We start from the raw sequence: 55865 nt of genomic DNA, 5'->3' as shown, positions 1-55865 counted from the left end.
AACGACTCACAGGCATCACGACGCGTGGGTCAGTAGACCGACAGGTGTACGTGGTTCGTGTGGTCGGTCGACGGGGTGCCCTGCGCCCCGCTGTACGACTTCCACCCGCTGCTGGGCAGCCAGATCTGCCTGTACCAGATCACGTAGAGCACGGCGAGCCGGTCCGCGTTGCGGATGAAGTACGCGGCCAGGTTGTTGCCGTACGTCTTGTCGCCGCCGGTCGCGTTACCGCCGAAGCCGCCCTTCTGCGCCGCGAAGTCGCAGGCCCGGCCCTTCGGGTGTTCACCGGAGCCGCTGGGGCGGTGGCACGAGACGTACCGGGTGAATCCCGCGGCCTTGGCCTGGTTGAGCGCGTGCAGGGTGCGGGGGGTGATGCAGCCGTTGGCCGGGGTGGGGTCGTTGACGCTGCACGACTCGGAGGGCCAGGAGCCGTCGGAGTTGCGCGGCGCGGCCGTCGCGTTGGCGCTGGAGGTGCCCCGGTTGGAGCCGGTGTCGGCGGTGGTCTGCGGTTTGGGTGCCGTGGCCACGGTCAGGGCCCGTTCGGCCTGCTCCTTGCGCTTGGCCATCACCGCGACCTGCTTGCGCTGTTCGGTGATCTCGCCGTCCAGGGCGACCCTGGTGCGGTTGGCCTTGTCCTTGCTGTTCAGCAGGTCGCGCAGCACCCGGTCCTCGTTGGCCGCCACCGCGTCCAGCGCGGCCGCCCGGTCCATGAAGCCTTCCGGGGTGTTGCTGTTGAGCAGCGCCGACATCGCGCCGAGTCGACCGGTGCGGTAGGCGACTTCGGCGATTTCTCCGACCTTGCCGTTGCGCTGGTTGATCTCGACCTCGATGGTCTTCAGCTGGGTGGCGAGCTGCTTCTGCCGTTGCACGGAGGTGTCCAGGGCGCGCTTCGCGTCCAGGTAGCCCTTGCTGGCCGCCTCGAGTTGGGCCCGCAACGCCGGGGTGCCGCCCTCCTCGTCGGAGTCGGGTGCGGCGGCCCGCAGGCCGGTCGGGGGAGCGGCCGAGGCGGTGCCGGCCGGAAGCGCGACGCCGAGGGCGAACATCGCGACGATCAGGGCCGCCAGTCGGGCGGCGGGTGGTCGTGCTGGTGCCACTGCGCATGTCCTTCCGTCAGCCGCCGACCGGGTTAGCTGACGGGTTCGGGACGGAAGATCCCTACCGCTGACGCGGATACACCCCAGGAACATGGTTCCCCGGTTCGCCCAGTTGGGCGATTAGGCGGCGACCGCCACCGGCGCCGGGAGGGCGCCGCCTGGTGGAGGCCGGGACCGAGCCTACCGGTGCAGGTGGGGCGGCTGCAGCCAATGTGACGGACGGTGCGTGCGTTCACCACGGAAAATTACGGCTCCGTCACCATTCGATGGAGCCACAGGCTCCAGAAGCGGCGCCGGGCTCGATCTGCAACGTCGCGTGCTCGATGCGAAAGTCGTCATGCAGGGCCGTACGCGCCGCGGTGAGCACCGCGCCGACCTCCGCGCCGGGTGCCATGGTCAGGTGAGCGGAGGCCACCTCCATGCCCGAGGTGAGCGTCCAGACGTGCAGGTCGTGCACCTCGACGACCCCGGGGACGGCGGCGAGCCGGTCGTGCACGGCCGTCACCTGGAGGTGCTCCGGGGCGGCCTGCACCAGGATGCGGATGGCGGCGCGGGCCAGCCGCCAGGTGCGCGGCAGGATGAACACGCCGATGGCGACCGCGACCAGGGGGTCGGCCCACCACCAGTCGGTGACGGTGATGAGCAGCGCCGCGCCGATGACGCCGAGCGAGCCGAGCAGGTCACCGAGCACCTCCAGGTAGGCGCCCTGGAGGTTGATGCTCTCCCGGGCCCCGGCGCGCAGCAGCGCGAAGGCGGCGATGTTCGCGAGCAGGCCGAGCACGGCCACCGCGAGCATCGGGCCGGCGATGACCTGGTGTGGGTCGCCGAAACGGCGGATCGCCTCGATCACCACGTAGATCGCGACGCCGGAGAGCAGGACGGCGTTGGCCAGCGCGGCGAGCACCTCGAGCCGGTAGAGCCCGAAGGTGCGCTGCGGGTCGCCGGTGGCCCGCCGGGTCGCCGTGATGGCGGCGAGCGCCATCCCGATGCCGAGCACGTCGGTGAACATGTGCCCGGCGTCGGAGAGCAGGGCGAGCGAGCCGGTGTGCAGGGCGGCCACCGCCTCGACCACCATCAGGGTGGCGAGCAGCCCGAATGCCGCCCAGAGTCGACCTCGGTGCTGGTGTGCGGCATTGGCGACGGACCCATGGTGGTGGTCATGACCTGCGCCCACGAAAACCACCTTCCGCCGCTGGTCGGGACCCGGTCAAATGTATGCTCACATCGCTATGTGTGCAAGTGTGCGGGGCAGCGCCTTCGCTGGCGGCAGTCCGCACACGTCAGCCGGTCGGGTCGATGGTGGTGAGCCGCTGGGTGGCTCGGGAGAGCGCCACGTACAGGGTGCGCACCCCGGCGCCCGGATCCGCCCGGATCTCGCTCGGGGCGACCAGCACCACTCCGTCGTACTCCATGCCCTTGGCCTCCAGGCTGGTCACCACCTGCAACCTCGGCGCGCCGAGCGCGCCCAGCCACCCCGCGACCTCGTCCCGGCGGGGGACCGGCGTGATCACGCCGACCGTGCCCTCCACCTCGGCCAGCAGGCCGGCGGCGGCCTCCACGGTCGCGGTCTCCAACCCCGTCGCGGGCACCACCAGCTCCACCGGCTCGACCCCGGTGGAGCGCACGGCGGTCGGCAGCGGCAGGTCCGGGTAGAGCCGACGGATCTCCGCCGCCGCCACCGCGAAGATCTCCGCCGAGTTGCGGTAGTTGGTGGTGAGCGTGAAGTCGTGTCGCTTGCGCCGGCCCAGCGCCTGGTCGCGGGCTCGGGTCAGCTCCTCCGGATCGCCGGTCCACGCGGTCTGCGCGGGGTCGCCGACCACGGTCCAGGAGGCCAGTCGGCCGCGTCGACCGATCATCCGCCACTGCATCGGCGAGACGTCCTGCGCCTCGTCCACCACCACGTGCGCGTACTCTCGGTAATCCTCCGGACGCTCCCGGGCCGCCGCGCGGGCGGCCCGCTGCCGTTCACCGAGGGTGCTCAACTCACGGACACCCCCGGCGAGCTGGAACGGATCGCGTCGCGCGCGGGCCGGCTGCGCGGGCTTACCGAGCAGCGCGTCCAACTCGTCCAGCAGCGCCACGTCGGCGATGGTCAGCCCGGCCGAGTCCAAGTCCCGGTACGCGGCGTTGAGCAGCCGGATCTCCGCCGAGGAGAGGATCCCCCCGGCGTACCGGCGCAGCCGGTCCGGCTGCGCCAGCCAGCCGAGCACATGCCGGGGGTGCAGCCGAGGCCACCACGCCTTGAGGAACTCCCGGAACTCCGACCGCTCGGCGATCTCCGCCTCGAAGGCCGGTTGTTCCGGCAGCCGACCGCTGCTCAGCTCACGGGCCTGCGCCCAGAGCGCGGCGAACACCCCGTCGAAACCGGCCCGGCGCACCTCGTTGCGTCGTGCACCGCGTTGCAGTGCGCGGTCCCGGATCCGGTCCAGCGCGGCCCGGTCCAGCCGCAGCAGCGTGCCGCGGTAGAGCAGCCGCAGCTCACCCGGGCCGCCCGGCACCGCGTCGCGGGCCGCCCGCTCCAGCACCCGGCGCATTCGCAGCGAGCCCTTCACCGCCGCCACCTCGGGCGGGTCGGGGCGGGTGGCGGTCATCCCCGGGAAGAGGGTGCCCAGCGAGTGCAGGGTCGCGGTGTCCTCACCGAGCGACGGCAGCACGGAGCCGATGTACTCGACGAAGACCGACGACGGGCCGACCACCAGGATGCCGCCGCCGGCGTAGCGGCTGCGGTCGGAGTACAGCAGGAACGCGGCCCGGTGCAGGGCGACAGCGGTCTTGCCGGTCCCGGGGCCGCCCGCGACGATCGTCACCCCGGAGCCGGGCGAGCGGATCGCCTCGTCCTGCTCCCGCTGGATGGTCGCCACGATGTCGCGCATGCCCCGGCCGGTGGCCTTGGAAAGGGTGGCCAGCAACGCGCCGTCACCGACGACGGTCATCCCCTCCGGGGCGGCCGTCGGGTCCAGCAGGTCGTCCTCGATCCGGGTGACCCGCTCGGCGCGGGACTGGATGGTGCGGCGCCGCACCACGGCCAGCGGCTGCGCCGGGGTGGCCTGGTAGAAGGCGGCGGCGGCCGGCGCGCGCCAGTCGACGACAAGCGTGACGGCGTTCTCGTCGCGGATCCCCAGTCGCCCGACGTGCAGCACCTGACGGTCGCGCAGGTCCAGGCGGCCGAAGACCAGCCCCTCGTGCTCGGCGTCCAGGGTGTGCCGCCGCTGCGCCGCGTGGAAGACCATCGCGTCGCGCTCGACAAGGGCGCCGTGCGTGCCCACCCGGGCCATCCGGTAGCCGTCACGCTCCGCGCGGACGGCCGACCGCCGCAGCTCGGCCAGTCGGGCGTACACCCGGTCGAGGTGTCGTTGCTCGACGGCGATCTCCTGCTCCAGGCCGGTCTGGTCGGTCAACGCACGCTCCTTCAGAGGTCGCCGGCAGGCGGCGGGAACCGCGCGGGCCAACCGAGAAGCGTACGGCCCCGGAGCCGACCCGCCGCGCCCGAGGTGCGCGAACGTGCTCAGGCACCCGTCTCGGCGGAGACCGCGCCACGGTGAGCCGGCGGCGATGCACCACGGCGAGCCGCCGGTGATTCGGCGAGCACCCGCCGCACCACGCCGGTGAGCGCGGCGTTGACCTCGTCCGGACGTTCCATCATCAGCATGTGCCCGGCACCCGGGCAGACGGTCAGCTCGGTGGCCGGCAGAGCCGCCGCGATCGACTCGGCGCACGGCGGTGGGGTCAGCCGGTCCCGGTCGCCGACCAGGGCGGCGGCCGGCAGGTGGGCCAACGCGGCGAGGGTGTCCAGTCGGTGCTGGGTGCCGATGGAGGCGCGGAACCCGCCGATCGAGCGCAGCGAGGCCCGAGCCACCGCCGACGTCACCAGGCGGATGTCCGCCGGCTCGCAGCGGTCACCGAAGAGCATCCACCGGATGCTCGGTTGCAGTGCGTTCAGCAGTGCCCGGGGCGCGCGCCACGAGCCACACCGGGCCAGCACGCCGGCGCCGGTCGTCTCGGCCAGCCGGATCAACCGGGCGATCCGCGGCGAGAGCCCGTAGACGGTGTGCGTGTGCCCCTCGGCGGTGGTCGAGACGAAGACCAGGCCGGCGGTACGGGCGGCGAAGTGCGCGGGGTGGCGGTGGGCGTACTCCATGATCGTCATGCCGCCCATCGAGTGCCCGACCAGCACCACCGGGCCGGTCGGCGCGACAGCGTCGATCACCGCGGCCAGGTCGTCACCCAACTGCGCCAGGGTGGCCGTGGGCAGCGCCATGCAACTGGACCGGCCGTGCCCCCGCGCGTCGTAGGCGACCACCCGCACGGCACCGCCGAACGGCGGTGCCGTGAGCGCGTCGACCTGCCGGTGCCAGGCGCGCCCGTCCAGCGTCCAGCCGTGCAGCAGGATGGCGGTGACCTGGGCGTGCGTCGGACCCGTCGCCTCGACGTTGAGCCGTACACCGTCCGGCAGACCGACCTCGAACCGCTCCGGCATCGCCACCTCCCCAGGACCGCCCAGTACCACCAGCACCTCCGATACCCGCCGGTAACACCGGCTACCCGCCCTGACACCATGCCAATCTCGCAGTGGCGAACATTCCCGACCTCGCCCGTGCCGGACGGCGGCGGGCCAAGCTGAACGGCATGGTGTCGTCGGGAGCGCCCATGGGTGCGACGTCGGGGCAGGGGCGGCAGGCCGGCGGCACGCCCCGCGCCGCGCTGGCCGACCTGCTCGCCGGCAATCGGCGGTTCGTCAGCGGCCAGCCGGTGCACGGACACGACGTCACGGCCGCCGCCGCGGCCTCCGGCGACCAGCAGCCGTACGCAGTGGTGCTGGGCTGCATCGACTCCCGGGTTCCGCTGGAGGCGATCTTCGACCAGACCTTCGGCGCGATCTGCGTGATCCGTACCGGGGGGCACGTGCTCGATCGCGCGGTCTGCGGCTCGATCGAGTACGTGGTCGGCCAGCTCGGCGTACCGCTGGTGATGGTCCTCGGCCACGAGCGGTGCGGTGCGGTGCAGGCCACGGTGGAGGCGTTGCGCACCGGGCAGCGTCCCGGCGGGTCGCTGGCGCATCTGGTGGACGAGATCGCTCCGGCGGTGACCGAGGCGGGGCTCGACGATCCGGCGGTGCAGCCGCTGGCGATCCGCCGGCACGTCCGGCGCACGGTGCGCGCACTGCGCGAGGACGATCTGCTGGCCGGGCCGGTGGCCGCCGGCCGGGTGGCAGTGGTCGGCGGCCTCTACGACCTGGCCAGCGGCGAGGTCGCCCTGCTCGATCCGGGCTGACCCGGCCACCGACTGACCCGGCCCCGGACATGCGAAACCGCCCGCCGGGAACTCCCGGCGGGCGGTTTCGTTCGGTGCGGTGGGGGAGGGCTCAGCCCTCGAAGACGCCGGCCGCGACCAGGCGCTTCTCGGTGGCCTCCCAGCCGTCACCCGGGTGGGTGGCAGCCAGGTTGTTGATCTCCGCCCGGATCTTGGCGGCGTGGCCGGCGGCGGCCAGAACGCGGATCTCCTCGACGAAGGCGTCGGAGTCCGTGCGCAGGTGCGCGGTCTTGCCGTTGGTCAGGTTCCGCACGTAGGCGTGCTTGCCGCCGTTGAGCGGGATGAGGTACTTGAACTCGCCCAGCACGCTGAGGGCGCCACCCTGGCCAGCCTGGCCGGCCCGGACGGACGCGCGCGCGGTCTTAGAGGTGTTGCTCGCCACGGAGGTACTCCTTGCAAGACGTACGGGAGGACTGGACGTCCGGGGGCTGTGTGCGGGTCGTACGTGACTCGACCCGCGAAGGTGTAACGCGGCATAAGCCGCCGGTGGAACTGTACAGGACCACGACACCATGCTGGTCGTCGCGGTGTCCTGAGAGGCAACGGCGACCACCCGTCCGGCTATTCCACCCGGCGTTTTTTCCGATTCCCTGGCGCACCATGCGTCACAGGAGTCATCATGTGTTGCAGCAGCCACCCGGGTGGACGAGGTCGTAGGGGAAGACGCACCTCGCTCTCCGGGAGGTCACCGTGCCAACGCGTGGCGTCGTATACGTCCATTCGACCCCGCTCGCCGTGTGCTCACACGTCGAGTGGGCGATCGCGCGCGTCCTAGCCGCGCCGGTCAACCTGCAGTGGACGGCTCAGCCCGTCGACCCCGGCGCACGCCGGGCCGAGTGCGGGTGGACCGGTCGTCCGGGGACGGGCGCCGAGCTGGCTGCTGCCCTACGGCAGTGGCCCATGATCCGTTTCGAGGTCACCGAGGAGCCGAGTCCCGGCGCCGACGGTGAGCGGTTCATGTACGTGCCAGCCCGTGGCCTGTTCCGGGCGACGGTCGGTGTGGCCGGCGACATCCAGCTCGGCGAGGACCGCCTTCGGGCGCTGATGGCGGCCTCCCGGGCCCCCGAGGCGCTGGCGCACGCCCTCGACAAGGCGCTCGGCACGGCGTGGGACGCTGACCTGGAGCCCTATCGGTACGCCGGTGACGGCGCCCCAGTGACCTTGCTCACTCGGGTTGGCTGACCCGGCGGACGGGCCGCTGGCCGTACGCCGTGGCGCCGGTGACGACCGGTAAGGTCAAGTTGCCCCGATAAGGGAGAAGCTGGTGGGATGGGCGGCGTGTCGAATCGCCCGTGGCGCGCCAGTATCGCTGTCGCCGCCCTGACCGCCCTGCTCGTCTCCGGCTGCTCAGGTGACCCGGAGCGCCCCACGCCGACGCCCAGCCCGGTCGGCACGTCCGCGGGTCCGAGCGTCCCGGCCGCGCCGCCGGCCAGCGACCCCGGCAGCCGCGCTGCCGCGCTGGTGGCGACGCTGTCCGACGAGGACCTGGTCGGCCAGGTGCTGATGCCGTACGCCTACGGCGACTCGGCGACGAAGGTCTCCGCCGGCTCGGCGGCCGGTAACCAGGCCCTCGCCGGGGTGGACACCCCCGCCGACATGATCGCCAAGTACCGACTGGGTGGCCTGATCCTGGTCGGCTTCAGCGCCGACGACCCGACCAAGGGCAACCAGGAGACCACGAACGTCGACAACCCCAAGCAGGTGCACGAGCTCACCACCGGGCTCCGTACCGCCGCCGGTCGCCTCGCCGCCGGTTCGGCGCCGCTGCTCATCGGCACCGACCAGGAGTACGGCGTCGTCACCCGCGTGACCGACGGGGTCACCGTGCTGCCCAGCGCCCTCGCGGCCGGCGCGGCCGGTGACCCGAAGCTCACCGAGGCCGCCTGGCGGGCCGCCGGCGCCGAGTTGGCCGCGATGGGCATCAACATCGACTTCGCCCCGGTGGCCGACGTGCTGGCCACCCGCAGCACCGTGATCGGCTCCCGGTCGTACGGCGCCGACCCGAAGCAGGCCGCCGCGCAGGTGGGCGGCGCGGTCCGTGGCCTCCAGGCGATCGGGGTCGCGGCCACCCTGAAGCACTTCCCTGGGCACGGCCACAGCGCCGACGATTCGCACCAGGACCTTCCGGTGCTCACCCAGTCCGCCGCGGCGTTGCAGAGCGGCGCGTGGCCGCCGTTCACCGCCGGGATGGACGCGGGCGCGATGGCCGTGATGTCCGGTCACCTGGACGCGCGCGCGATCGACCCAGGGACCCCGGCGACGTTCTCGCACAAGCTGCTCACCGACGTGCTGCGCGGTCAACTCGGCTTCAAGGGCGTGGTGATCACCGACGGGATGAACATGCCCCCCGCGATGCGCTGGGCTCCCGGCGAGGCGGCGGTCCGGGCGCTCAACGCCGGTAACGACCTCATCCTGATGACCCCGAACGTCGGTCAGGCGTACGACGGGCTGCTCGCCGCGCTGCGCGGTGGATCGCTGCCCCGGACCCGGCTGGTCGAGGCAGTCACCCGGGTACTGACCATGAAGTTCCAGCTCGCGGAGCTGCCGGCGGCGCAGATGTCCACGCTGAACACCCCGGAGCACCGGGCGGCGGCCGACGCGCTGGCCGCCGCCGCCGTCACCGTGCTGCGCGGCGCCTGCGGCAAAGCGGTACGCGGGCCGGTCACCGTCACCTCGTCCGGCGGTCGGGACGGCACCCGGGCCACGCTCACCGCCGCGCTGACCGCCGCCGGGGTGCAGGTCAAGCCCAGCGGCGGCACGATCGTGCACCTGGTGGGCTACGGCGACGGTGCCAAGGACCTGAGCCCCGACGCGGCGGTCACGGTCGCCATGGACACCCCGTACGTGCTGGCCGACGCGAAGTCACCGACGCTGCTGGCGACGTACTCCTCCAGCCGGGCGTCGATGACCGCCCTGGCTGCCGTGCTCGCCGGCAAGGCCCGGCCGGGCGGCCGGTCCCCGGTGGCCGTTCCCGGACTGCCGGCGACGACCTGCGGTACCTGACCGTCCGGAACGGACAGGTCGCGCCCACCTCACTCGCCCTTCGCGAGCCCTCGCACCGCGAGCCGGTACGCCGGCAGCACGTCGGTCCGTTCGGTGATCAGCCCCTCGTTGACAGCGAAGACGAGCGTCTGCCCCGCCGACTGGACGGCCAGCGCCCAGTTCCGCGACGCATCCTCCTCCTCGACGAGCGGGTTGGTGGCGAGCCAGGTCATCTCGGTGGCGTCGAAGCCGCCGGCGCGGAGGTCGCGGAACTGTTGGTCGGCGACCGTCTCGCCGGCCCCGGCGGCGAAACTCTCCAGCGCGGCGCGCGGCGTGACCGTCGGCGAGTCCGCCGCCCAGATCCGCAGGAATCCGCCGCCGGCCGACCGGCCGTCCACCTCGCAGCGCACGGTGCTGCCGCCGCGCTTGGTGAGCGCCTCGCCGACCAGCTCGGCCAGCTCGCCCTTGGGAGGCTCGATCGCCTTGGCCGTCCACCCGTCGGCCAGCGGAAACGTCACCGGTACCGGGCAGGGGGAACTAGTGCCGCCGGTGGTGCCGCCGGGCGACGCCGTGGTCGTCTCGTCGTACCACGGCTCGCCCGTGGCCTGTGGGGCCGGCCCGCCGGCGGCGGGCCCGGCGGGAGCGGCGGCGTCGTCGCCGCAGCCGGCCAGCAGGCCGAGGGCGAGCGCCGCCGACACGGCGACGCGGGTACGAGTGTCCATCGTGGTGATCCCCGTCAGTCGATCTTCAGTCGGCCCATCTAAGCCGTGCGGACTCTCGACGTCAATCCGGATCGCTGCACCCCCGACCGAAATCGGGTCGCCTCGCCCCCGGTCGGTCTGACAGCCTCGCTCCATGGGGGCGGCAGCAGGATTCCGGCACGTGCAACGGGCGGACGGCACCGTGGTGATCACCCACCACGGCCGGGTCGCCGGCACGCTGCGCGGCGCTCGGGCCGCGGAGTTCCTGGCCGAGGTCGACGACGACCCGCAGTTGGTGATGGCCCGCTGGACCGGCAACTACCGCCACGGCAACGAGCGCACCGCGAAACAGCACCCCCGCAACCGAGGTTGAACGACGCAAAGGGCCCCTCCTCTCAAGAGGAGGGGCCCTTTGCGGGATATCAGGGGCGGGCGAAGACGAGCGCCACGTTGTGGCCGCCGAAGCCGAACGCGTTGTTCAACGCGGCCGGGATCTCCATGTGGCGGGCCTTGTGCGCGGCGACATCCAGGGTGAGGCCTGGCTCGGGGTCGTCGAGGTTGATCGTCGGAGGAACGACACTGTCGCGGATCGCCAGGATGGTGGCGATCGACTCCAGCGCACCGGCCGCACCGAGCAGGTGACCGGTCATCGACTTCGTCGCGGACAGCACCGGGTGGTCGCCGAGCGCCTTGTGCAGCCCGCCGATCTCCAGCATGTCCCCGACCGGGGTCGAGGTGGCGTGCGCGTTGACGTGCACGATGTCCCGCTTGGCCACGTCCGCGTCGGCGATCGCCTTGGCGATTGCCCGGATGGCGCCCTCGCCCTCGGCGTGCGGCTGCACGATGTCGTACGCGTCGGAGGTGATGCCGGCGCCGGCGAGGCGCGCGTACACCCGGGCGCCCCGGGCCGCGGCGTGCTCGGCCCGCTCCAGCACCACGATGCCGGCGCCCTCGCCGAGGACGAAGCCGTCCCGGCCCCTGTCCCACGGGCGGGAGGCGCGCTCCGGGTCGTCGTTGCGGGTCGACATGGCCCGCATCGAGCTGAAGCCGGCGATCGGCAGCGGGTGGATGACCGCCTCGGTGCCGCCGGCCACCACCACGTCGGCCCGGCCGGAGCGGATGATGTCCAGACCGAGGGCGATCGCCTCGGCGCCGGTGGCGCAGGCGCTGGCCACCGAGTGCACGCCGGCCTTGGCGCCCAACTCCAGCCCGACCCAGGCGGCCGGACCGTTCGGCATCAGCATCGGGATGGTGTGCGGGGACACCCGCCGTGGCCCGGAGGCCTCCAGGATGTCGTCCTGGGCGAGCAGGGTGGTGGCACCGCCGATGCCGGAGCCGACGCTGACGGCCAACCGCTCCCCGTCGAGGTCGGAGCCGGCGAGGCCGGCGTCCGCCCAGGCCTGCTGCGCCGCGATGATCGCGATCGCCTCGGAACGGTCCAGGCGGCGCAGGCGGACCCGGTCCAGCACCTCGGACGGCTCCACGGCCAACTGGGCGGCGATCCGGACCGGCAGTTGCGCGGCCCACTCCTGGGTGAGGGCACTCACCCCGGAGCGGCCGGCGAGCATTGCGTCCCAGGTCGACGCGACGTCCCCGCCAAGCGGGGTCGTCGCGCCGAGCCCGGTGACGACGACGTCAGGACGACTCATGATCAGGACTGCGCCGCGATGTAGCTGACAGCGTCGCCGACGGTCTTGAGGTTCTGCACCTCGTTGTCCGGGATCTTGACGCCGAACTTCTCCTCGGCGGCGACCACGACCTCAACCATGGAGAGCGAGTCGACGTCGAGGTCGTCGGTGAAGGACTTCCCCTCGGCCACGTCGTCCGGGTTCACCCCGGCAACCTCTTCGAGGATCTCGGCGAGGCCGGTGGTGATCTCGTCACGGGTCATTGCGGTTGGTTCCTTTCATCGGGGTTCTCCGGCGGCCGGCGTCGCCGACCGCCGCTCCTGGACGCGTACGCGCCCGAGGGGGTCATCAGGGGCAGCGGACGACCTGACCGGCGTAGGTCAGGCCACCGCCGAAGCCGAACAGCAGCACCGGTGCGCCCGAGGGCACCTCCCGGCGCTCGACCAGCTTGGACAGGGCCAGCGGCACGCTCGCCGCGGAGGTGTTGCCGGACTCGACGATGTCCTTCGCGATGATCGCGTCGGGGATGTTGAGCCGCTTGGCGATGCCGTCGATGATCCGGGCGTTGGCCTGGTGCGGCACGAACGCGGCCAGCTCCGACGGGTCGACCCCGGCCCGCTCGCAGGCCTGTAGCGCGAGCGGCGCGATCGCGGTGGTGGCCCAGCGGAACACCGCCTGCCCCTCCTGCTGGATGTACGGGCGCCAACCCTCGATGCGGACCGCGTCGCTCTTGTCCGGCACCGAACCCCAGACGACCGGCCCGATGCCGGTCGGCTCGTCGTCGGCGGTGGCGGAGACCACCGCGGCACCGGCCCCGTCCGCGAAGATGATGCAGGTGGAGCGGTCGGTCCAGTCGGTGAAGTCGGACAGCTTCTCCGCGCCGATGACGATCGCGTTGCGCGACGCCCCAGCCCGGATGGCGTGGTCGACGGTGCCCAGCGCGTACGCGAAGCCCGAGCAGGCGGTGTTGAGGTCGAACGCGCCCGGCGCGGTGATGCCCAGCTTGGCGGCGACCCGGCAGGCCACGTTGGGGCTGCGGTCGATGGAGGAGCAGGTGGCGACCACGACCAGGTCGATGTCGGCGGCGGTCAGGCCCGAGTTGGCCAGCGCCTTGCCGGCAGCAGCGGCGGCCATGTCGGCGACCGTCTCACTGTCGGCGATCCGCCGGCTGACGATGCCGACCCGGTCGCGAATCCACTCGTCGTTGGTGTCGACGAGCTGGGCGATGTCGTCGTTGGTCACCACCCGGGACGGCTGGTAGTGCCCCATCGAGACGATGCGACTGCCAGTCATGAACGACCTCCGATACGGGCGATCAGGTCCCGTGCGGCCGGCAGGTCGTCCGGGGTGTTGAGGGTGACGATCTCCGGGGCGCCGTCGCCCTTGAGTTCCCGCTTGACCAGGCCAGCGAGGGTGCCGGCCGGGGGCAGCTCGATCACGCCGGTGACCCCGAGGTCGGCCAGCGTACGCATGCACAGGTCCCAGCGCACCGGCGCGGTGACCTGACGAACGAGGCGCTGCACCATGGCCGCGCCGTTGTCGACAGCGGTGCCGTCGAGGTTCGACAGCAGGGTCCGGACCGGGTCGGCGGGGCTGATCCCGGCGGCCTCCGCGGCGAGCGCGGTCTCGGCCGGAGCCATGTACGGGGTGTGGAACGCGCCGGCCACCTGGAGTCGGATGATCCGGGTCCGGGTGGGCGGCGCGGCGGCGAGCTTGTCGAGCCCGTCCAGGGCGCCCGCGGCGACGATCTGACCGGCGCCGTTGCGGTTGGCCGGGTAGAGCCCGTTCGCCTCGATCGCGGCGATCACCTCGTCGGGGTCGCCACCGAGCACCGCGGCCATTCCGGTCGGCTCCAGCGCGCACGCGGCGGCCATCTCCCGGCCGCGGACGCCGGCCAGGGTGATCGCGGCGTCGGCCGACAGCACACCGGCCAGGGCGGCGGCACCCAACTCGCCGACGCTGTGGCCGGCGGTGAGCGCGACGCCGTCCAGCGGCAGGTGCTCGGCCGCGAGCAACGCCGCGGCGACCAGCAACGGCTGGGTGCGGGCGGTGTCCTTGATCTCGTCGGCGTCGGCGGCGGTGCCCAGGTGCAGCAGATCGACCCCGGCCAACGCCGACCAGTCGCGCAGTCGCGCCTCAGTGCCGGGCAGGTCGAGCCAGGGGGTCAGGAAGCCGGGTTTCTGAGAACCCTGGCCGGGACTAAGTACGGCGAGCACGTCTATGACTCTCCCGGATAAAAGCGGGTAACGCGGTGCCGCCTTCGACCAAACCACACTAGAACCTTTAGAGGTTTCTTACAAAGATCGGCGAGGATCGTCCTCGGTTTGGGCGGATTTCCGGGTAGCCGGGGTCATTGTCTGAGTTGGGATTGGCGAGGCCAGCGGTGCGACCGGATCCAACCGACCCACTGTCAGCGCGACCTGAAGGGCGAACGCGTCGCGCGGCGACAGTGGAGAGAACCCGGTCACCTCGGCGATCCGGCGCAACCGGTAGCGCACCGTGTTCGGGTGCACGAACAGTGCCCGGGCCGCGCTCTCCAGCGTGCCCCCGGCGGCCAGGAAGGCGTCCAGGGTCGCCAGCAGTTCCCCACCGGCGCGCACCAGCGTCGCGTACACATCGTGACGCAGCCGCCGACGGGCCTCCGCGTCGCCGGCGAGGGCCCGCTCCGGCAGCAGGTCCGCAGCCGGCACCGGCCGGGGCGCGCTCGGCCAGGCCGGTGCGGCGCGAAAGCCGGACAGCGCGGCCCGCGCCGACTCGGTCGCCTCGTCGAGGCTCGGTACGGCGGGACCGACCACCACCGGGCCGTCCCCGAACGCGCTCAGCAGCTTCGCCGTGGCGGTCAGCGGGTCAGGTGCGCCGCCCAGCACGATCACCAGCCGGTCGCCGTGGACGCCGCCGATCACCTCCACGCCGATCCGGCGGGCCTGGCGGTAGACCACGTGCAGCACCGCGGAGACCTCGCCGCCGGGCGACCGACCGACAGCCACCGCCACCGGCGGTGCGTCCGCCCAGCCGAGCGCGGCGGCCCGACTGGCCAGGACGTCCGGCGAGTCACCGCGCAACAGCGCATCGACGAGCAGCGCCTGCAACCGGGCGTCCCAGGCGCCGCGCGACTCGGCGGCCCGCGCGTACACCCGGGCGGCGGAGAACGCGATCTCCCGGGAGAAGCGCAGCACCGCCTCGCGTAGCTGCTGCTCCTCGCCCGCGGCGGCCAGGTGCGACACCTGCTCCTCGACCACGTCGATCGTCACCTTGATCAACGCCACGGTCTGCTGGAGGGTGATCGACCGGGCCAGCGCCTGCGGGGCGGCGGCGAAGACCTCGTCCGAGACCTCCTGGGTGCTGTCCGCAGTGCCGCCGCCCTCGCGCAGCCACTGCACCAGCGACCTCGCGCCCGCCTGGGCCACCAGCATCACCCAGGAACGCTGGTCGGCCGGCAGTGCCCGGAACCAGGGCAGCGTCTCGTCCATCCGGGCCACGCTGGAGGTGGCCAACGCCCCCGCCGATCGTTCGATCCGGCGCAGCGTGGCCGACAGCTCCCCACCGCCCGGCGTACTCACCGCCCTAGCCTGACATGTCGTGACCAGGCCAACCACGTCGGCACCGGTCCGCCGACCACTGCCGGCGCGCTCAGCTGGACCGTCTCACGACCGCGGGGGAGCGGGCAGGCCCACCTCCTGGGCCAGGATCGCGGCCTGCACCCGGCTGCGCAGGTCCAGTTTCGCCAGGATCCGGCTCACGTGGGTCTTGGTGGTGCTCTCCGCGAGCACCAGTCGATCGGCGATCTGCTGGTTGGACAGGCCCAACCCGAGGCAGGCCAGCACGTCACGCTCGCGTGGGGTGAGGGTGCCCAGCGCCGCCCGGGCGTCCGCCGACGCACCCGGCGCGGTGGCCGCGAATGCGGTGATCAGCCGGCGGGTCACAGTGGGCGCGATGAACCCGTCGCCCCGCGCCACCGTCCGCACCGCGCTGACCAGGCCCTCTGCGTCGGTGTCCTTGAGCAGGAACCCGGCCGCGCCGGCCCGCAACGCCCCGAAGACGTACTCGTCCAGGTCGAAGGTGGTGAGCACCAGCACGTCGGCGAGCCTGTCGCTGACGATCGCCCGGGTCGCGGAGATCCCGTCCCGGTGCGGCATCCGTACATCCAGCACCGCCACGTCGGGGCGCAGCTCCCGGCACAGGCGCACCGCGGCGTCGCCGTCGGCCGCCTCGCCGACCACCTCGATGCCCGCTGAGCCGCTCAGGATCAGGGCCAGTCCGGCCCGTACCGCCGGCTGGTCGTCGGCGAGCACCACCCGTACCGTCGCCGGGCCCGCGTCGTCCGGCGGCCGCACCGGCCCGGTCACCCGCCCTCCCCGGTGGGCAGGGCCGCTCGCACCTGCCAGCGGCCGTCGTGCGGCCCGGCGGTGAGCCGACCGGCCAGCAGGGTGGCCCGCTCCCGCATGCCAATCAGCCCGGCCCCGGCGCCCGGCAGCCCGACCCCGCCCCGGCGGACCGGGTTCTCCACCGTCAGCACCACCTCGGCCGGCCGGTACGCGATCGTCAGCTCCGCCTCACCCGTGCCGTGCTTGAGCGCGTTCGTCAGCGACTCCTGCACGATCCGGTACGCGGCGAGGTCCACCCCCACCGGCAACGCGCCCGGCGTGCCGTCGGTCCGAACCCGCACCGTGAGACCGGCCGCCCGCACCCGGTCGACCAGTCCGTCCGCCTCGGCCAGCCGCGCGGTGACCACCTCCGGCGTGGCCGGGTCGGCGTTGGTCCCGGGCTCGCGCAGCACCTCGATCATCTGACGCATCTCGGCGAGGCCCTGCACGCTGCTCTCCCGGATCACCCGCAACGCCGACTCCACCTGACCGCGATCCAACCCGGGCACGGAGAGCACTGCGGTGGCGTGGATGGCCACCGCGCTGAGGTGGTTCGCGACCACGTCGTGCAGCTCCCGGGCCATCCGGGCCCGTTCGGCGCTGACCGCCTGCCGACGGTCCAACTCGACAAGCCGGGCGGTCTGCTCGGCCCGCGCCCGCTCGGCAGCGGCCTGATCGCGGTACTGCCGCACACTGATGCCGGTCAGGACCGGCAGCAGCCCGACGAGCACCACCAGCACCCCGAGCGCCGCCCCGCGCCACTGGCCGTACCCGAGCACGCCGCCGATCGCCCCGACCAGGCTCAGCGCCACGGTGATCCGCAGCAACCACCGCCACAGCCGGGGCGGACCGTACACGCAGGCGTCGTAGAGCACCTGCGTGTAGATCAGGACCGTGCCCAGCGAACTGCCCAGCGCCGTGTCGACCACCAGCGCGCCGGTCCCCACGGCCAGGCTGGCGCGCGGTGCGACCCGCCGTAGGCCGACGGCGACGCAGACCGCCACCAGCGGCGGCAGGAACAACGCCGACGGCACGTCCGTGCCCGGACGAACCTGCGGTTGCCAGCCCAGGGTGTACAGCACCAGGCCACCGGCCAGCGACGCGCAGGCCAGCAAGAGGTCGCGGCCGAGGGTGCCGGAGTCGAGCCACGGTGGCGCACGCATGCCCCGATCCCACCACAGTCGTCGCCCGCCGAACTCCGACCGGGGGAGGACCTTGACCGCACCACCATGCGCCGAAAGGGGTACGCGGACCCTTACCGACCGTCAGGACGGTCCTCGGCCGTGACGCGTTGGGTGAACGGCACGCAAAGAAGCTGCGAACTGCGTAACCGGGCCCCGCGCTCAGCGGCGTCTTCGAGGACCGGCCGGTCCGGACCCCGGGTACGCTGCGCGCGGCCCGTCGGTCCCGGCCAGTACGGTGACAGGGCACCTCGGGGAGAGCATCCGAGGGTGAGGCGAGCGTGAGGAGACCGGGGATGGCGCACGGGGAGGCCGAGCACGGCTGCGCCCAGGGCGAGCCCTGCCGGCCGGGGCACCACGACCCGCAGGCGGCTGGCAAGCACCGCCGGCCGGTCGGCGGCGCACCATCGCATCCGGTGGAGCCACTGCACGGGCGCGTCGATGACGAGCCCGTGCTGCCGCGTCAGCGCTCCGCCGAGCCCGCCGGTCTCGCCGAGCCCGACTCGGATGTCCCCGCTGGTTGCCTCAGCGAACTTCCCGGCTGGGCCGGGGCGCACCGGCACGGCGCGGTCCGACCGCGGCCGCGGGCCACCCGCCGGGAGCGCCCACCGCGCCGCTGGTGCTGAGCACCGCCGACGCACTCGCTGCATAGGCGAGTGCGTCGGGTCAGCGCGTGCGCCGGCGGATCAGCAGTGCGATCCCGGCGAGGCCGACCGTGATGGTCAGCATTACGCCGACGTTGAGCAGCAGCAGGTGTTGCAGGTCGCCGAGCGCCTCGTCGAGGTCCTTCGCCGGGTCGAGCGTGTCCTCCGGGAGCACGCGCTCGCCGCCGCCCGCGCCGCCACTGACAGTGTCGAACTGCCGCTCCAGCGGCACACCGGCGGTGCGCAGGGTCTCGGACATGCTGAGCCGACCCAGGAACCACCCGGCGCTGGTCTTGCGCCCGTCCGGCTGCTTCGCCGGCCGGTAGACGCGGGGGCCGCCGATCGCCTTGGGATAGAGGTCGTAGGTCTGCTTCGGCGTCTCGCCGGCGAGCACCACGACAGTGTATTTCGGACCGAGGTTTGCTGCCTTCGGACCGGTCGGCATGCCGGTGCGAGCGAGGAAGTTGACCTGGTCGACGACCGCGCCCACGAGGGCGGGCTCCTTGTCCGCGTGCAACCGCAGCGGCTCGGACAGCCCCGTGCCGGTGATGTCCACTCCGGCGGGTGCCGGCTTCGGCGCCGCCGAGGCCGAGCCGGCGGTGCCAAGCGACAGCAGAGCCACCGCCAGCGTGCCCGCCAACACGGCGGCCAACCGCCTCATGTGTCGGACCATCCCGCCTCCTCGCCCCGTTCGATGGATGGCTTCGTCGTGACGTCTGGACCGATCTGCCGGTGCGGCATCGACCGGATGGTCGCGTCCACTCCTACAGACTCCGCAGAACGTCGATGAGTTGCAGCTTTCGGAACAGTAATTGGAACTATCTGCGATCTCTGCTCGACTAATGAGGAGCCGTTTGATCAGCGGGCGGATCGTACCCTTACGGAGGGGTTCATGGGGGGCAGGGTTACACGTACGGTGCGGGTCATGCCAGTGGTGCTCGGCGTGGCGTTCGGTGTGTCGTTTCTGGTGCCGGCGACTCCGGCCGCCGCCCACAACCAGCTGACCGGCAGCAACCCGCTCGACGGCGCCCGCGTGGCGACGGCACCCGCCCGCGTCGAGCTGCGGTTCCTCGCCAAGCCGTCGCCGACTACGACGAAGATCACAATAACCGGACCGGACAATGTGGTCGCTGGCGGGACTCCCGCCTTCGACGGCAGTCGGGTGCGGGTGCCGTTCAAGCCGGCCGCCGCCGGGCTCTACATCGTCGGCTACCAGCTCGCGTCGTCCGACGGGCACCCGGTGAAGGGCGAGGTGCGGTTCACCCTCACCACCGGCACCGCGGCCGACCCGTCCGCCTCGCCGTCGGCCGCCGCCGGCACCAGCCCGTCCGGCTCGCCCTCGGCCGTCGGCGCGCCCTCGGCCGGGCCTACGTCGGCGACGCCCGACGGCTCGACGGCCTCGACGGTGCCGGCGGCGTCGGAGCAGTCGGACTCCGGCGGCCGCTGGTGGCTCTGGGCGCTCGGCGGTCTGGTGCTGCTCGCTGCCCTCGCGGCCGGTCTCGTGTTCCGCCGCCAGCGACGAGTTCGGTGACCGTCTGATACTCACCGCTCCCGGTGGGTCAGGTGCGCGGGTCATCCTTTGCTCTGCACCCGCGGAGGCGACGGCTACGGTCTGCGACCGGCGCCTATTGGGGTGCAGAGCAAAGGACAGGGCGATGCGGAGTTGCACCGGCGACGCGCTCGTGACGCGTCGACGAGCGACAGTCAGACCAGGCGCAGGCGGGCGGCGCGCATCCGGGTCAGGGTGCGCTCGCGACCGAGCACCTCCAGCGACTCGAACAGCGGCAGACCGACGGTGCGGCCGGTGACAGCGACCCGCACCGGCGCCTGCGTCTTGCCGAGCTTGAGGCCCCGCTCGGCGCCGACCGCCTCCAGGGTCGACTTCAACGACTCGGCGTCCCAGGACTCCAGCGCCTCGAACGCCGCGACGGCGTCGTCCAGCAGCTCGGCGGAACCGTCCTTCATCGTCTTGGTCCAGGCGGCCTCGTCGATCAGCGGTGAGGCCAGGAAGAGGAAGTCGACGTTCGGCACGATCTCGCTGAGCACCGCGATCCGCGTCTGGGCCAGCGGCGCCACTGCGGCGAACGCGTCGGCGTCGAACTCCTCAGGCTGCCACGGCGGTGGCGCGATGGTCCCGGTGCCGGTCAGCCACGGCTGGCAGGCGTCGATGAACTCGGCCACCGGCAGCGCGCGAATGTACTCGCCGTTGAACGCGCGCAGCTTCTTCTCGTCGAAGAACGCCGAGGAGAGGTTGACCTCGTCCAGCCGGAACTCGTCCTCGATGACCGACCAGGGAACGATCTCCCGGTCGCCGGAGGGGGCCCAGCCGAGCAGCATGAGGTAGTTGCGCATCGCGCCGGCCAGGTAACCCTCGTCGCGGTACGCCTCCAGGGCGACCTTGTCCCGGCGCTTGGACAGCTTCTGACGCTTCTCGTTGACCACCACCGGCACGTGCGCCCAGATCGGCGGCTTGACCCCGAGGGCTTCCCAGAGCAGTTGCTGCTTGGGGGTGTTGGGCAGGTGCTCCTCGGCCCGGATCACGTGGGTGATCCCCATGGTCATGTCGTCGACGACGTTGGCCAGCAGGAAGACCGGCGAGCCGTCGCCCCGGGCGATGACGAAGTCCTCGATGAGCTTGTTCTCGAACGTGGGCTCACCACGGATCAGGTCGACCACCACTGTCGCGCCCTCGTCGGGCGTACGGAAGCGCAGGGCGTGCCCCGGGCCGGGGCCGAGGCCACGGTCGCGGTGGTAGCCGTCATAGCCCTGGTACTGCGAGCCGGTGCGGACCTGCACGTCCTCACGGGTGCAGTCGCAGTAGTAGGCGCGGCCCGACTCGTACAGGCGCGCGGCCGCAGCCCGGTGCTCGCCCGCGTTCGCCGACTGGAAGTACGGGCCCTCGTAGCTGCCCCGGGAGATCCCGATCCAGTCCAGCGCGGAGAGGATGCCCTCGGTCCACTCGGGTTTGTTGCGCGCCGCGTCGGTGTCCTCGATGCGAAGCACGAACACGCCGCCCTGCTGCTTGGCGTAGATCCAGTTCTGCAGCGCCGAGCGGGCGCCGCCGACGTGGAACATGCCGGTCGGGGAGGGGGCGAAGCGCACACGTACTGTCACGCCCCCCAGCCTACGGCGGTACGCGACTGCTTTCCGCCACCGCCCCCTAGGGCACCGAGCGGATCTTGACGACCAGCGCGCTGCCGAGCAGGGTGACCACGGCGGTGACCGCGTAGAGCGTGGGATAGCCGCCCAGGTACACCACGAGCGGGGCGGAGAGCGCCGGGCCGAGCACCTGCGGCGCCGAGTTGGCGATGTTGATGACGCCCAGGTCCTTGGCCCGGTCGGTGGCTCGGGGCAGCACCTGGGTGATCAACGCGGCGTCCACCGAGAGGTAGACGCCGTAGCCGGCGCCGAGCAGCAGCGCGGCGACGATCGCCATCGGCCAGACCGGCGCGACAGCGAGCAGTAGCGCCGCCACCGCCATGATCAGCCCGGAGACGATCACGTAGATCTTGCGGCGGCCGGAACGGTCGGACAGCCGGCCGGCGACCACAGCGGTCAACATCATCCCGAGCGTGTAGAGCAGGATCAGCACCAGCAGGCCGCCCTCGGGGTCGGGGTGGCGCACCCCGTCGCTGAGGAAGTACAGCAGGTAGAGGGTGCCCAGGGCGTTGCCCAACTGGACCAGGAACCGGGTGATCCAGGCCCAGGCGAAATCCGGGTGCCGGCGAGGGCTGATCCACATCGAGGCCAGCAGCGCCCGCGTCCGGATCGCAGGCCGATGGGTACGCGGCAGCGGTTCGTCGGGGGTGAGCAGCGCGAACGGCAGCGACAGCAGCAGGATGGCCACGGCGATGGCCAGGTAGCCGGCGGCGTTGCCGGTGACGACGGCGGTGACCAGCACAGCGCCGAGCACCAGCCCGAGCGCCTGCGGGATGCCCACCCACCCGGAGACCCCGCCGCGCTGGCGCACCGGGACCCGGTCCGGGATGGCGGCGGTGAGGCTGGCCAGCATCGCGTTGAAGCAGACCTGCGCGGCGACCCAGCCGAGGGCGACGCCGAGGATGGTCCGTTGCTGGGCCAGCAGCACCAGGGCCGCCGCGCCGAGCACGGCCCCGCCCGCCGTCCAGACGTGCCGACGACCGAACTCACGGCCGGCGATCCGCAGGCAGGTCCGGTCGGAGAACGCACCCGCCAGGGGGTTGGCCAGCACCGCGGCCAGCGCGCCGAGGCCGGTGACCACGGCCAGCATGTTCTCCTTGTCGCCGGGCGCGATCTGCTCGATCTGTTGCGGCAGCAGCACCTGGATGGGCGTGAAGAACGCCATCCACACGCCGAGGTTGGCCGCGAAGATCAGACCGATCCAGCCGCGCCGCACCGGCACCGTCGGCTCGGCGAGTGCCGCCGGCAGCGAGGCCGGCGTCGGGTCGAGGGTGGTCACCGCGCCGACCCGGGCCGGCTGGCCGCGATCACGTCCCGCAACCAGGTGTACGACGACTTCGGCGTACGGGTCTGGGTGGCGTAGTCGACGTGCACCAGACCGAAGCGCTTGGTGAACCCCTCGGCCCACTCCCAGTTGTCCAGCAGCGACCAGACGAAGTACCCGCGGACGTCCACCCCGTCGTCGATGGCGGACCGGACCGCCCGCAGGTGCCCGTCGAGGTACGCGATCCGCTCCGGGTCGGCCACCTGCCCGTCGGCGTCGGGTGCGTCGTCGTACGCGCAGCCGCTTTCGGTGATCTCGATGGGCGGCAGCGCGTCGCCGTAGGTGTCGCGCAGCCAGCCGAGCAGTTCGCGTAGCCCGTCGGGGGCCACCGGCCAGTCGAAGGCGGTACGCGGATAGCCGTCCAGCGGCACGAGGTCGAACGGCAGGGGTGAGCCCTCCTCGGCTGCCCGTACCCCGGTGGGGTTGTAGTAGTTCACGCCGAGCACGTCGATCGGCGTGGCGATCGTGTCGAGGTCGCCGGGGTGGATGACGCTCGGGTCGAAGCCGGGCAGATCCGGGTAGCCGCGGCCCAGCAGCGGGTCGGTGAAGAGCCGGTTGTGCAGCGCCTCGTACGCCGCCCCGGCGGCCCGGTCGGCGTCGCGGTCGCCGAGCACCCGCACCGGCGAGTAGTTGTTGGCGATCGCCACCGGGCTGGAGGAGTGGGTCCGCAGCGCGGCGACCGCGAGCCCGTGCCCGAGCAGTTGGTGGTGGGCGACCGGGAAGGCGTCGAACAGCAGCATCCGGCCGGGGGCGTGCACACCCATGCCGTAGCCGAGGCTCATGTGGATGAACGGCTCGTTGAGGGTGATCCAGAGCCGGACGCGGTCGCCGAGGCGGGCGGCGGCCTTCTCGGCGTACTCGGCGAACCGGGCGGCGGTGTCGCGGTGCAGCCAGCCGCCGGCGTCTTCGAGGGGTTGCGGCAGATCCCAGTGGTAGAGGGTGGCCACCGGGTCGACGTCGGCGACCAGCAACTCGTCCACCAGGCGGTCGTAGAAGTCCAGGCCGGCAGGGTTGGCCGGGCCGGCGCCGGTGGGCTGGATGCGGGGCCAGGCGATGGAGAACCGGTACGCGGAGACGCCCAGGCCGGCCAGCAACGCCACGTCCTCGGAATGCCGGTGGTAGTGGTCGCAGGCCACCTCGCCGCTGCTGCCGTCGCTGATCCGCCCGGGGGAGCGCGCGAAGGTGTCCCAGATGGACGGAGCTCGGCCGTCGGCAGTGGCGGCGCCCTCGATCTGGTGGGCCGAGGTGGAGACGCCCCAGCGGAAGCCGGTGGGGAACTGGGGCATCGGTGCGGTCGACATGCGCCCTCCCGGTCAACGTGAAACGTGCTCGGGACTTTAGGGCGCTGTCGATGAATGCGCCATAGGCCGGCCTGGCGCAATGCGCAATGGTTGATCGGCGTGTCTTTTTCCGAACCCGTCCAGGTAAGTCCGATTTAGCGCATAGAGTGCCGATATCGTGGGATGTCCTCACCGGAGGAAAGACGGAAATGATCCTCGTGGAACGCAGTGCGCACGTGGCGGCGCCAATTGAAGTGGTCTGGGATGTCGTGCAGCGGGCCGAGCAGTTGCCGGCCTGGCTGGCCGGGGTCCGTGCGGCCGAAGTGCTCTCGGGAGAGGGCTTCGGGCGGCGACAACTGGTCCAGGCGGGGCGCGGCTCGGCGCATGAGGCCGAGGTGATCGCCTACCAGGAGCCGACGCTGATCGGCTGGCGGGAACGGGCGAGGGGTGCCGGTGCTCGTGCGGAGGCGCGCACCGAAATCTACGTCCAGCTCACCGCAGACGAGGAGGAGGGCGGAACCATCGTGCGCCTCATCGTGGTCCGCTGGCCGGCCGGCCCGGTCAAGGCGGCCCTGCTGCGCCTCGGACTGCGTCGGGTCGGCGCCGACCTGGAGGACTCGCTGGCCCGGCTCACCGACCTGGCCGCCGTCGGCTGACGAGCGCCCATCCTCCCGGCGTCACCCGCGACGGCGGTGGTCCGGATCCCCGCCAGGGCCCCCGGACCACCGCCGCTCCGAACACTGAGGAGGGCCCGGCGCGGATGCGCCGGGCCCTCCTCAGTGGTGCTGGGTCAGCTGTCGCCGCCGGTCTCGCCGACCGGGGCGGCGTTGACGTCGTCGATCGCGTATTTCTTGGCGGCCTCGGCCGGCACCGTGGTCGCCACCGCGCCGCTGCGGGCGAGCTGCCGCAGCGTGGCCACCACGATCGACTCCGCGTCGACGTGGAAGTGCCGGCGCAGCGCGTGCCGGGTGTCCGACATGCCGAAACCGTCGGTGCCGAGCGACGTGTAGTCGCCGGGTACCCAGCGGGCGATCAGATCCGGTACCGCGCGCATGAAGTCGCTGACCGCGATCTTCGGCCCGTCCGCCTCGGCCAGCTTCTGCTGGATGTACGGAACCTTCGCCTCGGCGCCCGGGTTGAGCAGGTTGTACTCCTCGGTCTCCACCGCGTCACGGCGCAGCTCGGTCCAGGAGGTCACCGACCAGACGTCGGCACCAACCCCCCAGTCCTGGGCGAGGAGCTGCTGGGCCTTGAGCGCCCACTGCATCCCGGTGCCCGAGGCGAGCAGATTGGCCTTCGGGCCGTCGACCTGCGGGGCCGGCGAGTAGCGGTAGATGCCCTTGAGCAGGCCCTCCACGTCCACGTCGGCCGGTTCGGCCGGCTGGAGGGTCGGCTCGTTGTAGACCGTCAGGTAGTAGAAGACGTTCTCCTGCGCGTCCCCGTACATCCGGTGCAGACCCTGCTCCAGAATGTGCGCGATCTCGTACGCGAACGCCGGGTCGTACGCCACCACGGCCGGGTTGGTCGCGGCGATCAGCAGCGAGTGCCCGTCCTCGTGCTGAAGGCCCTCACCGTTGAGCGTGGTCCGACCCGCGGTGGCGCCGAGCAGGAAGCCCCGGGCCATCTGGTCGGCCGCGGCCCACAGCCCGTCGGCGGTCCGCTGGAACCCGAACATCGAGTAGAAGATGTACATCGGGATCATCGGTTCGTCGTGCGTGGCGTACGCCGAGCCGGCCGCGGTGAACGAGGCCACCGAACCGGCCTCGTTGATCCCCTCGTGCAGAATCTGCCCGGTCGTCGACTCCTTGTACGACAGGAACAGCTCCCGGTCGACCGAGGTGTAGCGCTGGCCGTGCGGCGAGTAGATCTTCGCGGTCGGGAAGATCGAGTCGAGACCGAAGGTGCGGGCCTCGTCCGGGATGATCGGCACCCAACGCTTGCCGAACTCCTTGTCCTTCATCACGTCCTTGAGCAGACGGACGAAGGCCTGCGTGGTGGCCACCTTCTGCTTGCCCGAGCCGCGCTTGATGTCGGCGAACCGCTCCGGCCCGGGGATGGCCAGCCGCTTCGTGCTGGTACGCCGGGACGGCAGGTACCCGCCGAGCTGCTCGCGCCGCTCCTTGAGGTACGCCAGCTCCTCGGACTTCTCGCCCGGGTGGAAGTACGGCGGCAGGTAGGGGTTCTCCTCCAGCGCCGAGTCCTGGATGTCCAGGTAGAGCCGGTCGCGGAAGGTCTTCAAGTCCTCCAGCGTCAGCTTCTTCATCTGGTGGGTCGCGTTGCGGCCCTCGAAGTGCGAGCCGAGGGTCCAGCCCTTGATCGTCTTCGCCAGGATGACGGTGGGCTGACCGGTGTGCTCGGTGGCCGCCTTGTAGGCCGCGTAGAGCTTGCGGTAGTCGTGCCCACCCCGCTTGAGGTTCCAGATCTCGTCGTCGCTCAGCGGCTCGACCATCTTGCGGGTCCGGGTGTCACGGCCGAAGAAGTGCTCCCGCACGTACGCGCCGGACTCGGCCTTGTAGGTCTGGTAGTCGCCGTCGGTCGTGGTGTTCATGAGGTTGACCAACGCGCCGTCGGTGTCCGCGGCGAGCAGCGGGTCCCACTCACGACCCCAGACGACCTTGATCACGTTCCAGCCGGCACCCCGGAAGAACGCCTCCAGCTCCTGCATGACCTTGCCGTTGCCCCGGACCGGGCCGTCCAGCCGCTGCAGATTGCAGTTGATCACGAAGGTGAGGTTGTCCAGTTCCTCGCGAGCGGCGACGCCGATGGCGCCGAGCGTCTCCGGCTCGTCCATCTCGCCGTCGCCGAGGAATGCCCAGACGTGCTGCTGGGAGGTGTCCTTGATGCCGCGGTGCTGCAGGTACCGGTTGAACCGGGCCTGGTAGATCGCGTTCAGACCGCCGAGGCCCATCGAGACGGTGGGGAACTCCCAGAAGTCCGGCATCAGCCGGGGGTGCGGGTACGAGGGCAGCCCACCACCGGGGTGCGACAGCTCCTGGCGGAACCCGTCGAGCTGGTGCTCGCTGAGCCGCCCCTCCAGGAACGCCCGTGCGTACATGCCGGGGGAGGCGTGGCCCTGGTAGAAGATCTGGTCGCCACCGCCCGGGTGGTTCTTGCCCCGGAAGAAGTGGTTGAAGCCCACCTCGTAGAGCGACGCCGAGCTGGCGAAGGTGGAGATGTGCCCGCCGACGCCGATCTCCGGGCGCTGCGCCCGGTGCACCAGCATGGCGGCGTTCCACCGGACGTACGCCCGGATCCTCCGCTCGACGTGCTCGTCACCCGGGAACCAGGGCTCGCGCTCCGACGGGATGGTGTTGATGTAATCGGTGGTGGTCAGGGGCGGAACCCCGACCTGGCGCTCACGGGCCCGCTCCAGCAGGCGCAGCATGACGTAGCGGGCGCGTTTGGCCCCGCGTTCGTCGATGACACCGTCAAGCGACTCGACCCATTCGCTGGTCTCTTCAGGGTCGATGTCCGGAAGCTGGCTCGGTAGGCCGTCGCTGATCACCGGGCGCTTGCGTTCCGTAGCCACAGGCGTTCCCTCGGTTGTGTGTGGGATAGGTCTCTAGCGCCATCCTGCCCCCTGGTGGCACCCGTCGTCACGTCTAGGTCCCCCCGACGCGATGCTGAACACAGGTACTCGCCGGTAACTTAGCGCGACGACCGAGTGAAGACTGAGTGGTTTGACCGCTCCTCCTACCGTTGCCGCCACGAACGGACGCCGTGTCGCGGTCGCCGCGAGCATGATCGTCGTCGGGGTGGTCGGCCTGGTCATCGGCGCCGTCGCCCTCGCCTCCGGCAACCTGCCGATGGTGGGACTGGGAGACGCCGGGAGCGGGCACGTCGGCCGCCAGCGGGACGGCGACCACGACAGCCCCGACGGTACGGAGCCGGCCGGCGGCAGCGGCGACTCCGGGGGAGGCTGGTCCGGCTGGGGCTGGTCCAGCGGTGACTCCGGTGGCGGCTGGTCCGGCGGTGACTCCGGTGGCGGCTGGTCCGGTGGCGGCGACTCTGGCGGCGGTGGCGGCAGCTCCTGACCGCACCCTGCGGCAGAATGCGACGTATGCGCAGCGACGTGATCACCGTCCAGACCGGGTCCCGGCCGACCGTCCGGGACATCACCGCGGAGGCCCAGCAGTTCGTCTCGGGCGAGGGCGACGGCCTGCTGCACGTCTTCGTGCCGCACGCCACCGCCGGCCTGGCGATCATCGAAACCGGGTCGGGCTCCGACGACGACCTGCTCAGCGCGCTGGCCGACCTGCTCCCCACCGAGGACCGCTGGCGGCACCGACACGGCTCGCCCGGCCACGGCCGTGATCACGTGCTGCCGGCGTTCATCCCGCCGTACGCCACGCTGCCGGTGCTCGGCGGCCGGTTGGCACTCGGCACCTGGCAGTCGATCTGCCTGGTCGACACCAACGGCGACAACCCGACCCGCCAGGTTCGCTTCTCCTTCCTCCCCGCCTGACGGCCGCGCCGCCGTCTCGCGTCACGATCCGCGCGGCGTCCCCGCAACTGCCGCCTGGACCGGGAGTGAGGCGGCGCCGTGCGGATCGTGACGCGTCGGGCGGCTTACGGGCGGACCGTCTCCTGGTCGACGGTCTGCTGGCCGGGGTCCGCGGACGGCGCGGCGCTGCGGACCGCTGACGGGACCGGGTTGTCCGCCGTCTGGTGCAGGCCGGGCACGCGGTCCTCGATCACGAACGAGGCCCGGGTGTGCGCGGGCGCGCCCGGCCGACTGACGTACGGCAGCACGTCGAAGTCGGCGGTGAGCTGTCCCGGGGTGATCGTGGTGCGCACGTACCCCCGCAGGTTGTTCTGGAAGCGCAGGTGCGGGTTGAACGCGAACCACGGGTGCGAGCCGGACGCCGAGTCCGCGCCGTCACCCGTCGAGGTGATCGAGGAGCAGACCAGTTCGGTGCCGACGGTGCGCGAGGTCGGGTCGGCATAGTCCAGCTTGAGATCGCTGGCCCAGTGCGCGTGCACGTCGCCGGTCAGCACCACCGGGTTGCGTACCCCGGCGGCCAACCAACCCCGGGTGATGCGGTCCCGGGAGGCGACGTAGCCGTCCCAGGAGTCCATGCTGGTGACGGTGAGCGGGCCGGAGTTGTTGTCCCGTTGAGCGAAGAAGACCTGCTGGCCCAGGATGTCCCACTGGGCGTCCGAGCGACGGAAGCCGTCCAGGAGCCACGCCTCCTGCTCGGCCCCGGTGATCGACCGGGCCGGGTCGGATGCCGCCGCGCAGTCCCGGTAGCCGTCGCCGCAGGCCTGGTCGTCGCGGTACTGCCGGGTGTCGAGCATGTGGAACGTGGCCAGCCGCCCCCAGCGCACCCGCCGGTAGAGCTGCATGTCGATGCCGCGGGGGATCGAGGTGCGCCGCAACGGCATGTTCTCGTAGTACGCCTGGAACGCCGCCGCCCGCCGCGCGGGGAACTCCGGGTCCGGCGCCTCGGGCACCTCGTCGGCCCAGTTGTTCTCCACCTCGTGGTCGTCGAACACCACCGCCCACGGCGCCACCGCGTGCGCGGCCTGCAGGTCGGCGTCGGTCTTGTACTGGGCGTGCCGCTGCCGGTAGTTGGCCAGCGTCCGAGTCTCCGGTCCCTCGTGGTCACGCGGGTTGCCACCGGGGACGTTGTACGTGTCCGGGGCGTACTCGTACTGGTAGTCGCCCAGGTGCAGGATCAGCTCCGGCTCGGTCTCGGCCAGCCGCCGGTAGGCGGTGAAGTAGCCGTGCTCGTACTGGGAGCAGGAGGCGAAGCCCATCGCCAGGGCGGCCGGCATGGTCCACGGTGCCGGGGCGGTGCGGGTGCGTCCGGTCGGCGAGACGTGGCGCTCGGCACGGAACCGGTAGAAGTACTCGCGCCCTGGCAGCAGGCCGGCCAACTCCACGTGCACGCTGTGCGCCGAGCGGGTGCGGGCGACCGCGACCCCGCGGCGCACCACATGCCGGAACCGCTCGTCGGCGGCCAACTCCCAGTGCACCGGCACGTCGCGGTCCGGCATGCCGCCGAGGCCGTCCTCCGCCAGTGGCTGCGGGGCCAGGCGGGTCCACAACACGAACCCGTCGTGGTCGGGATCGCCGGAGGCCACACCGAGGGTGAACGGATAGGCCAGCGGCCGGCCCGCCGCCGCGCCGGCCGCCGCCGGCAGCCCGGTGACCGCGCCCGCGGCGCCGAGTGCGCCGGACAGCAGGATGGTACGTCGGGACAGTGACACGAATCCTCCCCAGAGTCCGATCTTCGTGACTCCGGGAGCCTCGCGAGCCCCGGTGGCCGACAGGTGACAGCGAGTGGCCCTGCTCGTCGCCGGCAGTCGAACACCGATGAGCGCTGTCGATCCGTCCGGACCCGCCGCCGACCGATCCGCCGTCCGACGGGTGATCCGGCCGGCCGGTGTGCCCGAACCTGATCGCTGAGCTTGGACGACCGGCGCACTGCGTACGATGTGGCCGTGACGCAGGAGGTGGGTCCCGCGGCAGGTGAACCTGTGGATCGCGCTGGTCTCGCCGTCGATGTGGTGCGGCGGATGGCGCACGTCACGGCCGCACTGCGACACCGGCAGGGTTCCGCGTTCGCCGAGTTGGGGCTCACCCCGGCGGCGGCCCGGGCGCTGCGGGAGTTGGACCCGGACCACCCGCTGCCGGCCCGGGATCTCGCCGACCAGTTGGGTTGTGACCGGTCGAACGTGACGGTGCTGGTCGACAAGCTGGAGCTAGCCGGGCTGGTCGAGCGCCGCACCGACCCGACGGACCGGCGGCAGAAGACGCTGGTGGTGACCGAGGAGGGCCGCGTCGTGCGGGCCCGGGTGATCGAGGTGATGTCCGACTCCCGACTCCTGTCCGGGCTGAACGACGAGGAGCTGAGCACCCTTCGTGACCTGGTCTGGAAGGTGTCCGACGGCGGCTGTCCGGAGTCCTTCGGGCCGGAGTGAGCGCACCCCCGCCGGCCGTGTCCCACTGGGCGAGCAGGGCTTCCGTCGGTAATGCTGTCCGACGTGACCACCCCGCAAGATCTCGACGACCGGTTCCGGGAGACGCTGGCGGCGCTGCCTGCCGCCGAGCGGCGGCGTGACCCCGCCGACCCGGTCACCGACGACGCCCCGCTGACCGGCGCGCAGGTGCTGAACCTGTTCGACGCGCAGGTGACCAGCCGGCAGCTCGACCTGGCCGGCCGCTGGTTGCGCAGCTTCGGGGAGGGTTTCTACACCATCGGCTCGGCCGGGCACGAGGGCAACGCCGCTGTCGCCGCCGCGCTGCGTCCCACCGATCCGGCGCTGCTGCACTACCGATCGGGCGCCTTCTACTGCCTCCGCGCCGCTCAGGTCGCCGCCGGCCCGGCGCTGATCGCCGACCCCGAGCCGTCCGCCGAGCCTGAGTCGACCGTCGACGCCGGATCGACCCGCGACTTCGAGTCGAGCGCCGATCCGCAGGTGTCCGGATCGGAGCCGGCCGCAACCGGACCGACCTCGGCTACCGGGGCCGCCAACGGGTTCGCGGCGTACGCCGACGCCGCCCGGGACGTGCTGCGCGGGATGGTCGCGTCCAGCCTTGAGCCGATCGCCGGGGGCCGGCACAAGGTGTTCGGCCGAGCGGACCTGGCCATCGTGCCGACCACCTCCACCATCGCCTCGCACCTGCCCCGCGCGGTCGGAATGGGACTGGCCGTGGAGCGGCTGCGCCGGCTGGACAGCGCCGGCCGGCGTAACGGGGCCGGGGTGCGGGTGGGCAGTGGCGCGGGCGCCACGCACGCGCCCTGGCCACCGGACGCGATAGTGGTCTGCTCCTTCGGCGACGCCTCGGTCAACCACGCCAGCGCCACCGCCGCCTTCAACACCGCCGGGTGGTACGACCACGCCGGGCTGCGGATTCCGGTGCTCTTCGTCTGCGAGGACAACGGGCTGGGCATCAGCGTCCGCTCGCCGGAGGGCTGGGTCGAGGCGACCCTGCGGGCCAAGCCGGGCATCCGCTACTTCAGCGCGGACGGGACCGACCCGGTGCGGACGTACGAGGTGGCGGCGGAGGCCGCAGCCTGGGTACGCCGCAACCGGCGGCCGGCCGTGCTGCACCTGCGCACCGTACGGCTGATGGGGCATGCCGGGGCGGACGCGGAGTCGGCGTACCGGAGTCCGGCCGAGCTGGCCGAGGACCTGGACCGGGACCCGGTGGCCGCCACCGCGCGGCTGCTGGTCGACGCCGGCGTGGCGACCGGCGAAGAGCTGCTGGCCCGGTACGACGAGACCGGCTGGCAGGTACGCCGGCTGGCCGAGGAGGTGCTGGGCGAGCCGAAGCTGGCCTCCGCGGCCGACGTGGTGTCGGCGCTGGCGCCACGCCGTCCCGTGCGGGTGGCGCGGGCGGTGGCCGACGCCGCGGCGCGGGCCAGCGGGCCGGGCGCGGGCGCCCGGGCGGAGGCGTTCGGCGGCAAGCCGCCGGAGCTGGCCGGGCCGATGACCCTGGCGCAGAGCATCAACGCCGCGCTCGCCGACGGAATGCTCGACCACCCGCAGATGGCGCTCTTCGGTGAGGACGTGGCCGCCAAGGGCGGCGTGTACGGGGTGACGAAGGGGCTGCGCGACCGGTTCGGGGCGGCCCGGGTCTTCGACACCCTGCTCGACGAGACGTCGGTGCTCGGGCTGGGCCTCGGTGCCGGGCTGGCCGGGATGCTGCCGGTGCCGGAGATCCAGTACCTGGCGTATCTGCACAACGCCGAGGACCAGCTGCGCGGTGAGGCGGCCACCATGCGGTTCTTCTCGCAGGGGGCGTTCCGCAACCCGATGGTGGTGCGGGTGGCGGGCCTGGCGTACCAGGAGGGGTTCGGCGGGCACTTCCACAACGACAACTCGGTGGCCGTACTCCGGGATGTGCCCGGTCTGGTGGTCGCGGTGCCGGCGCGGCCGGACGACGCCGCGCCCATGCTGCGGACCTGTCTGGCGAGCGCGGCGGTGGACGGCAGTGTCTGCGTGTTCCTGGAACCGATCGCGCTCTACCACACCCGCGACCTTTACACGGAGGGTGACGGGGAGTGGCTGGCCGGCTATCCGGAGCCGGGTGGATGGGTGGCCGGGCACGTGCCGATCGGGCGGGCCCGGGTCTACCGGGTCGGCTCGGCGGACGACCTCACCATCATCACCTTCGGTAACGGGGTACGGATGTCGCTGCGGGCCGCGGCGGTCCTCGCCGAGGAGGGGGTGGGCACCCGCGTGGTGGATCTGCGCTGGCTGGCTCCGCTGCCGGTGGCCGACATCATCCGGGAGTCCTCGGCGACCGGCCGGGTGCTGGTGGTGGACGAGACGCGCCGTTCCGGCGGGGTCGGCGAGGGCGTGATCGCCGCGCTGGTCGACGCCGGATATGTCGGTGCCGCACGTCGAGTGGCGGGAGTTGACTCGTTTGTACCATTAGGTCCGGCAGCACGTCACGTACTGGTCTCCGCGGAAGCCATTACCGACGGTGCCCGTACGCTGCTGGCACGGTAAATTCCGTTCCACCCGGTGCGCCACTTGCGCGCAGACCAACAACTGTGTGGACTCTGCCTGACGGCCGTCGCACCGACGCCGCGAGCAGGGACGAGATGAGGAGGCACGCGACAGTGAGCGCGACCGCTGGTCAGGCCGCCGACGGGGTACGCAGCCTGGCGGACCGGTTCGGGATCGAACCGGGGATGGTCGTCATGGAGATGGGGTACGACGACGACGTCGACCAGGATCTCCGAGACGCCCTGACCGACCGCTGTGGAGATCTGGTCGACGAGGACACCGACGAGGTGGTCGACGCGGTGCTGGTTTGGTACCGGGACGGCGACGGCGACCTTTTCGAGCTGCTCGTCGATGCCCTCGGCCCGCTGGCCGACAACGGCGTCGTGTGGCTGCTCACCCCGAAGGCGGGGCGCGAGGGGCACGTCGAGCCGAGTGAGGTCGCGGAGTCCGCGCCCACCGCCGGCCTTCAGCAGACCTCGACCGTCAACGCCGGCCGGGACTGGAGCGGCGCCCGTCTGGTGCTGCGTCGAGGGGCCAAGGCCAAGAAGTAGCCAGCGCCGCTCCGCTCGCCCGACGGTCCGCCCACCGCCGGGTAGCAGGCTGGTGCCGTCACCCCGACTCGACGCCGTCGCCGGCACCGGCGAGGCCGAGCAGCGAGGAGAGTTCGCATGCCCATCGAGGTTGGTGCCGAAGCACCCGACTTCGTGCTCAAGGACCAGAACAACCAGGAGGTTCGCCTCTCGGACTTCCGGGGCAGGCGCGTCGTGCTGCTGGTCTTCTACCCGCTCGCCTTCACCGGCACCTGCCAGGGCGAGTTGGGCGAGGTGCGCGACAACCTCGGCGAGTACGTGAACGACGACGTCCAGGTGCTGACCGTCAGCGTCGACTCGGCCTACAGTCACAAGATCTGGGCCGACCGTGAGGGCTACCAGTTCCCCATGCTGGCCGACTTCTGGCCGCACGGCGCCGTCGCCCAGGCGTACGGGGTCTTCAACGACGTGGCCGGCTTCGCCAACCGGGGCACCTTCGTCATCGACAAGACCGGAGTGGTCCGCTTCGCCGAGATGAACGGCCCGGGCGAGGCCCGCGACCAGCAGGGCTGGCGCAAGGCCATCGCCGAAGCGACCAACTGACCGGGGTACGCCGTGCGCCCGGGTCGGTGGCGGGCAGGTAAGCTTGCCAGCCACCGGCCCGCCACACGGGCGATCCGGGCGCGTAGCTCAGTGGGAGAGCACCCGCCTTACAAGCGGGGGGTCGCAGGTTCGAAACCTGCCGCGCCCACCCTTCACCATCTGCCGAAACCACATCATGCTCCGGGGCGCAGCATCCTGATCAGGACTGTACGCAGCGCCTCGGCGGCCTCGGCCGGAGACATCCGGCCGGCGTCGACCTCCTCGCCTGCGGCGTGGCCGAGTTTGATGGTGATCGCGGCCAGCCAGCCGGCCGGGAGTCCTTTGTCGAACTCGCCGCTCGTCTGACCGCGTTGAATCACGCGATTGATCCGGTCGGCGACCGGTGCGTGGCGCTCCTCGTCGACGTGCGGGCTCACCGGAAGTGACGCGATCTGCTGGATGAGGGCCGGATAGCGCGTGGCGGTCTGGGCGCCGGCTTGGAGGACGCGGATCAGCGCCTCCGTGGCGGATCCGTTGTCTGGGTCGGCGGCGTCCATCGCGGCGACGGCCTCGTCGGTGATCTGTCGGACGACGGCGGCCATCAGGTGCTCGCGGGACGGGAAGTGGGCGTAAACGGTCTGCCGGGTCACGCCGGCGGCGCTGGCGATGGCGTCGAGGCTCGCGTCGGGCTGCGCGTCGAGCAGTCGGACTGCCGCGTCGAGGATCGCGCTGCTGTTGCGGCGGGCGTCGGCACGTCGGTTGCGGTCTGCTGAGCCAATCATCTCTTACACCTTGCCAAAGTTATCGGAGGGCGATATTTTACAGGCCGTAAAGATTCATCGAATCACAAGCTGATAGTGGGTGACATGGGCGGTCTCGATGGCATCAATCCGAAAGAGTTCATCGCCAACTTCTTTACCTCCTTCACGAACGATCTGGTTCGGGGCGACGAAGATCCGGCAGTGGTCGTCGACCGATACCACACGCCCGACATTGTGCAGTTCGCCGACGGCAACCTGATGGACCGCGCCAAGCTCATCGCGCACACCCGCCCGGCGCGGAAGCATCAGACCGACGCCCGGTGGGAGGTGCATGAGGCCATAGCAGATGGGGGCCGGATCGCCGCCCGCTACACACTGCACTTCCAGACCTCGAAGCGGGCAGGCAGTGTGGACGTCCACTTCTTCGGGCAGTTCGCTGTCGACGGGCGAATGCGCCAGGCCCACATGCTCACCCGATCGGTTCCCGCCAAGGACAGCGGTGCCGCCCCGGCCGAGGGCGGCGCGGAGCCCTCGCCGGACCCAAGGCGGTCGCCGGCATGACCGTCAGCGGCTATCGGGTGATCGGTATGGCCTGCGGGCACTGTGCGGGCTTCGTCGCCGAGGAGATCGAACGGATTCCCGGCGTCACCGCCGTGGCGGTGGACGTCGAACGCGACACTGCCACGGTGACGAGCGATCGACCTCTCGACATCGCCGAGGTACGTGCCGCGGTCGAGGAAGCCGGCTACGAACTGCCCGGTCAAATTCCGTCACCGCCATGATGGGTGGGTGCAGGACACCGTAGCCGTCGCGCTGATCACCTCACTGTCCACGTTGGCCGCCGCCGCCCTGACCGGGCTGGTCGGCGCGCTCAGCACCCGTCGGCAACTGGCTCACCAGCTCACCGTCGCCCGGCAGGAGAGTGCCGAGCGCCGGGCGACGCGTCGGGATGAGCTGCGGCGGGACGCGTACGTCGGGTTCCTGAGCGCCTGCGACCAGGCGTACCGGCAGTTGGACCGGCGGTGGCTGGACGCCGGCGGGGGTGAGCCGGTGCCCGGCTACGACGAGGCGTACGCGGCGATGCGCGCCGTGGACGAGGCGTACAACCTGGTGTTGCTGGAGGGCCCGGCGGAGGTCGCGGCGGCCGGCCGGGCCGTGTTGACCAGCCTCACCACGGAGTACGCCGACCAGCGCCGACTCGGTGACGAGTCGGGCGACGGGAGCGCGCCGCTGCGCGACCGGCACCGGGAGCGCTGGCTCGCGGCGATCGAGGTACGGACGAAGCGCCGGATCTCGTTCGTCGACACGGTACGCCCGGTGTTGGGTCACGACGGCTGACGAGCTGGCGTTCCTCACCTGTCGCGGCGGCGCACCCGCCGATCGTTGAGGCCGGGCGGCGCCGGATGGCGCGGCGACGCCGCCCGGGTCCCTCAGCTGGTGAAGCCGCCGTCGACGTTGACCACCGCACCGGTCACGTAGCCGGCCTCGGGGCTGGTCAGGTGCGCGACGGTGGCAGCGATATCGGCGGGGCGAGCGTACCGGCCGACGGCGGTGAATCCGCTGATCGCCGCCGCGTTCGGTCCGTCCGCCGGGCCCAGCGCCTCGATCTGCTTCACCACGATGGCGGCCCGCGCGGCGTCCTGCCGGACGGCCCGCGGACCCGGCGGGCCGCCATGATCCGCGCAACTTCACGGATCCTGCTGCCTCACCAGCCGACGAGACAGCAGGATCACCGAAGTTGCGCGGATCTTGCGAGGTGGGGGAGGGTGAGGCGAGCGATTCGGGGAGCGTGGTCGTGGAACTGGCAGGCATTGGCGCGGTGCTGTTCGACATGGATGGCACCCTTGTGGACTCCGACGCCGCAGTGGAGCGGGCCTGGGAGCGGTGGGCCGCCGAGTACGCCGTCGACCCGGCGGCGGCGCTGGCGATTGCGCACGGCAGCCCGGCCGACCGGACCATCCGCCGGCTGCTGCCCGCGCTCGACGATGCCGCGGTCGCCACTGCCGCGGCCCGGCAGTTGGCGTTGCAGTACGACGACCTGTCCGACGTGACGGCTACCCCCGGGGCGCACGAGCTGCTGAACACGCTGGCCCGGCTGGGGTTGCCCTGGGCGGTGGTGACCAGCGCCGATAGGCGGCTCGCCGAGGCCCGGCTCGGCGCCGCCGGCATCAAGGCGTCGGTGCTCGTCACGGTGGAGGACGTCAGCGTGGGCAAGCCGGACCCGGAGGGCTACCTGCGGGGCGCGGCGCTGCTGGACGTACCCGTGGGGCGGTGCCTGGTCGTCGAGGACGCCGCGGTCGGCCTGCGGGCCGGCCGGGCGGCCGGGGCGATGACCGCCGCGCTGAAGGGCCTCGACGGCGACCTGCGTCTGCGCGACCTGGCCCAACTGGCGCACCAACTGGAGTCGACGCCGTCGGCACCCTGACCACTGTCAGCCAGTGCGCCGGTGGGTGGTCAGGTGCGCTACCACCGCCGCATCGATGAACGCCACGACGAGCAGCTGCGCCCGGTTCCCGGCGCCGGGCCGACTGGTCGCTCCGACCTGGCCCCCGCGTCACCTCGCCGCGCCTTTCCGATGGCAGCTCCCGCCGGGCTGACGGGCGGCAGCGACGCGTACAGCTTGACCAGCTCGGCCAGGTAGTGCTCCGCGGACCAGTCCGTCGCCGCCGCCCGGCCGTCCCGGATCACGGCCCCGCGCAACTCCCGCTCGGTCAGCAGCCGGGTGAGCAACGCCCCGAACGCCGCCGGGCTGGGCTGGGCGACCGGTCGAGTGGTGCCGGTGCCGGGCCGCTCGGCGAGCAGAGTGTCCACCATGGCCACCGGCAGTCCGTACGCCTCGGCCTCGGCGAGCACCAGGCCCTGCGTGTCGGTGGTGGAGGTGAACGCGAGCACGTCCGCCGCCCGGTAGTAGCCGCGGCGGCCGGGGTCGGCAGGACCACGATCGGGGTACGCCCCGCCATCGTCGCCATCATCGCCGCGGTCTTCGTCGAAGGAGCGATCAGGACAGTGGTGTGGGCCAGGAGGGTTCGCCCGAGCGCCGCCAGCCGGGCCTGTCGACCCGGTCCGGGGTGCGCGAGCGCCCACAGGTCGCCCGCCCGCCAGCGCAGGCCCAGCCGCAGGCCGGCGTACGCGGCCCCGATCGGGATCTCCGGGTAGTGCGCGGCGTACGCGACGAGGTCGGTGTGCCAGGTCAGCACGGTCGGTACGCCCCGGGTGGCAGCCCACCGCAGGCCGGCGACGCCGAGCGGCCCGGTGGTGTGCACGTGCACCACGTCGACCGGTGCGCTGGGCGCCCGGGGCAGCGCCAACCGGTACGGCCGGGTCGGCACCGACAGCGAGGGCACCTCGCCCGGTCGGCGGCGACACCGGGGCAGTGGGCCGGGGCTGTGCAGCACGACGCGGTGCCCGGCGGCGCGCAGCAGCGCCACTGTGGTGCCGACCGAGGTGGCCACCCCCTCCGGGTTGGTGAGGTGGCTGTCGCTGACGTGGGCGATCCGCACGTTGCCATCGTGGCCGGCCCGCGCACCCCCGGCCGTCCGGTCCGCCCCGGGCGGGGAAACGGTTGGCGTCCCCGGGCCCGTTCTGCTGCACTACCCGCTGGCGACGACGAAGGGGGAGACGCGGTGGAGTTGACGCTGACGCCGATGACGGCACCAGAGCTGGACCGCTTGCGGGGGCCACTGGAGCAGGGGTACGCCGATGACCTGGTGGCGCACCGGGGGATGACCCCGGAGGCGGCCCTGGAACGGTCGGTCGACCAGATCCGGGAGTCGCTGCCGGCGGGCGTGGCCACCGAGAGGGCGTTGCTGCGGGTGGGCCGGGTCGGCGACACCGAGGTCGGCTGGATCTGGGTGACCCTGCCGGCGGCCGCCGCCCCGGACCAGGCCTGGATCCACAACATCGAGGTGCAGGAGGAACACCGCGGACACGGGTACGCGCGGCGGATGATCCAGCTCATCGAGGCTGAACTCGTCCAGCTCGGCGTGCCCGAGCTGGGTCTGAACGTCTTCGGTACGAACACCGTGGCGATCGGCCTCTACCGCAGCCTGGGCTTCGAGGTCACCTCGCAGCAGATGGCGAAGCGCCTCACCCCGGCGAGCTGAGCCGGCGGCGGCCCGGGGACGGGTCCCCTCGGCAGGACTGTTCACCTGCCCAGCGGGAAACCGGCGCGGACCGCACCTGGGGAGGAGCGACGGATGACGCACGGCGCCGGACTGACCATCGGTGTGCTGGGCTCGTACGGTGGGCGAAACCTCGGCGACGAGGCGATCCTCACCGGCCTGCTCACCGATCTGCGTACGCAGGAACCGAACGCCCGGATCATCGTCTTCTCCAGGAACCCGGAGCACACCAGGGCCGCACACCCGGACGTCGAAGCGGTGCCCTGGGAGGGCGTGAGCCGGACCGACTCTGCCCTGGTCCTGGCCCAGCTCGACCTCCTCATCCTGGGCGGTGGCGGCATCCTGTACGACCGGGAGGCCCGCCGTTACCTGCGGGTGGTCCGGGTGGCCCAGGAACGCGGCCTGCCGCTGATCACGTACGCGGTGGGGGTCGGGCCGCTCAGCGACGGGGTGGACACCGGCATGGTCCGGGAAACGCTCTCCAGCGCGACCCAGGTGACCGTCCGGGACCAGGAGTCCCGGATGGTGCTGGAGGAGGCCGGTCTGCTCAACCCGATCACGGTCACCGCGGACCCGGCGTTCCTCCTGCAACCGGAGGAGTTCCCGGCCCACCTGCTGGCCGAGGAGGGTGTGCCGGTCGGCAAGCGCCTCGTCGGGATCAGCGTGCGGGAGCCGGGCCGGGCCGCCGAACGCCTCGACGTGGACGGCTACCACCGGCTGCTGGCCCAGATCGGTGACTTCCTGGTGCACCGGATCGACGCGTACGTGCTGTTCGTACCGATGGAGCGCGACGACATCCGGCACTCCCACGGGGTGCTGTCGCACATGGTCGCCGCCGAGCGGGGTCGCATCCTGCACGGCACCTACTCTCCGCAGCAGGTGCTGGGGCTGATGCGCCACTTCGACCTGGTCGTCGGCATGCGCCTGCACTTCCTGATCTTCGCGGCGATGGTCGGTACGCCGTTCCTGCCCCTGCCGTACGCCGGCAAGGTCTTCGACCTGGCCCAACGACTCGGCGTGCCGGCGCTACGCGGCGTGGAGCGGGAGGTAGAGGGGCCACTGCTGGCCGAGGTCGACCGACTCTGGGACGAGCGGGAGCAACGCGCCGAGGCCACCGCACGACGGGTGGCGGAGGTGTGCGATCAGGCGCGGGGGACCTCGGAGGTCACCCGCGGCGTGTTGGAGAGCCTGCGAAGCCAGGCCCTCACCCGGGTCTGAGCGGGCGGTCACACCGCCGGGCCGGTCCACCGGTAGCGCCACTCGCGGGCCTCCTCGCGGGCGGTCTCCAACTCGTAGATCTGCGCGTCGGCCAGCCCACCGGAGCCGATGTGATGGTGGGTCAGCGGCGGACGGCCGTTGCTGTCCAGTTCGACGGTGATGGTCTGCCCGTCCGCCGTGCCGCCGACGAGAAGGATCTGCACGGATGAAGCCATGCGCCCATCCTGCCCGGCCTGGCGTCCGCCCGCAGCGGATAGCGGGGCAGCGGAGCGCCCCGCCCGTGGCTAGGGTCGGCGGATGGAGCAGACGATCGATCCCACGCTCGGTCCGGTGCTCGCCCGCACCGGCGACGAACGCGCCGTCCTGACCTCGTTCCTCGACTTCCACCGGGCCGTGCTGCTGCGCAAACTGCGCGGTCTCTCCGACGCCGACGCCCGTCGTCGGCTGGTGCCGTCGGCGACGACGCTCGCCGGGCTGGTCAAGCACCTGACCCTGGTCGAGCGGAACTGGTTCCCGACCCTGTTGGCCCCCGAGCCCGGCGACGTCTACCTGACCTCCGAGGAGGACGCCGTCGCCAGCTTCACGCTGAGCGACCAGCAGACCATCGTCGGGCTCACCGAGGCGTACGAGCGGGCCTGCGCCCGCTCCCGGGCGGTCGCCGCGAGCATCGACCTCGACCACGTGGTGCCGCACCCGCAGCTCGGTGAGGTGTCGCTGCGTTGGATTCTGGTGCACATGATCGAGGAGACGGCCCGGCACGCGGGCCATGCCGACATCCTGCGCGAGCTGACCGACGGCGAGGTTGGCGCGCTCTGAGCCTCCGGGTCGGCGCACGCCGTCGGCCGTCAACCGGTGGGCAACAGGCCCGGCGGGTACTCCATCCCGTCATGCGTACAGGCCGCAGCGGCAACCCGTGCCGCGTACCGGGCGGCACGCGCGAGTGGCTCACCGCGCAACCGGGCGGCGATCAGACCGGCCGCGAAGGCGTCGCCCGCCCCGTTGCTGTCCACCAGCGGCTTTCCCGGGACGGCGGGCGGCACGGGCACCGCCGTGCCGTCGCCCGGGTACAGCTCGGCGCCGTCCGCGCCGCGGGTCACCACCACCGTCCGGGGCGCCAGCGTGCCGGCGAGCGACGCGGCCCGGTCGCCCAACCGCACCCCGCTCAGCAGAACCAGGTCGGCTACCTCCGCGAACGGCTGATGGTAGGTGTTCTCGCCGTCCCAGTCGTGCAGGTCGGTGGAGAGCGCCACGCCCGTCGGAACGGCAGCCCGCACGGCGGACAGCAACGGCACCGCCCAGTCCATGATCGAGAGGTGGACGTGCCGGGCGTCGCGGACCAGTGCGGCCAACTCGGTGGCGGGAAACGGTGGACCACCCTGCCATGGGCGCGGGTCGTACAGCGACGTGCGCCGCCCACCCGGGTCCACCAGGTTCACCGACCGGCGGGTGCCGCCCCGGTGCTCGGCCAGCAACGCCGGCACCTCGGCCCGGGTCAACGCCGCCCGGACCAGCTCACCGGCCGGATCCGCACCGAGGGTGTCGACCACCAGCACGCGCAGGCCGAGCGCCCGGGCGGCCAACGCCACCCCGGCGCCGGTGTTGCCGATCCGCAGCTCGATCGGCTCGACGGTGTGGGAATCGGCAGCCGGGAGCGGCAGCGCGGGCACCCGAACCCGTACGTCCACCCCGAGCCCGCCAAGAACCAGCAGATCAACCACGACGCCGACGCTAGCCCGTTGCCGCACCCACCTCCAGTCCCCGCGATCTTGCGCTTTCTGCGGGGATAAAACGTGCACTCTTCGCAGAACGTCGACGCAAACTGCAAGATCGCGCAGGTGGGGGGCGTCGGTCCGGTCAGCGGGGCCGCCTATTCTGGGGGCGGGCGGCGACTAGGGGGAGCAGGTGCTGGTCATCCACGGGCTGTGGTTGCCCGGCGACAGCTCGACCGGCGGCCTCGCCGTCTGGGCCGAGGACAGCGCCGCACCGATCCCCGCTCCGCGTTCGGGCCGGCCGGCCCGGGAACGCCCGCACCCCTTCGCCGCCGCGCACACCGACCTGGCCGCCGTCCTCGCCGATGCCGCCGAGCCGAGCCGGCCGGACACCGCGTTGCTCACCCTGCCCACCCTGGCGGGCGCGCCGACCGACTCACCCGAGCTGATCCGGACCACCGTCGCACCTGCGGCCCGCGCCCGGCTCACAGTGGCCGGGTGGCGGGTCCCCACCCTGGTGTACGCCCCGGACGACGCCCTTTCGCTGCTGCAGGCCCTGGACGGCATCCCGGCGGTGGCCGGGGCCACCCTGCGGCACCTCGTCGAGCTGGCCGACTTCGCCGCCGACCTGGTGACCCGTGGCCGCGTCCTCCCCGGCGTGCGCACGACGACGGCCGACCAGATGCCCGGCGCTGGCGCGCCGGCGGCCGACCAGACCTCCGGCGCTGGCGCGACGACGGGTGACTGGATGCCCGGCGCTGGCGCGCCGGCGGCGTCGGGCGCCGCTGGGCAGGTGGCCGCGCAGGCGGTCTGGCGTCCGCTGCTGACCGGCACCGACGCCGCCTGGGCGCGCTCGCTGGCGCTGGCCCTGCCACCGGCCGCCCGAGCAGCCGTCCTGCCGCCCGCCATCGCCGCGTTGCCGGCACCCGCCGCCGCGCTGCCCTCCACCGCCGCCGCTGCTCAGGGGCCCACCGGGAGTGCCGCTACCTCCGCTGCGACGACCGTTGGTTCGGGCGGGCCTGAGTTGACCGCTGCCGCCCTGGTCGCGGACGCGCTGGACGCGTTGACCGACGCCGCCGCGCGGGCTGCGCTGGCGACCACCACGCTGGCCCGGGGGCTGCGCCCGGGTGGTCCGGCGCCGGCCTGGCTGGCCGCGCTCGCCGGCCCGCAGCGGGACTTCACCATCGACCCGGCCGGACTGGCCACCCTCTCCGCGGAACTGGACGCCTGGCAGCGCGATGCCGCCGGTGGCCCGGTGCGGGCCAGTTTCCGCCTGGTGGAACCAGCCCCAGACGAGGTCACCGAACCGATTCTGGCCACCCGGGCGGTGCCCGCCGACGGTGCGCCTGTGCCGGTGCCCGCCGACAGCGCGCCGGTGTCGGTCGGGGCGATCGGTGCCGGGCGCTGGCGGTTGGAGTTCGGGTTGCAGGCCGCGGACGAACCCGGCCTGCACGTCGACGCCGGGGACATCTGGCGAGCGCCGCAGACCCTCGGCGGCCTGGTTGGCCGGACGACCAGCCCGCAGGAGACGCTCCTCGCCGAGTTGGGCCGGGCCAGCCGGCTCTGGCCGGACCTGGACGCCGCGCTGCGCACCGCCGCCCCGGAGGCGATGGAACTCGACGTCGAGGGGGCGCACCGGTTCCTCAGTGCGGGCGCCCCGGTGCTGCACGCGGCCGGCTTCGGGGTGCTGCTGCCCTCCTGGTGGCAGCGTCCGTCGGCACGACTGGGCGCCCGGTTGCGAGCGCGCAGCCGCACCGCGCCGGGCACTGTGGGTGGTGCCGATGCCGGTGTCGGTCTGGACGCCCTGGTCGACTACCGGTGGGAGATCGCGCTCGGTGACCAGCCGCTCTCCGCCGAGGAGTTGGCGGCGTTGGCCGAGACGAAGACCCCGCTGGTACGGCTCCGCGGCCGGTGGGTCGAACTGGACCCGGGGCGGCTCGCGGCCGGGCTGCGCCTGCTCCGCTCCGCGGGCGAGTTGACCGTCGCCGACCTGCTCCGCCTCGGGCTGGCCGACGGCGAGGCCACGGGCGAGCTGCCGGTGCTGGAGGTGACCGCCGACGGGGCGCTGGGCGACCTGCTCGCCGGCGCGGTCGAGCGGCGGCTCACCCCACTGGACCCGCCACCGGGCTTCCGGGGGGCGCTGCGGCCGTACCAGCAGCGGGGACTGGCCTGGCTGGCCTTCCTGCGCTCACTCGGCCTGGGCGGTGTCCTCGCCGACGACATGGGGCTGGGCAAGACCGTGCAACTGCTCGCGCTGCTCGCCGGGGACCCACCGGAGGCCGGGCCGACCCTGCTGGTCTGTCCGATGTCGCTGGTCGGCAACTGGCAGCGGGAGGCGGCCCGGTTCACCCCGGAGCTGCGGGTGCACGTACACCATGGTGCCGAGCGGGCGCGGGGGGCGGAGTTCACAGCGGCCGCACACGGCGCGGACCTGGTCCTCACCACCTACTCGGTGGCCGCCCGCGACGCCGCCGACCTGGCCGGCATCGACTGGCACCGGGTGGTGGTGGACGAGGCGCAGGCGATCAAGAACGCGTCGACCCGGCAGGCCGAGGCGGTTCGCGCGCTACCCGCCCGGCAGCGGGTGGCGGTGACCGGTACGCCGGTGGAGAACCGCCTCGCCGACCTCTGGTCGATCATGCAGTTCGCCAACCCGGGTCTGCTCGGGTCGGCCGCGACGTTCCGCAAACGGTTCGCCGAGCCGATCGAGCGGCACGGCGACGCCGAGGCCGCCGAGCGGCTCCGCCGGATCACCGGCCCGTTCGTGTTGCGCCGACTCAAGACCGACTCGTCGATCATCTCCGACCTGCCGGAGAAGCTGGAGATGGAGGTGCTCTGCAACCTCACCGCGGAGCAGGCCGCGCTGTACCGGGTGGTGGTCGACGACATGCTCGCCCGGATCGAGACCAGCGACGGCATCGAACGACGCGGCCTGGTGCTGGCCACCATGACCCGCCTCAAGCAGGTCTGCAACCACCCCGCCCAGTTGCTGCGCGACGGCTCACCGCTGGAGGGCCGCTCCGGCAAGCTGGCTCGGCTCACCGAGATCCTGGAGGAGGTGCTGGCGGCGGGGGAGCGGGCACTGCTGTTCACCCAGTACGCCGAGTTCGGTGCGATGTTGCGGGGTCACCTTTCGGCGCGGTTCGGCCGGGAGGTGCTCTTCCTGCACGGTGGCCTCGGCAAGGCCGAGCGGGACGCCCTGGTGCAGCGTTTCCAGTCGGCGGAGGGTCCGCCGCTGTTCGTCCTTTCCCTCAAGGCCGGCGGCACGGGGCTCACCCTGACCGCCGCGAACCATGTGGTGCATGTGGACCGGTGGTGGAACCCGGCGGTCGAGGACCAGGCCACCGACCGGGCGTTCCGGATCGGGCAGCGCCGGCGGGTGCAGGTGCGTAAGTTCGTGTGCGCCGGCACTGTCGAGGAGAAGGTGGCCGCGTTGATCGCCGACAAGCGCAGCCTCGCCGAACGGGTGGTCGGCACCGGCGAGCAGTGGATCACCGAGTTGTCCACCGGCCAGTTGCGGGACCTGTTCGCCCTGGAAGCCGGCGCGGTGGTGGAGTGACGGACTTCGCCGACTACGGGCGCCCGCGTCGGGTCGACGGGGGTCTGCGGGCGCGCAGTGCCCGGGGCGCGATCGGCCGGTCCTGGTGGTCGCGGCGTTTCCTGGAGGTGCTGGAGTCGTTCGCGCTCGGCACCCGGCTGACCCGGGGCCGGTCCTACGCGCGGGCCGGTCAGGTGCTCACGCTCGACATCACACCCGGGCGGGTCGACGCTGTGGTGCAGGGCTCCCGGCCACAGCCGTACCAGGTGTCGATCGCGCTGAAGCCGTTCCCGGCGGCGCTCTGGTCCCGGATCGAGGACGAGCTGGCCGGGCAGGCGTTCTTCAGCGCCCGGCTGCTCGCCGGGGACCTCCCCGACGAGTTGGAGGAGCTGTTCGCCGCCGCCGGCGCGCCGCTCTTCCCGGCCGCCGTGGACGAGTTGACCCAGCGCTGCAACTGCCCCGACTTCGCGGTGCCGTGCAAGCACCTCGCGGCGACGTTCTACCTGCTGGCCGAGGCGTTCGACGCGGACCCGTTCGAGCTGCTGCACTGGCGCGGTCGGTCCCGCGCGGAGTTGCTCGACGAACTCCGCGCCCGGCGGGCCGCGACCACCGGTGCCACCCCATCGCCCCCACCGGTCGACCCACCGTCCGAACCGGACGGTGTGCTGTCGACAGTGGAGGCCGTGGCACCGGTCGGTGCCGCCCGGGCGCTCGCCGGGCTGTCGGCGACGTCGCTGGCGGATACGGCGGACCGGTTCTGGTCAGCGCCGGTGCCGCTGCCGGATCGGCCGCCCCGACTGGTGACCGGCACCGACCTGCTGCTGCGCCAGCTCGGAGCGCCGGCGCCGGCCATCGGTGGGCCGGGACTGCTCGAACGGTTGCGCCGCGCGTACCGGGCGTTCGGTCCGGCCGAAAGGTGAGCTGTCACGTCCACCGGTCGAGCCGTCCCGTCGAGCGGTTGAGCAGTCACGTCCAGCGGCGGCGGAACCGCCACATGATCGCGGCGTTGGCCACCAGCACCACCGCGCAGATCGCGCCGGTGAGTCGACCGGCGAACACGGCTATCGCCGGCAGCGACGCCCACAGCACGATGGTCAACAACATCAGGTAGCGGCCCCTTCGGGCTCGGGCCCGATGGTCCAGCCGGTTGAAGAAGGCCGGGTCGCTTTCCCGGAGCTGACGGGTGATCTGGTCGAATCTGCGCTGATCCTCTTTGCTGAGCATGGCGCTGCCTCCCCCTCACGCGTTCAGCGGTTCGGCGGCATACCCGCTGCGGTGGCGGCTCACGCTCGCCCGCTACTGCTACTTTTCCTCCACGCGAGCGCGCCTCATGTCCGGCTTACCTGAACCTTAAGTTTGCCTTTGGTGGTGAACGACGCCGAAACTGTCGCGTACGGCGGCGTGGTCCGATCCGTGCTCGACTGCCGCGCGTAGGCCCTGCTGGGAAGGTCTTCGGGCAGGTGCATCCCGCCGCCCACCGCCGACGTCGCACTGAGCGCTGTCTTAAGTGCCCTCACGAGTGGGTTCCGGCCGCCTTGAAGGGCCCTGGGGCCTTGGTTACCTTGCCGTAGCAACCCCCTCAGGCAACAGTCGCCGCACCTGCCGCACCTGCCCGGTAGCAGCTTCCGGCGCTCATCAGAAATCGGGATTGGTACATGGCCGACCAGAATGTGCCACCACGTCGACCGCGGGACGACCGCGGTTGGGACGGACATCAGCACCCCAACGCTGACGGCTACGGCGACCCCCACACGCCAGCGCCCTACGGCTACGACTCGCCCCACCCCTACCAGGGCGGCTACGCCGCGCAGGCCGACCCGCGTGAGCAGTACGCCGGGCAGCCCGCGCCCGCCCCGCGCGGTCCGCAGTGGGTCGGTCCGGAGGGCCTTGGCCGTCCGGCCCCGGCACGACCGGCCGGTACCGGACTGCCCACCCTCGACGATGACAACGAGCCGGGTCGCAAGGTCGGCCGACGTAAGGCGATGGTGGCCCTCGGCGGCACCGCCGCCGTCGTCGCCGGTGGCGCGGCGCTCGCCATGACCCCGCAGATCCGTGGCCTCTTCGGCGACGAAGCGGCGGCCGGCGACGCGACCGGCAGCACGGTGACCGACGGCACCGCGGCGCGGCCCAGCGGCCAGCAGCCCAGCACCGTGCGTACCTACACCGAGCAGAACGAAAGCTACATGGGCTCCCGGGCCGGTGAGGCGCTGAAGAAGAACGCGCCGGTCGGTGGGCGGACCTTCTCCGGCCCGGCCGCTGCCGCGGCGGCGACCAAGGTGACAGTGAAGACGGTGCTGGCCAAGGACCCGATCCTGCACCTGGCCCGGCGCACCACCTTCGGCGTGACGCCTGCGGTGGTCGCCGACATCAAGCGCGAGGGCATGGACGCCTGGATCCGCGCCCAGCTGGACCCGGAGAAGTTGGAGCCGAGCAAGGGCGAGCTGAAGCTCGCCGAACTGCCGACCCAGAAGCTCTCCGTGCAGCAGCTGCGCGACCAGCGGGACAAGCTCAACGATCAGGACGCCCACCCGGAGCGGGAGATGGTCGACGCCACCATCGCCCGGCAGATCTGGTCCAAGCGCCAGCTGTTCGAGGTGATGGTCGACTTCTGGAACGACTTCCTGCACGTCGCCGCGGACTTCGACGGCGGCGAGGTGTACCGCAACTCGTTCGACCAGGACGTCGTGCGCAAGCACGCGCTGGGCAGCTACCCGGAGATGCTGGTCGCCGCGAACAAGCACCCGGCGCTGCTGATCTACCTGAACCAGAAGGACTCCCGCAAGGACGCGATCAACGAGAATCTCGCCCGGGAGAACCTCGAGCTCTACTCGGTCGGCGTCGACGGCGGTTACAAGGAGCCCGACGTCCGGCAGGCCGCCATGTTGCAGACCGGCCGCGGTGTGGACGACAAGGGCAAGTACGTCTTCCGCCCCGAGCAGCACTACGTCGGCAAGGTGAAGATCCTCGGCTTCACCCACGCGAACAACTCGGCCGACCCGAAGAAGGCCGAAGCGGCGATCGACGCGTACATCACCTACATCGCGACGCACCCGTCGACAGCGAAGTACGTGGCGCAGAGCCTGGCCACCCGGTTCGTCTCGGACACCCCGCCGAAGTCCCTGGTGGACCGGCTCGCCAAGACGTACACCACCAACAAGGGCATGATCAAGCCGGTCCTGATGACGCTGTTCTGCTCCTCGGAGTTCTGGGCCGGTGTGGGCCAGAAGGTGCGTCGGCCGATGGAGTACCTGGTCGCCACGTACCGCACCCTGGGCGTCTCGCCGGAGGCGTCGCCGAAGCACAACAACGGCGACAGCAAGCGCACCCCGTACGCCAGGGGTCTGCGCCAGATCCACGACAAGATGCGCGAGTTGGGTCAGTCCCCGATGGGTCATCCGACCCCGGACGGCTACCCGGACGTCTACGTCGCCTGGACCTCGGCCGGCGCCATGGTCAACGGCTGGAACGAGGCGGGCGAGATCCTCGCCGGCTACCGGACCACCTTCACGTACACGCCGCCGGAGAAGCTGGTTGCCAAGCCGCCGGCGACGGCCGGGGCGTACGTGGACGCGCTCTCCCTGCGGCTGGTGGGCCAGAAGTTCAGCACGCGGGAGAAGAACCTCATCCTCGGCGTGGCCGGTGTGGCGGCGACCACCAAGGTCGACGCCACGTTCAACGGGGCCATCACCGCCGTCGCGCGGGCGATCCTCGCTTCCCCCCAGCACCACCTCCGGTGAGGCACCCGATGGAGAAGACTGTGTACAACTCTTTCCCCCTGCACCCCGAATGCCCCGACGTGCGACGGCTGGCCGACAACCCGGCCGAGGCGTTGCTGCGCGCCGAGGCGGACATCGTCGCCGCCGAGAACGCCGCCGAGTTCGACAGGTACCGCACCCTGGAGGACCTAGAGGAGGCGCAGCAGGACGGTCGCGGCGTGACCCGGCGAACCTTCGTCGCCGGTGCCGCCGCCACCGCCACCGCGCTGGCCACCGCCCAGTTCGTCACCACCTCGGCGTCGTTCGCGGCAACCAAGACCGGCACCCTGATCCACGTCTTCCTCTACGGCGGGCTGGACGGCCTGAGCCTGATCGCGCCGGACAACGACGCCGTGCTCAACAAGGCTCGGCCCGACCTGCTGCTCGGCAACGACTCGCTGGCCCTGGGCCGCGGCTTCAAGCTGACCGGCGCGTTCAAGCCGTTGGAGAAGTGGCTCACGGCCGGTCAGCTGGGCTTCATCCCGGCGGTCTCCGACGAGCGGCTGTCCCGCAGCCACTTCCAGGCCGCGGACGCCTGCAACCTGGGCGGGCTGCCCAACGAGACCGGCGGCCGGGGTTGGCTCGACGGTCTGGTCGACAACCTGGGCAAGGGCACCGCGTTCCGCAGCGTCGGCATCGGCAGCACGTTGCCTCGCTCGCTGGTCGGCAACAACGGCGCGCTGTCGCTGAACAACGTCGGCTCCCTGCGGCTCAACGGTGACGAGCGGTTCCGGGCCGCCACCGAGAAGGCCATCAAGGGCCTCTTCACCGGGATCAACCACCCGGTCGAGGAAGCCGTGCAGGAGGGCATGGGCGCGTTGGCCACCGCCCAGAAGCTCGCCGCCAAGCCGTACCAGCCCGCCGAGGGCGTCAAGTACGAGGGCGTCGGCAACGCGTTCCAGCAACTCGCCCAGCTGATCAAGGGTGGCGCCAACGTTCGGGTCGCCACTGTCGGCATGGGTGGCTACGACACCCACGAGAACCAGGGCACCCGCGAGGGCGGCCAGCTGTACCGTCGGCTGAACGAGCTGGCCAGCGCGATGGCCGCCTTCTTCACCGACCTCGGCCCGAAGGCCGCCGACGTGACGATCATGGTGTCCAGCGAGTTCGGCCGTCGGGTCGGCTCCAACAACAACGGCACCGACCACGGGCACGGGGGCGTGGTCACCCTGCTGTCCGGCAAGAAGCTGGCCGGTTCGCTGCTCGGCACCTGGAACGGTCTGGACAAGCTGGATTCCGGTGACGTGCCGGAGTACAACAACATGTTCAACGTCTACGGCGCTGTGGCGCAGGGCCGGTTCGGGCTCACCAACGCGGAGGTCGACAAGGTCTTCCCCCGCCAGAAGTACGCCCCGATGAAGCTGTACGCGTGACGCATTCGCACACCCACGCCGCCGGCCGTCGTACCGGGACCTCGTCCCGGCACGGCGGCCGGTCGGCGGTACCCGTACCCCCGCAGATCCCGGCCCGGCGCGGGCCCGGCGGCCGACGGCTGCTCGGCGTGCTGCTCCTGGTCGGCCTGCTCGCCGCCGTGCTGCCGTGGTGGCTGGGCACCCCCGCCGGATCGCTGCGGACCACCGCGGCCACCGTCACCTCGGCCGGCCGGATCACCGGCCTGGTCGCCGGCTACCTGCTGCTGGTGCAGGTGCTGATGATGAGCCGCCTGCCGGTGCTGGAACGGTGGATCGGCGGCGAGCACATGGCCCGCTGGCACCGGGACATCGGCGCCACCCTGCTGGTCACCGTGCTGGCACACATGTCGCTGATCCTGGTCGGCTACGCCGACCTGCGTAACCAGTCGATCCTCGCCGAGGTCGGCACGTTGCTCGGCGACTACGAGGACATGGTCTCGGCGTTCGTCGCCACCGCCATCATGATGCTCGTCGGGTTCAGCAGCATCCGGGCGATCCGGCGGGCACTGCCCTACGAGATGTGGCACCTGCTGCACCTGTCCAGCTACCTGATCCTGCTGCTCGGCTTCGGCCACCAGTTCACCCACGGCGCGCAGCTGTACAAGCCCGGCCCGGTGCGCAACGGCTGGATCGCGCTCTACCTGCTGGTGATCGCCGCCCTGCTGTGGGGCCGCGTGATCGCGCCGCTGGCGTTCAACCTGCGCTACAAGCTGCGGGTCGCCGACGTGGTCGCCGAGAGCACCGACACCATCTCCATCTACCTCACCGGGGAGCGGCTCGGCCGGCTGGCGATGCTCGGCGGCCAACACTTCCGCTGGCGGTTCCTCACCCGGGGTTGCTGGTGGCAGTCGCACCCGTTCTCCGTCTCCGCCGCCGCCAACGGGCGCTGGCTGCGGGTCACCGTCAAGGTGGTCGGCACCCACACCGCCGACCTGCGCGACCTGGAACCGGGCACCCGGGTCTGGGCCGAAGGCCCGTCGGGCACCTTCACCGCCGCGCACCGGCTCCGTGAGCGGGCGCTGCTGATCGCCGGTGGCAGCGGCATCACGCCGATCCGGGCCATGCTGGAGGAGTTGCCGCCGGGCGCCGCGCTGATCTACCGGGCCCGCACACCGGCCGATGTGCTGCTCAGCCGCGAGTTGGACTGGCTGGCCCAGGAACGCGACACCTCCGTCTGGTACGTCATCGGCTCCCGCGACGACCCCGGCCCCCGCCAGTTGATGAGCCCCGACGGGCTGCGGCAACTGGTGCCCGACGTGGCCCGGCGCGACGTCTACCTGTGCGGGCCGCCCGGTCTGGTGGAACAGTCGGTGCGTGCGCTGCGGCGGGCCGGCGTGCCCCGACGGCAGATCCACCTGGCCACGTTCGAGCTGTAGGAAGGGCACCCCATGCGTCGCGCGCTCCTCGCGATCACCGGCCTGGCCGCCAGCACCACCGCGCTGGTGGTGTTCAAGGGCTCGCCGGGCACCAGCCACGTCGCCCAGAACCTGCCGACCGCCCAGCCGGTCAACCCCTCCGGGCCGGGCACCGACCCCGGCGCCGCAGCGGGTGCGCCGGGCACCGACCCGACCGGCGCCACGCCGACGTCATCGGGAAGCGCCAAGCCGTCGACGTCGCCCAAGCCCGGCAAGACCACCTCCCGCCCGTCAGGCACCAAGACGACGAAGGCCCCCAGCGCTCCGCGGACCACCACCAAGGCACCCCAGTCGACCACCCGCCGGGTCACCGGCAACGGCTTCGAGAACGAGTACGGGTACGTGCAGGTGCAGATCGTCGTCTCGGGTAGCCGGATCGTCGAGGCCGTCGCGCTGTCGCTGCCCAGCGGGGGTGAATCCGACATCCACAGCGGCGACGTCCGCAACCGTTACGACGGCAGGGGCGGCGAGGTGGTGCAGAAGCAGAACGCGAACCTCAACACCGTCTCCGGGGCCACCGAGACCAGCAACTCCTACAAGCAGTCGCTGCGGTCCGCCATCGAGCAGGCATTCTGACGTGCGGGCCACGCTGACCCGACCCGGGCTGTGCCGGGTCGAACAGATCATGGGTACGGCGATCACAGTGGACCTCGCCGACGATCTGCCACCGGCGACCCTGCGAGAGTTGGCGGACGAGGTCTTTGCCTGGATGCACGAGGTGGACGCGCGGTTCAGCACCTACAAGCCGGACAGCGAGGTGTGCCGCTTCGACCGGGGTGAGGTGCTGCTCTCCGAGGCGTCCGCGGACCTGCGGTACGTGCTGGAGACCTGCGCCGACCTGTGGGGCGCCACCGACGGGTTCTTCGACGCGTACGCCACCGGTCGGCTCGACCCGTCCGGCTTCGTCAAGGGGTGGGCCGCTCAGGTCGCCTCGGACCGCCTCGTCGCCGCCGGTGCCGTCAACCACTGCGTGAACGCCGGCGGCGACGTACGGGTGCGGGGTCTGTCGCCGTCCGGGGAGCCGTGGCGTATCGGCATCCGGCACCCGTGGGACGCGATGGCGGCCTGCCTGGTGCTCACCGGGACCGACCTGGCGGTGGCCACGTCCGGCGTGTACGAGCGGGGCCGGCACGTGTTGGACCCGCGCCGGGGCGCACCCGCCAGTGGGCTGCGCTCCGTGACGGTGGTCGGCACCGACCTCGGGTTGGCCGACGCGTACGCCACCGCCGCCCTCGCCATGGGCACCCCCGGCCTCAACTGGCTGGCCCGCCTGAACGACCACACTCACGCGGCGATAACCGACAACGCCCGTCAGCACCACTCCGCAACCCTCCCCCTAACAAACTAACCCCGCGCTGCCCCGCCCCCGTACCCCGGCGATCTTGCAGTTTCGGTTGGCCTTTTGCCCCGCTGTGTGGAGATTGTCGGGACAGAAAGTGCAAGATCGCGGGGAGCTGGAGGGGTGGGGCGGCGCGCGGGTGCTGCGGGAGGGGTGGGGGTTAGCGGAGGGGGCGGTGGGTGCCGGCTGGGCGGGAGCCGGTGGGGCGTGGGCGGCCGGGGCGGGACCCGGACGGTCGGGTGCCGGCCCACCGGCGCCCCGGGTGGCTGCGCCGGGGCGGCTCGGTGCCGCCGGGGTGAGGCGCTCTGTCGTTGGTGGACATCGTTCCCCCGTTCGTGGCGCGCGTTCGCACCGTCCCCCTGTCAACGAGGACCGACGCCTCGGCGACGCTGTCAGGCACCGGATCGAATCGTCGACCGGGCCGGTTTCACATGCCTCGTCGGGGCAGCGGCAGGTGACCGGGGAGCAGGTCGGGGGCGAGCGTCACCCCGGCGGCGCGCAGCGCCCCGATCAACGTGTTCTGCACGAGGTACGAATCCGGAAGCTGCCAGCGCACCTGCTCCGGGGCGACCGCCCAGCGAACCGTGCCCTCCGGCAGCCGGGTGGGTGGCGCGGGGATCCACGAGCCCGGCCCGTGCCGGACCACGTGGAAGCAGTGCTCCAACTCCGGTCGGAGCGGGTCGCCGGGGCGGACCAGGAACATCCACCGCCCGGTGGGCGTGACCAGCACCGGTCCGCGTACGCCGGTGCCGGCCGGGTGGATCTGGACCGCGTCGAGCACGTGCCGGCCCAGGTGGGCGGGCACCTCCAGTACGTCGAAGGCCCGGCCGGTGGGCAGCAGCACCCCGTGCGGTCGGCTCCGCCACCAGGTCGCCACCCGGGCCGGGTCGGCGCTGGCGGCCAGCTCCCAGTTCTCCAGGGCGGGGTGGCAGCCCACTGTGGGACAGCCGGCCCGGCCGCAGACGAAGCGGCTGCGGGCCAGACAGGCACCCGGGGTGACCTCCCAGCCGTGTACGGCGTACCGGATGGCGACCCGGCGCAGCCGGACCCGTTCCAGCGGCGACAGTTCGGCAACGCGCGGTACGACATTCCCCCACATGTGTGCCAACTCCTCTCGTCGGGCCCGGCTTTCGCCAGGTCGCATGTAGAGCGCCGTCACTGCCGTAACCCACGATCGTTGAGGTTGACGAACGGCTCGTGCAACTTGCACGAAAAGTACGAGGACTACCTGTACGGCTGACGTACATCCTGTGCGACCAGCGAAAACCTGAAAATGAACGGCAGTCGCCGCACCCGCGGACATCGCCCCGACTCGATTGGTCGTCGGTGGCAGGGGAGGATGGGGAGATGGACGAGCTACCCATAGGACGGCGAGTGGCCTACTGGCGGGGGCGACGCAAGATGTCGCAGCAGGTCTTCGCGGACCGGCTGGGCAAGTCCAAGAGCTGGGTGGACAAGGTCGAACGCGGCGTCCGACGGTTGGACAAGTTCTCCGTCCTCTACGAGATCGCCGACATCCTTCAGATGGACGTCCAGCTGCTGATGGGCAAGGACCCGGAGCGGCGCGCCGACGCCCTCAACTGCATCGACCAGGTCGAGGTGCAGGAGATCCGAGCGGCGCTGGAACGCTACGACTCGATGAGCGCGTACTTCGACGCGGTGCCGTACCCGCCGCCGATGGACGACATGCGCAAGGCCGTCAACCACGCCTGGCTCACCTACCAGTACGGCCGCTACGGGATGCTCACCCGGGCGCTGCCGAAGCTGCTGCGCGACGCCCAGGCGGCCGACGCCGCCTACGGCGGTGAGCAGGCCGCCGAGGCGGCCCACCTGCTCGGCCAGGTCTACCAGATCGCCTCCTCGGTGCTGCGCAAGCTCGGCGAGTGCGAGCTCGCCTGGTTGGCCGCCGACCGGTCGATGGCGGTGGCCCAGCGGGCCGACGACCCGCTGCTCGCCGGGATCGCCACCACCCGGGTGTGCAACGCCCTGGTCGCGATGGGGCGGGCCCGCCCCGCGCTGGAGCTGAACGTCCAGATCGCCAACCGGCTGGCACCGGGTGGGAGCAACGAGGTCTCGCCGGCCCGCCTCTCCGTCTACGGGATGCTGCTGCTCCAGGGCGCGATGGCCGCGTCCCGCATCGGTGACTCGGCCAGCGTCGACGACCTGATCAACGCTGCTCAGGAGGCCGCCACCCTGCTCGGCGGCGACCACAACCACTACTGGACGTCGTTCGGCCCGACCAACGTCGAGCTGCACCGGGCCGCCGCCGCGGTGGAGCTGGGCGACGGGGGGCGGGCCGTGGAGGTGCACCAGCTGCGCATCGCGGAGGCTCCCTTCAACGCGCTGCTGCCCG

General features: G+C 72.1%; 51 protein-coding genes, 1 tRNA gene, 5 pseudogenes and 1 riboswitch (1 of these 58 only partly in view). Of the genes and pseudogenes, 31 read left to right on the top strand and 26 right to left on the bottom strand.

Annotated features, from left to right (window positions below):
• Positions 1-29: 29 nt before the first annotated feature.
• From ACIA47_RS25570 to ACIA47_RS25555, 4 genes are all read right to left on the bottom strand, one after another.
• Positions 30-1094 (bottom strand): coiled-coil domain-containing protein, encoded by a 1065-nt coding sequence (locus ACIA47_RS25570; RefSeq protein ID WP_396711043.1) that lies wholly within the window; start codon positions 1092-1094, stop codon positions 30-32.
• A 5-nt stretch (positions 1095-1099) separates the two neighbouring features.
• Positions 1100-1231: riboswitch (cyclic di-AMP (ydaO/yuaA leader) on the bottom strand.
• 119 nt (positions 1232-1350) lie between these two features.
• Positions 1351-2268 (bottom strand): cation diffusion facilitator family transporter, encoded by a 918-nt coding sequence (locus ACIA47_RS25565; RefSeq protein WP_112582575.1) that lies wholly within the window; start codon positions 2266-2268, stop codon positions 1351-1353.
• A gap of 106 nt (positions 2269-2374) precedes the next feature.
• Positions 2375-4492 carry a HelD family protein gene (locus ACIA47_RS25560; protein ID WP_396711042.1) on the bottom strand — a complete coding sequence of 706 codons (2118 nt, stop codon included), beginning with the start codon at positions 4490-4492 and terminating at the stop codon, positions 2375-2377.
• Between the two features lie 107 nt (positions 4493-4599).
• Positions 4600-5571: an alpha/beta fold hydrolase gene (locus ACIA47_RS25555; RefSeq protein ID WP_396711040.1), complete on the bottom strand. Its 972-nt coding sequence runs from the start codon at positions 5569-5571 to the stop codon at positions 4600-4602.
• Positions 5572-5741: 170 nt separating this feature from the next.
• Here ACIA47_RS25555 and ACIA47_RS25550 point away from each other — a divergent pair, with 170 nt between their 5' ends.
• Positions 5742-6365, top strand: coding sequence for a carbonic anhydrase (locus ACIA47_RS25550; RefSeq protein WP_203123112.1), 624 nt, complete (start codon positions 5742-5744; stop codon positions 6363-6365).
• Positions 6366-6456: 91 nt separating this feature from the next.
• Here the strand turns inward: ACIA47_RS25550 and ACIA47_RS25545 are convergent, their stop codons facing one another.
• Positions 6457-6786 (bottom strand): hypothetical protein, encoded by a 330-nt coding sequence (locus ACIA47_RS25545; RefSeq protein ID WP_030330285.1) that lies wholly within the window; start codon positions 6784-6786, stop codon positions 6457-6459.
• A 308-nt stretch (positions 6787-7094) separates the two neighbouring features.
• Here ACIA47_RS25545 and ACIA47_RS25540 point away from each other — a divergent pair, with 308 nt between their 5' ends.
• Both ACIA47_RS25540 and ACIA47_RS25535 read left to right on the top strand, forming a co-directional pair.
• A complete protein-coding gene (locus ACIA47_RS25540; protein ID WP_091409261.1) occupies positions 7095-7586 on the top strand; it encodes a DUF3145 domain-containing protein in 492 nt (163 codons plus the stop codon).
• Between the two features lie 87 nt (positions 7587-7673).
• Positions 7674-9407 carry a glycoside hydrolase family 3 protein gene (locus ACIA47_RS25535; protein ID WP_396711039.1) on the top strand — a complete coding sequence of 578 codons (1734 nt, stop codon included), beginning with the start codon at positions 7674-7676 and terminating at the stop codon, positions 9405-9407.
• A gap of 29 nt (positions 9408-9436) precedes the next feature.
• On the opposite strand, the gene ACIA47_RS25530 is transcribed toward ACIA47_RS25535, so the two are convergent.
• Positions 9437-10108 (bottom strand): lipoprotein, encoded by a 672-nt coding sequence (locus tag ACIA47_RS25530; protein WP_203123105.1) that lies wholly within the window; start codon positions 10106-10108, stop codon positions 9437-9439.
• Positions 10109-10241: 133 nt separating this feature from the next.
• Here ACIA47_RS25530 and ACIA47_RS25525 point away from each other — a divergent pair, with 133 nt between their 5' ends.
• Positions 10242-10460: a hypothetical protein gene (locus ACIA47_RS25525; protein ID WP_112582579.1), complete on the top strand. Its 219-nt coding sequence runs from the start codon at positions 10242-10244 to the stop codon at positions 10458-10460.
• 49 nt (positions 10461-10509) lie between these two features.
• Here ACIA47_RS25525 and fabF read toward each other — a convergent pair whose 3' ends face one another.
• The 7 genes and pseudogenes from fabF to ACIA47_RS25490 form a co-directional block, all read right to left on the bottom strand.
• Positions 10510-11736 carry a beta-ketoacyl-ACP synthase II gene (gene fabF, locus ACIA47_RS25520; protein ID WP_112582580.1) on the bottom strand — a complete coding sequence of 409 codons (1227 nt, stop codon included), beginning with the start codon at positions 11734-11736 and terminating at the stop codon, positions 10510-10512.
• Positions 11737-11738: 2 nt separating this feature from the next.
• Positions 11739-11978, bottom strand: coding sequence for an acyl carrier protein (locus tag ACIA47_RS25515; RefSeq protein WP_030330276.1), 240 nt, complete (start codon positions 11976-11978; stop codon positions 11739-11741).
• A gap of 85 nt (positions 11979-12063) precedes the next feature.
• Positions 12064-13008 (bottom strand): beta-ketoacyl-ACP synthase III, encoded by a 945-nt coding sequence (locus tag ACIA47_RS25510; RefSeq protein ID WP_091409280.1) that lies wholly within the window; start codon positions 13006-13008, stop codon positions 12064-12066.
• Between the two features lie 5 nt (positions 13009-13013).
• Positions 13014-13931, bottom strand: a pseudogene (locus tag ACIA47_RS25505) (ACP S-malonyltransferase); the annotation flags it as partial.
• A 78-nt stretch (positions 13932-14009) separates the two neighbouring features.
• Positions 14010-15311: a PucR family transcriptional regulator gene (locus ACIA47_RS25500; RefSeq protein ID WP_396711038.1), complete on the bottom strand. Its 1302-nt coding sequence runs from the start codon at positions 15309-15311 to the stop codon at positions 14010-14012.
• Between the two features lie 48 nt (positions 15312-15359).
• A complete protein-coding gene (locus ACIA47_RS25495) occupies positions 15360-16061 on the bottom strand; it encodes a response regulator (protein WP_396711037.1) in 702 nt (233 codons plus the stop codon).
• On the bottom strand, positions 16058-17242 hold the full coding sequence (locus tag ACIA47_RS25490) for a sensor histidine kinase (protein WP_396711036.1): 1185 nt from the start codon (positions 17240-17242) through the stop codon (positions 16058-16060). Before ACIA47_RS25490 ends, ACIA47_RS25495 begins: the two co-directional genes overlap by 4 nt.
• 314 nt (positions 17243-17556) lie before the next feature.
• On the opposite strand from ACIA47_RS25490, the gene ACIA47_RS25485 reads away from it, so the two are divergent.
• Complete coding sequence (locus ACIA47_RS25485) at positions 17557-17886, top strand: hypothetical protein (protein WP_112582586.1); 330 nt, start codon at positions 17557-17559, stop codon at positions 17884-17886.
• A gap of 40 nt (positions 17887-17926) precedes the next feature.
• Here ACIA47_RS25485 and ACIA47_RS25480 read toward each other — a convergent pair whose 3' ends face one another.
• Positions 17927-18577: a hypothetical protein gene (locus tag ACIA47_RS25480; protein ID WP_396711035.1), complete on the bottom strand. Its 651-nt coding sequence runs from the start codon at positions 18575-18577 to the stop codon at positions 17927-17929.
• Positions 18578-18829: 252 nt separating this feature from the next.
• Between ACIA47_RS25480 and ACIA47_RS25475 the strand changes: the two genes are divergently transcribed.
• Positions 18830-19435, top strand: coding sequence for a copper resistance protein CopC (locus tag ACIA47_RS25475; RefSeq protein ID WP_396711034.1), 606 nt, complete (start codon positions 18830-18832; stop codon positions 19433-19435).
• Between the two features lie 173 nt (positions 19436-19608).
• Here the strand turns inward: ACIA47_RS25475 and gltX are convergent, their stop codons facing one another.
• The 3 genes from gltX to ACIA47_RS25460 are packed head-to-tail and all read right to left on the bottom strand — an operon-like array spanning position 19609 to position 23688.
• Positions 19609-21018 carry a glutamate--tRNA ligase gene (gene gltX / locus ACIA47_RS25470; RefSeq protein WP_396711033.1) on the bottom strand — a complete coding sequence of 470 codons (1410 nt, stop codon included), beginning with the start codon at positions 21016-21018 and terminating at the stop codon, positions 19609-19611.
• Between the two features lie 46 nt (positions 21019-21064).
• Complete coding sequence (locus ACIA47_RS25465; protein ID WP_112582590.1) at positions 21065-22342, bottom strand: MFS transporter; 1278 nt, start codon at positions 22340-22342, stop codon at positions 21065-21067.
• Positions 22339-23688 carry a GH1 family beta-glucosidase gene (locus ACIA47_RS25460; RefSeq protein WP_396711032.1) on the bottom strand — a complete coding sequence of 450 codons (1350 nt, stop codon included), beginning with the start codon at positions 23686-23688 and terminating at the stop codon, positions 22339-22341. The genes ACIA47_RS25465 and ACIA47_RS25460 overlap by 4 nt, the downstream gene beginning before the upstream one ends.
• A gap of 188 nt (positions 23689-23876) precedes the next feature.
• On the opposite strand from ACIA47_RS25460, the gene ACIA47_RS25455 reads away from it, so the two are divergent.
• The gene (locus tag ACIA47_RS25455) at positions 23877-24323 is read left to right on the top strand and encodes an SRPBCC family protein (RefSeq protein ID WP_396711031.1); all 447 of its coding nucleotides are present in this window, start codon (positions 23877-23879) and stop codon (positions 24321-24323) included.
• Between the two features lie 134 nt (positions 24324-24457).
• Here the strand turns inward: ACIA47_RS25455 and aceE are convergent, their stop codons facing one another.
• Positions 24458-27196 (bottom strand): pyruvate dehydrogenase (acetyl-transferring), homodimeric type, encoded by a 2739-nt coding sequence (gene aceE, locus ACIA47_RS25450; RefSeq protein WP_396711030.1) that lies wholly within the window; start codon positions 27194-27196, stop codon positions 24458-24460.
• A 151-nt stretch (positions 27197-27347) separates the two neighbouring features.
• On the opposite strand from aceE, the gene ACIA47_RS25445 reads away from it, so the two are divergent.
• Together ACIA47_RS25445 and ACIA47_RS25440 are read left to right on the top strand one after the other, a co-directional pair.
• Complete coding sequence (locus ACIA47_RS25445) at positions 27348-27701, top strand: hypothetical protein (RefSeq protein ID WP_396711028.1); 354 nt, start codon at positions 27348-27350, stop codon at positions 27699-27701.
• A gap of 26 nt (positions 27702-27727) precedes the next feature.
• Positions 27728-28132: a YjbQ family protein gene (locus ACIA47_RS25440; RefSeq protein WP_396711027.1), complete on the top strand. Its 405-nt coding sequence runs from the start codon at positions 27728-27730 to the stop codon at positions 28130-28132.
• A 104-nt stretch (positions 28133-28236) separates the two neighbouring features.
• Here the strand turns inward: ACIA47_RS25440 and ACIA47_RS25435 are convergent, their stop codons facing one another.
• Positions 28237-29880 (bottom strand): alkaline phosphatase D family protein, encoded by a 1644-nt coding sequence (locus tag ACIA47_RS25435; protein WP_396711026.1) that lies wholly within the window; start codon positions 29878-29880, stop codon positions 28237-28239.
• A 309-nt stretch (positions 29881-30189) separates the two neighbouring features.
• Here ACIA47_RS25435 and ACIA47_RS25430 point away from each other — a divergent pair, with 309 nt between their 5' ends.
• The 5 genes from ACIA47_RS25430 (at position 30190) to ACIA47_RS25410 (ending at position 34413) form a co-directional block, all read left to right on the top strand.
• Positions 30190-30594: a MarR family winged helix-turn-helix transcriptional regulator gene (locus ACIA47_RS25430; RefSeq protein WP_396711115.1), complete on the top strand. Its 405-nt coding sequence runs from the start codon at positions 30190-30192 to the stop codon at positions 30592-30594.
• Positions 30595-30645: 51 nt separating this feature from the next.
• Complete coding sequence (locus ACIA47_RS25425) at positions 30646-33132, top strand: thiamine pyrophosphate-dependent enzyme (protein ID WP_396711025.1); 2487 nt, start codon at positions 30646-30648, stop codon at positions 33130-33132.
• Positions 33133-33245: 113 nt separating this feature from the next.
• Positions 33246-33683, top strand: coding sequence for a DUF3052 domain-containing protein (locus ACIA47_RS25420; protein WP_030330240.1), 438 nt, complete (start codon positions 33246-33248; stop codon positions 33681-33683).
• Between the two features lie 117 nt (positions 33684-33800).
• Positions 33801-34265, top strand: coding sequence for a peroxiredoxin (locus ACIA47_RS25415; RefSeq protein WP_091409339.1), 465 nt, complete (start codon positions 33801-33803; stop codon positions 34263-34265).
• 76 nt (positions 34266-34341) lie between these two features.
• Positions 34342-34413, top strand: a tRNA-Val gene (locus ACIA47_RS25410).
• A 25-nt stretch (positions 34414-34438) separates the two neighbouring features.
• Here ACIA47_RS25410 and ACIA47_RS25405 read toward each other — a convergent pair.
• Positions 34439-35026, bottom strand: a complete 588-nt coding sequence (locus ACIA47_RS25405) for a TetR/AcrR family transcriptional regulator (RefSeq protein WP_396711024.1) — start codon at positions 35024-35026, stop codon at positions 34439-34441.
• Between the two features lie 84 nt (positions 35027-35110).
• On the opposite strand from ACIA47_RS25405, the gene ACIA47_RS25400 reads away from it, so the two are divergent.
• From ACIA47_RS25400 to ACIA47_RS25390, 3 genes are read left to right on the top strand one after another with little or no spacing between them, the layout of a single operon-like run.
• On the top strand, positions 35111-35566 hold the full coding sequence (locus ACIA47_RS25400; RefSeq protein ID WP_396711023.1) for a nuclear transport factor 2 family protein: 456 nt from the start codon (positions 35111-35113) through the stop codon (positions 35564-35566).
• Positions 35563-35787 (top strand): heavy-metal-associated domain-containing protein, encoded by a 225-nt coding sequence (locus ACIA47_RS25395; protein WP_396711021.1) that lies wholly within the window; start codon positions 35563-35565, stop codon positions 35785-35787. The genes ACIA47_RS25400 and ACIA47_RS25395 overlap by 4 nt, the downstream gene beginning before the upstream one ends.
• Before the next feature lie 7 nt (positions 35788-35794).
• The gene (locus ACIA47_RS25390; RefSeq protein WP_396711019.1) at positions 35795-36343 is read left to right on the top strand and encodes a hypothetical protein; all 549 of its coding nucleotides are present in this window, start codon (positions 35795-35797) and stop codon (positions 36341-36343) included.
• Between the two features lie 92 nt (positions 36344-36435).
• Here ACIA47_RS25390 and ACIA47_RS25385 read toward each other — a convergent pair whose 3' ends face one another.
• Positions 36436-36624 (bottom strand): SDR family oxidoreductase, encoded by a 189-nt coding sequence (locus tag ACIA47_RS25385; RefSeq protein ID WP_396711018.1) that lies wholly within the window; start codon positions 36622-36624, stop codon positions 36436-36438.
• Positions 36625-36800: 176 nt separating this feature from the next.
• Here ACIA47_RS25385 and ACIA47_RS25380 point away from each other — a divergent pair, with 176 nt between their 5' ends.
• Positions 36801-37430 (top strand): HAD-IA family hydrolase, encoded by a 630-nt coding sequence (locus tag ACIA47_RS25380; protein WP_396711017.1) that lies wholly within the window; start codon positions 36801-36803, stop codon positions 37428-37430.
• 286 nt (positions 37431-37716) lie between these two features.
• Here ACIA47_RS25380 and ACIA47_RS25375 read toward each other — a convergent pair whose 3' ends face one another.
• The gene (locus tag ACIA47_RS25375) at positions 37717-38505 is read right to left on the bottom strand and encodes a glycosyltransferase (protein ID WP_396711016.1); all 789 of its coding nucleotides are present in this window, start codon (positions 38503-38505) and stop codon (positions 37717-37719) included.
• 123 nt (positions 38506-38628) lie between these two features.
• On the opposite strand from ACIA47_RS25375, the gene ACIA47_RS25370 reads away from it, so the two are divergent.
• Entirely contained in the window at positions 38629-39108 is a 480-nt protein-coding gene (locus tag ACIA47_RS25370) for a GNAT family N-acetyltransferase (protein ID WP_396711015.1), read from the top strand.
• A 93-nt stretch (positions 39109-39201) separates the two neighbouring features.
• Positions 39202-40344 (top strand): polysaccharide pyruvyl transferase family protein, encoded by a 1143-nt coding sequence (locus ACIA47_RS25365; protein WP_112675897.1) that lies wholly within the window; start codon positions 39202-39204, stop codon positions 40342-40344.
• 8 nt (positions 40345-40352) lie between these two features.
• Here ACIA47_RS25365 and ACIA47_RS25360 read toward each other — a convergent pair whose 3' ends face one another.
• Positions 40353-40559 carry a hypothetical protein gene (locus tag ACIA47_RS25360; RefSeq protein ID WP_088949546.1) on the bottom strand — a complete coding sequence of 69 codons (207 nt, stop codon included), beginning with the start codon at positions 40557-40559 and terminating at the stop codon, positions 40353-40355.
• An 82-nt stretch (positions 40560-40641) separates the two neighbouring features.
• Here ACIA47_RS25360 and ACIA47_RS25355 point away from each other — a divergent pair, with 82 nt between their 5' ends.
• Positions 40642-41160, top strand: coding sequence for a DinB family protein (locus ACIA47_RS25355; protein WP_396711014.1), 519 nt, complete (start codon positions 40642-40644; stop codon positions 41158-41160).
• Positions 41161-41189: 29 nt separating this feature from the next.
• Here the strand turns inward: ACIA47_RS25355 and ACIA47_RS25350 are convergent, their stop codons facing one another.
• Positions 41190-42062 carry a carbohydrate kinase family protein gene (locus tag ACIA47_RS25350; RefSeq protein ID WP_396711013.1) on the bottom strand — a complete coding sequence of 291 codons (873 nt, stop codon included), beginning with the start codon at positions 42060-42062 and terminating at the stop codon, positions 41190-41192.
• Positions 42063-42246: 184 nt separating this feature from the next.
• Here ACIA47_RS25350 and ACIA47_RS25345 point away from each other — a divergent pair.
• The 4 pseudogenes from ACIA47_RS25345 to ACIA47_RS25330 all read left to right on the top strand — a co-directional run.
• Positions 42247-42769 (top strand): annotated as a pseudogene (locus tag ACIA47_RS25345) (ATP-dependent helicase); the annotation flags it as partial.
• A 77-nt stretch (positions 42770-42846) separates the two neighbouring features.
• Positions 42847-45612 (top strand): annotated as a pseudogene (locus ACIA47_RS25340) (DEAD/DEAH box helicase); the annotation flags it as partial.
• Positions 45609-46197, top strand: a pseudogene (locus ACIA47_RS25335) (SWIM zinc finger family protein); the annotation flags it as partial. The pseudogenes ACIA47_RS25340 and ACIA47_RS25335, both read left to right, overlap by 4 nt.
• A gap of 86 nt (positions 46198-46283) precedes the next feature.
• Positions 46284-46511 (top strand): annotated as a pseudogene (locus tag ACIA47_RS25330) (hypothetical protein); the annotation flags it as partial.
• Between the two features lie 46 nt (positions 46512-46557).
• Here the strand turns inward: ACIA47_RS25330 and ACIA47_RS25325 are convergent.
• Complete coding sequence (locus ACIA47_RS25325; protein WP_091409372.1) at positions 46558-46815, bottom strand: DUF3040 domain-containing protein; 258 nt, start codon at positions 46813-46815, stop codon at positions 46558-46560.
• Positions 46816-47246: 431 nt separating this feature from the next.
• Here ACIA47_RS25325 and ACIA47_RS25320 point away from each other — a divergent pair, with 431 nt between their 5' ends.
• Genes ACIA47_RS25320 through ACIA47_RS25300 form a run of 5 tightly spaced genes read left to right on the top strand, consistent with a single transcriptional unit; the run spans position 47247 to position 53521 of the window.
• Positions 47247-49328 (top strand): DUF1800 family protein, encoded by a 2082-nt coding sequence (locus ACIA47_RS25320; RefSeq protein ID WP_396711012.1) that lies wholly within the window; start codon positions 47247-47249, stop codon positions 49326-49328.
• An 8-nt stretch (positions 49329-49336) separates the two neighbouring features.
• Positions 49337-50719 carry a DUF1501 domain-containing protein gene (locus ACIA47_RS25315; RefSeq protein WP_396711011.1) on the top strand — a complete coding sequence of 461 codons (1383 nt, stop codon included), beginning with the start codon at positions 49337-49339 and terminating at the stop codon, positions 50717-50719.
• Complete coding sequence (locus ACIA47_RS25310; RefSeq protein ID WP_396711010.1) at positions 50716-52134, top strand: ferric reductase-like transmembrane domain-containing protein; 1419 nt, start codon at positions 50716-50718, stop codon at positions 52132-52134. Before ACIA47_RS25315 ends, ACIA47_RS25310 begins: the two co-directional genes overlap by 4 nt.
• 12 nt (positions 52135-52146) lie before the next feature.
• A complete protein-coding gene (locus tag ACIA47_RS25305) occupies positions 52147-52749 on the top strand; it encodes an FMN-binding protein (protein ID WP_396711009.1) in 603 nt (200 codons plus the stop codon).
• 49 nt (positions 52750-52798) lie between these two features.
• Positions 52799-53521: an FAD:protein FMN transferase gene (locus ACIA47_RS25300; RefSeq protein ID WP_396711114.1), complete on the top strand. Its 723-nt coding sequence runs from the start codon at positions 52799-52801 to the stop codon at positions 53519-53521.
• A 418-nt stretch (positions 53522-53939) separates the two neighbouring features.
• Here ACIA47_RS25300 and ACIA47_RS25295 read toward each other — a convergent pair whose 3' ends face one another.
• Complete coding sequence (locus ACIA47_RS25295; RefSeq protein ID WP_396711113.1) at positions 53940-54611, bottom strand: bifunctional DNA primase/polymerase; 672 nt, start codon at positions 54609-54611, stop codon at positions 53940-53942.
• A gap of 248 nt (positions 54612-54859) precedes the next feature.
• Here ACIA47_RS25295 and ACIA47_RS25290 point away from each other — a divergent pair, with 248 nt between their 5' ends.
• A protein-coding gene (locus ACIA47_RS25290; protein WP_203126270.1) for a helix-turn-helix domain-containing protein crosses the window boundary here: on the top strand, positions 54860-55865 show its 5' portion. Its footprint extends 224 nt past the window's final position; only the first 1006 of its 1230 coding nucleotides appear in the window; its start codon is at positions 54860-54862; its stop codon lies off the right edge, out of view.

This window comes from Micromonospora sp. NPDC051227, from assembly GCF_044455385.1.
GTDB lineage: Bacteria > Actinomycetota > Actinomycetes > Mycobacteriales > Micromonosporaceae > Micromonospora.
The sequence above is the reverse complement of the archived record's forward strand: the minus strand, read 5'-3'. Positions and strand labels throughout refer to the sequence as shown.

Bases quoted from the DNA above. Each gene is read 5' to 3' on its own strand.
- ACIA47_RS25315 (WP_396711011.1), top strand. From the start codon at position 49,337: ATGGAGAAGACTGTGTACAACTCTTTCCCCCTGCACCCCGAATGCCCC.
- ACIA47_RS25430 (WP_396711115.1), top strand. From the start codon at position 30,190: ATGGCGCACGTCACGGCCGCACTGCGACACCGGCAGGGTTCCGCGTTC.
- ACIA47_RS25300 (WP_396711114.1), top strand. From the start codon at position 52,799: ATGGGTACGGCGATCACAGTGGACCTCGCCGACGATCTGCCACCGGCG.
- ACIA47_RS25415 (WP_091409339.1), top strand. From the start codon at position 33,801: ATGCCCATCGAGGTTGGTGCCGAAGCACCCGACTTCGTGCTCAAGGAC.
- ACIA47_RS25405 (WP_396711024.1), bottom strand. From the start codon at position 35,026: ATGATTGGCTCAGCAGACCGCAACCGACGTGCCGACGCCCGCCGCAAC.
- ACIA47_RS25305 (WP_396711009.1), top strand. From the start codon at position 52,147: ATGCGTCGCGCGCTCCTCGCGATCACCGGCCTGGCCGCCAGCACCACC.
- ACIA47_RS25455 (WP_396711031.1), top strand. From the start codon at position 23,877: ATGATCCTCGTGGAACGCAGTGCGCACGTGGCGGCGCCAATTGAAGTG.
- ACIA47_RS25395 (WP_396711021.1), top strand. From the start codon at position 35,563: ATGACCGTCAGCGGCTATCGGGTGATCGGTATGGCCTGCGGGCACTGT.
- ACIA47_RS25510 (WP_091409280.1), bottom strand. From the start codon at position 13,008: ATGACTGGCAGTCGCATCGTCTCGATGGGGCACTACCAGCCGTCCCGG.
- ACIA47_RS25425 (WP_396711025.1), top strand. From the start codon at position 30,646: ATGCTGTCCGACGTGACCACCCCGCAAGATCTCGACGACCGGTTCCGG.
- ACIA47_RS25365 (WP_112675897.1), top strand. From the start codon at position 39,202: ATGACGCACGGCGCCGGACTGACCATCGGTGTGCTGGGCTCGTACGGT.
- ACIA47_RS25360 (WP_088949546.1), bottom strand. From the start codon at position 40,559: ATGGCTTCATCCGTGCAGATCCTTCTCGTCGGCGGCACGGCGGACGGG.
- ACIA47_RS25555 (WP_396711040.1), bottom strand. From the start codon at position 5,571: ATGCCGGAGCGGTTCGAGGTCGGTCTGCCGGACGGTGTACGGCTCAAC.
- ACIA47_RS25490 (WP_396711036.1), bottom strand. From the start codon at position 17,242: ATGCGTGCGCCACCGTGGCTCGACTCCGGCACCCTCGGCCGCGACCTC.
- ACIA47_RS25475 (WP_396711034.1), top strand. From the start codon at position 18,830: ATGCCAGTGGTGCTCGGCGTGGCGTTCGGTGTGTCGTTTCTGGTGCCG.
- ACIA47_RS25530 (WP_203123105.1), bottom strand. From the start codon at position 10,108: ATGGACACTCGTACCCGCGTCGCCGTGTCGGCGGCGCTCGCCCTCGGC.
- ACIA47_RS25515 (WP_030330276.1), bottom strand. From the start codon at position 11,978: ATGACCCGTGACGAGATCACCACCGGCCTCGCCGAGATCCTCGAAGAG.
- ACIA47_RS25480 (WP_396711035.1), bottom strand. From the start codon at position 18,577: ATGGTCCGACACATGAGGCGGTTGGCCGCCGTGTTGGCGGGCACGCTG.
- ACIA47_RS25550 (WP_203123112.1), top strand. From the start codon at position 5,742: ATGGGTGCGACGTCGGGGCAGGGGCGGCAGGCCGGCGGCACGCCCCGC.
- ACIA47_RS25485 (WP_112582586.1), top strand. From the start codon at position 17,557: ATGGCGCACGGGGAGGCCGAGCACGGCTGCGCCCAGGGCGAGCCCTGC.
- ACIA47_RS25440 (WP_396711027.1), top strand. From the start codon at position 27,728: ATGCGCAGCGACGTGATCACCGTCCAGACCGGGTCCCGGCCGACCGTC.
- ACIA47_RS25535 (WP_396711039.1), top strand. From the start codon at position 7,674: ATGGGCGGCGTGTCGAATCGCCCGTGGCGCGCCAGTATCGCTGTCGCC.
- ACIA47_RS25400 (WP_396711023.1), top strand. From the start codon at position 35,111: ATGGGCGGTCTCGATGGCATCAATCCGAAAGAGTTCATCGCCAACTTC.
- ACIA47_RS25320 (WP_396711012.1), top strand. From the start codon at position 47,247: ATGGCCGACCAGAATGTGCCACCACGTCGACCGCGGGACGACCGCGGT.
- fabF (WP_112582580.1), bottom strand. From the start codon at position 11,736: ATGAGTCGTCCTGACGTCGTCGTCACCGGGCTCGGCGCGACGACCCCG.
- ACIA47_RS25525 (WP_112582579.1), top strand. From the start codon at position 10,242: ATGGGGGCGGCAGCAGGATTCCGGCACGTGCAACGGGCGGACGGCACC.
- ACIA47_RS25295 (WP_396711113.1), bottom strand. From the start codon at position 54,611: ATGTGGGGGAATGTCGTACCGCGCGTTGCCGAACTGTCGCCGCTGGAA.
- ACIA47_RS25355 (WP_396711014.1), top strand. From the start codon at position 40,642: ATGGAGCAGACGATCGATCCCACGCTCGGTCCGGTGCTCGCCCGCACC.
- ACIA47_RS25460 (WP_396711032.1), bottom strand. From the start codon at position 23,688: ATGTCGACCGCACCGATGCCCCAGTTCCCCACCGGCTTCCGCTGGGGC.
- ACIA47_RS25325 (WP_091409372.1), bottom strand. From the start codon at position 46,815: ATGCTCAGCAAAGAGGATCAGCGCAGATTCGACCAGATCACCCGTCAG.